Source organism: Fusibacter sp. QWL-12 (genome assembly GCF_058683495.1).
On the sequence record NZ_CM178745.1, the window covers coordinates 1,496,330 to 1,554,000 of the forward strand.

Annotated in this window: 53 protein-coding genes (1 of these 53 cut by a window edge); 13 read left to right on the forward strand and 40 right to left on the reverse strand. The window is 37.4% G+C overall.

What is annotated here, in order from left to right:
- The 4 genes from kce to AC4PID_RS07560 all read right to left on the reverse strand — a co-directional run.
- Nucleotides 1-708, reverse strand: partial view of a 3-keto-5-aminohexanoate cleavage enzyme gene (gene kce / locus AC4PID_RS07545; RefSeq protein WP_492134961.1) — the 5' portion only. The gene continues 105 nt to the left of window position 1, outside the view; 708 of the gene's 813 nt are visible here — the first part of the coding sequence; its start codon is at nucleotides 706-708; its stop codon lies beyond the left edge, outside the window.
- A gap of 9 nt (nucleotides 709-717) precedes the next feature.
- Nucleotides 718-1,104 (reverse strand): 3-aminobutyryl-CoA ammonia lyase, encoded by a 387-nt coding sequence (gene kal, locus AC4PID_RS07550; protein WP_492134962.1) that lies wholly within the window; start codon nucleotides 1,102-1,104, stop codon nucleotides 718-720.
- Between the two features lie 183 nt (nucleotides 1,105-1,287).
- The gene (pyrG, locus tag AC4PID_RS07555; RefSeq protein ID WP_492134963.1) at nucleotides 1,288-2,898 is read right to left on the reverse strand and encodes a CTP synthase; all 1,611 of its coding nucleotides are present in this window, start codon (nucleotides 2,896-2,898) and stop codon (nucleotides 1,288-1,290) included.
- 368 nt (nucleotides 2,899-3,266) lie between these two features.
- Complete coding sequence (locus AC4PID_RS07560) at nucleotides 3,267-5,180, reverse strand: S-layer homology domain-containing protein (RefSeq protein ID WP_492134964.1); 1,914 nt, start codon at nucleotides 5,178-5,180, stop codon at nucleotides 3,267-3,269.
- 179 nt (nucleotides 5,181-5,359) lie between these two features.
- Between AC4PID_RS07560 and AC4PID_RS07565 the strand changes: the two genes are divergently transcribed.
- Genes AC4PID_RS07565 through AC4PID_RS07590 form a run of 6 tightly spaced genes read left to right on the forward strand, consistent with a single transcriptional unit; the run spans nucleotide 5,360 to nucleotide 12,134 of the window.
- On the forward strand, nucleotides 5,360-6,121 hold the full coding sequence (locus tag AC4PID_RS07565; protein ID WP_492134965.1) for an alpha/beta fold hydrolase: 762 nt from the start codon (nucleotides 5,360-5,362) through the stop codon (nucleotides 6,119-6,121).
- On the forward strand, nucleotides 6,121-7,701 hold the full coding sequence (locus AC4PID_RS07570; protein ID WP_492134966.1) for a UDP-N-acetylmuramoyl-tripeptide--D-alanyl-D-alanine ligase: 1,581 nt from the start codon (nucleotides 6,121-6,123) through the stop codon (nucleotides 7,699-7,701). The genes AC4PID_RS07565 and AC4PID_RS07570 overlap by 1 nt, the downstream gene beginning before the upstream one ends.
- Before the next feature lie 28 nt (nucleotides 7,702-7,729).
- Nucleotides 7,730-8,896, forward strand: coding sequence for a D-alanine--D-alanine ligase family protein (locus tag AC4PID_RS07575; RefSeq protein ID WP_492134967.1), 1,167 nt, complete (start codon nucleotides 7,730-7,732; stop codon nucleotides 8,894-8,896).
- Nucleotides 8,897-8,952: 56 nt separating this feature from the next.
- A complete protein-coding gene (locus AC4PID_RS07580) occupies nucleotides 8,953-9,636 on the forward strand; it encodes a response regulator transcription factor (protein WP_492134968.1) in 684 nt (227 codons plus the stop codon).
- 3 nt (nucleotides 9,637-9,639) lie between these two features.
- Complete coding sequence (locus AC4PID_RS07585) at nucleotides 9,640-10,710, forward strand: sensor histidine kinase (protein WP_492134969.1); 1,071 nt, start codon at nucleotides 9,640-9,642, stop codon at nucleotides 10,708-10,710.
- A 14-nt stretch (nucleotides 10,711-10,724) separates the two neighbouring features.
- Nucleotides 10,725-12,134: an AMIN-like domain-containing (lipo)protein gene (locus AC4PID_RS07590; RefSeq protein WP_492134970.1), complete on the forward strand. Its 1,410-nt coding sequence runs from the start codon at nucleotides 10,725-10,727 to the stop codon at nucleotides 12,132-12,134.
- A 92-nt stretch (nucleotides 12,135-12,226) separates the two neighbouring features.
- On the opposite strand, the gene AC4PID_RS07595 is transcribed toward AC4PID_RS07590, so the two are convergent.
- The 10 genes from AC4PID_RS07595 to AC4PID_RS07640 form a co-directional block, all read right to left on the reverse strand.
- Nucleotides 12,227-12,607, reverse strand: coding sequence for a hypothetical protein (locus AC4PID_RS07595; protein ID WP_492134971.1), 381 nt, complete (start codon nucleotides 12,605-12,607; stop codon nucleotides 12,227-12,229).
- Between the two features lie 107 nt (nucleotides 12,608-12,714).
- Entirely contained in the window at nucleotides 12,715-13,734 is a 1,020-nt protein-coding gene (locus tag AC4PID_RS07600) for an electron transfer flavoprotein subunit alpha/FixB family protein (protein ID WP_492134972.1), read from the reverse strand.
- 11 nt (nucleotides 13,735-13,745) lie between these two features.
- Nucleotides 13,746-14,528 (reverse strand): electron transfer flavoprotein subunit beta/FixA family protein, encoded by a 783-nt coding sequence (locus tag AC4PID_RS07605; RefSeq protein ID WP_492134973.1) that lies wholly within the window; start codon nucleotides 14,526-14,528, stop codon nucleotides 13,746-13,748.
- A 23-nt stretch (nucleotides 14,529-14,551) separates the two neighbouring features.
- Nucleotides 14,552-15,691 (reverse strand): acyl-CoA dehydrogenase, encoded by a 1,140-nt coding sequence (locus AC4PID_RS07610; protein ID WP_492134974.1) that lies wholly within the window; start codon nucleotides 15,689-15,691, stop codon nucleotides 14,552-14,554.
- Between the two features lie 123 nt (nucleotides 15,692-15,814).
- Nucleotides 15,815-16,201, reverse strand: a complete 387-nt coding sequence (locus tag AC4PID_RS07615; protein ID WP_492134975.1) for a hypothetical protein — start codon at nucleotides 16,199-16,201, stop codon at nucleotides 15,815-15,817.
- Between the two features lie 17 nt (nucleotides 16,202-16,218).
- The gene (locus tag AC4PID_RS07620; RefSeq protein ID WP_492134976.1) at nucleotides 16,219-17,205 is read right to left on the reverse strand and encodes a substrate-binding domain-containing protein; all 987 of its coding nucleotides are present in this window, start codon (nucleotides 17,203-17,205) and stop codon (nucleotides 16,219-16,221) included.
- Between the two features lie 61 nt (nucleotides 17,206-17,266).
- Nucleotides 17,267-17,725: a hypothetical protein gene (locus AC4PID_RS07625; protein ID WP_492134977.1), complete on the reverse strand. Its 459-nt coding sequence runs from the start codon at nucleotides 17,723-17,725 to the stop codon at nucleotides 17,267-17,269.
- 212 nt (nucleotides 17,726-17,937) lie between these two features.
- The gene (locus tag AC4PID_RS07630; RefSeq protein WP_492134978.1) at nucleotides 17,938-18,417 is read right to left on the reverse strand and encodes a hypothetical protein; all 480 of its coding nucleotides are present in this window, start codon (nucleotides 18,415-18,417) and stop codon (nucleotides 17,938-17,940) included.
- A 12-nt stretch (nucleotides 18,418-18,429) separates the two neighbouring features.
- Complete coding sequence (locus AC4PID_RS07635) at nucleotides 18,430-19,701, reverse strand: ArsB/NhaD family transporter (protein ID WP_492134979.1); 1,272 nt, start codon at nucleotides 19,699-19,701, stop codon at nucleotides 18,430-18,432.
- 190 nt (nucleotides 19,702-19,891) lie between these two features.
- Nucleotides 19,892-21,265 carry an MATE family efflux transporter gene (locus AC4PID_RS07640; protein WP_492134980.1) on the reverse strand — a complete coding sequence of 458 codons (1,374 nt, stop codon included), beginning with the start codon at nucleotides 21,263-21,265 and terminating at the stop codon, nucleotides 19,892-19,894.
- A 366-nt stretch (nucleotides 21,266-21,631) separates the two neighbouring features.
- On the opposite strand from AC4PID_RS07640, the gene AC4PID_RS07645 reads away from it, so the two are divergent.
- Nucleotides 21,632-22,459 (forward strand): methyl-accepting chemotaxis protein, encoded by an 828-nt coding sequence (locus AC4PID_RS07645; RefSeq protein WP_492134981.1) that lies wholly within the window; start codon nucleotides 21,632-21,634, stop codon nucleotides 22,457-22,459.
- 226 nt (nucleotides 22,460-22,685) lie between these two features.
- Nucleotides 22,686-24,179 carry a CAP-associated domain-containing protein gene (locus AC4PID_RS07650; protein WP_492134982.1) on the forward strand — a complete coding sequence of 498 codons (1,494 nt, stop codon included), beginning with the start codon at nucleotides 22,686-22,688 and terminating at the stop codon, nucleotides 24,177-24,179.
- A gap of 136 nt (nucleotides 24,180-24,315) precedes the next feature.
- On the opposite strand, the gene AC4PID_RS07655 is transcribed toward AC4PID_RS07650, so the two are convergent.
- The 8 genes from AC4PID_RS07655 to AC4PID_RS07690 all read right to left on the reverse strand — a co-directional run bounded on the left by AC4PID_RS07655 (nucleotide 24,316) and on the right by AC4PID_RS07690 (nucleotide 32,147).
- Nucleotides 24,316-24,753: a Fur family transcriptional regulator gene (locus AC4PID_RS07655; protein ID WP_492134983.1), complete on the reverse strand. Its 438-nt coding sequence runs from the start codon at nucleotides 24,751-24,753 to the stop codon at nucleotides 24,316-24,318.
- A gap of 9 nt (nucleotides 24,754-24,762) precedes the next feature.
- Nucleotides 24,763-25,581, reverse strand: a complete 819-nt coding sequence (locus AC4PID_RS07660; RefSeq protein ID WP_492134984.1) for a metal ABC transporter permease — start codon at nucleotides 25,579-25,581, stop codon at nucleotides 24,763-24,765.
- A gap of 9 nt (nucleotides 25,582-25,590) precedes the next feature.
- The gene (locus AC4PID_RS07665) at nucleotides 25,591-26,283 is read right to left on the reverse strand and encodes a metal ABC transporter ATP-binding protein (protein ID WP_492134985.1); all 693 of its coding nucleotides are present in this window, start codon (nucleotides 26,281-26,283) and stop codon (nucleotides 25,591-25,593) included.
- Nucleotides 26,280-27,332 (reverse strand): metal ABC transporter solute-binding protein, Zn/Mn family, encoded by a 1,053-nt coding sequence (locus AC4PID_RS07670; protein WP_492134986.1) that lies wholly within the window; start codon nucleotides 27,330-27,332, stop codon nucleotides 26,280-26,282. Before AC4PID_RS07670 ends, AC4PID_RS07665 begins: the two co-directional genes overlap by 4 nt.
- 153 nt (nucleotides 27,333-27,485) lie before the next feature.
- The gene (locus AC4PID_RS07675; protein WP_492134987.1) at nucleotides 27,486-28,196 is read right to left on the reverse strand and encodes a pseudouridine synthase; all 711 of its coding nucleotides are present in this window, start codon (nucleotides 28,194-28,196) and stop codon (nucleotides 27,486-27,488) included.
- A gap of 7 nt (nucleotides 28,197-28,203) precedes the next feature.
- A complete protein-coding gene (locus tag AC4PID_RS07680) occupies nucleotides 28,204-29,328 on the reverse strand; it encodes an HD domain-containing phosphohydrolase (RefSeq protein ID WP_492134988.1) in 1,125 nt (374 codons plus the stop codon).
- Nucleotides 29,312-31,228 (reverse strand): PAS domain-containing sensor histidine kinase, encoded by a 1,917-nt coding sequence (locus tag AC4PID_RS07685; protein ID WP_492134989.1) that lies wholly within the window; start codon nucleotides 31,226-31,228, stop codon nucleotides 29,312-29,314. The genes AC4PID_RS07680 and AC4PID_RS07685 overlap by 17 nt, the downstream gene beginning before the upstream one ends.
- A 196-nt stretch (nucleotides 31,229-31,424) precedes the next feature.
- Entirely contained in the window at nucleotides 31,425-32,147 is a 723-nt protein-coding gene (locus AC4PID_RS07690) for a hypothetical protein (RefSeq protein ID WP_492134990.1), read from the reverse strand.
- Nucleotides 32,148-32,333: 186 nt separating this feature from the next.
- On the opposite strand from AC4PID_RS07690, the gene AC4PID_RS07695 reads away from it, so the two are divergent.
- On the forward strand, nucleotides 32,334-33,032 hold the full coding sequence (locus AC4PID_RS07695) for a coenzyme F420-0:L-glutamate ligase (protein WP_492134991.1): 699 nt from the start codon (nucleotides 32,334-32,336) through the stop codon (nucleotides 33,030-33,032).
- 135 nt (nucleotides 33,033-33,167) lie between these two features.
- Here AC4PID_RS07695 and AC4PID_RS07700 read toward each other — a convergent pair whose 3' ends face one another.
- The 5 genes from AC4PID_RS07700 to AC4PID_RS07720 form a co-directional block, all read right to left on the reverse strand.
- Complete coding sequence (locus AC4PID_RS07700; protein ID WP_492134992.1) at nucleotides 33,168-34,580, reverse strand: carbon starvation CstA family protein; 1,413 nt, start codon at nucleotides 34,578-34,580, stop codon at nucleotides 33,168-33,170.
- Nucleotides 34,581-34,695: 115 nt separating this feature from the next.
- The gene (locus AC4PID_RS07705) at nucleotides 34,696-35,430 is read right to left on the reverse strand and encodes a LytR/AlgR family response regulator transcription factor (RefSeq protein WP_492134993.1); all 735 of its coding nucleotides are present in this window, start codon (nucleotides 35,428-35,430) and stop codon (nucleotides 34,696-34,698) included.
- Between the two features lies 1 nt (nucleotide 35,431).
- Nucleotides 35,432-37,129 (reverse strand): LytS/YhcK type 5TM receptor domain-containing protein, encoded by a 1,698-nt coding sequence (locus tag AC4PID_RS07710; protein ID WP_492134994.1) that lies wholly within the window; start codon nucleotides 37,127-37,129, stop codon nucleotides 35,432-35,434.
- A complete protein-coding gene (locus tag AC4PID_RS07715) occupies nucleotides 37,126-37,785 on the reverse strand; it encodes a GntR family transcriptional regulator (protein ID WP_492134995.1) in 660 nt (219 codons plus the stop codon). The genes AC4PID_RS07710 and AC4PID_RS07715 overlap by 4 nt, the downstream gene beginning before the upstream one ends.
- A 13-nt stretch (nucleotides 37,786-37,798) precedes the next feature.
- On the reverse strand, nucleotides 37,799-38,281 hold the full coding sequence (locus AC4PID_RS07720) for a COG2426 family protein (protein WP_492134996.1): 483 nt from the start codon (nucleotides 38,279-38,281) through the stop codon (nucleotides 37,799-37,801).
- A gap of 169 nt (nucleotides 38,282-38,450) precedes the next feature.
- On the opposite strand from AC4PID_RS07720, the gene AC4PID_RS07725 reads away from it, so the two are divergent.
- The gene (locus AC4PID_RS07725; protein ID WP_492134997.1) at nucleotides 38,451-38,609 is read left to right on the forward strand and encodes a CDIF630_02480 family spore surface protein; all 159 of its coding nucleotides are present in this window, start codon (nucleotides 38,451-38,453) and stop codon (nucleotides 38,607-38,609) included.
- 133 nt (nucleotides 38,610-38,742) lie between these two features.
- Here the strand turns inward: AC4PID_RS07725 and AC4PID_RS07730 are convergent, their stop codons facing one another.
- A complete protein-coding gene (locus AC4PID_RS07730) occupies nucleotides 38,743-39,528 on the reverse strand; it encodes a CHAD domain-containing protein (RefSeq protein WP_492134998.1) in 786 nt (261 codons plus the stop codon).
- 264 nt (nucleotides 39,529-39,792) lie between these two features.
- Nucleotides 39,793-40,437: a PAQR family membrane homeostasis protein TrhA gene (gene trhA / locus AC4PID_RS07735; protein WP_492134999.1), complete on the reverse strand. Its 645-nt coding sequence runs from the start codon at nucleotides 40,435-40,437 to the stop codon at nucleotides 39,793-39,795.
- Between the two features lie 138 nt (nucleotides 40,438-40,575).
- Here trhA and AC4PID_RS07740 point away from each other — a divergent pair, with 138 nt between their 5' ends.
- Nucleotides 40,576-41,118 (forward strand): DUF1836 domain-containing protein, encoded by a 543-nt coding sequence (locus AC4PID_RS07740; RefSeq protein WP_492135000.1) that lies wholly within the window; start codon nucleotides 40,576-40,578, stop codon nucleotides 41,116-41,118.
- On the opposite strand, the gene AC4PID_RS07745 is transcribed toward AC4PID_RS07740, so the two are convergent.
- The 9 genes from AC4PID_RS07745 to AC4PID_RS07785 all read right to left on the reverse strand — a co-directional run bounded on the left by AC4PID_RS07745 (nucleotide 41,049) and on the right by AC4PID_RS07785 (nucleotide 52,464).
- Entirely contained in the window at nucleotides 41,049-42,302 is a 1,254-nt protein-coding gene (locus AC4PID_RS07745) for a dipeptidase (RefSeq protein ID WP_492135001.1), read from the reverse strand. The genes AC4PID_RS07740 and AC4PID_RS07745 overlap by 70 nt on opposite strands.
- Before the next feature lie 107 nt (nucleotides 42,303-42,409).
- Entirely contained in the window at nucleotides 42,410-44,218 is a 1,809-nt protein-coding gene (locus AC4PID_RS07750) for a serine hydrolase domain-containing protein (protein ID WP_492135002.1), read from the reverse strand.
- Nucleotides 44,219-44,222: 4 nt separating this feature from the next.
- A complete protein-coding gene (locus tag AC4PID_RS07755) occupies nucleotides 44,223-45,032 on the reverse strand; it encodes an MBL fold metallo-hydrolase (protein WP_492135003.1) in 810 nt (269 codons plus the stop codon).
- Between the two features lie 23 nt (nucleotides 45,033-45,055).
- The gene (locus tag AC4PID_RS07760; protein WP_492135004.1) at nucleotides 45,056-45,913 is read right to left on the reverse strand and encodes a two-component system regulatory protein YycI; all 858 of its coding nucleotides are present in this window, start codon (nucleotides 45,911-45,913) and stop codon (nucleotides 45,056-45,058) included.
- A gap of 13 nt (nucleotides 45,914-45,926) precedes the next feature.
- The gene (locus AC4PID_RS07765; RefSeq protein WP_492135005.1) at nucleotides 45,927-47,390 is read right to left on the reverse strand and encodes a hypothetical protein; all 1,464 of its coding nucleotides are present in this window, start codon (nucleotides 47,388-47,390) and stop codon (nucleotides 45,927-45,929) included.
- 13 nt (nucleotides 47,391-47,403) lie between these two features.
- Entirely contained in the window at nucleotides 47,404-48,210 is an 807-nt protein-coding gene (locus AC4PID_RS07770) for a hypothetical protein (protein WP_492135006.1), read from the reverse strand.
- 113 nt (nucleotides 48,211-48,323) lie between these two features.
- Entirely contained in the window at nucleotides 48,324-50,072 is a 1,749-nt protein-coding gene (locus AC4PID_RS07775) for a sensor histidine kinase (RefSeq protein WP_492135007.1), read from the reverse strand.
- A 9-nt stretch (nucleotides 50,073-50,081) separates the two neighbouring features.
- On the reverse strand, nucleotides 50,082-50,780 hold the full coding sequence (gene yycF, locus AC4PID_RS07780; RefSeq protein WP_492135008.1) for a response regulator YycF: 699 nt from the start codon (nucleotides 50,778-50,780) through the stop codon (nucleotides 50,082-50,084).
- A 106-nt stretch (nucleotides 50,781-50,886) separates the two neighbouring features.
- Nucleotides 50,887-52,464, reverse strand: a complete 1,578-nt coding sequence (locus AC4PID_RS07785; RefSeq protein WP_492135009.1) for a LysM peptidoglycan-binding domain-containing M23 family metallopeptidase — start codon at nucleotides 52,462-52,464, stop codon at nucleotides 50,887-50,889.
- A gap of 311 nt (nucleotides 52,465-52,775) precedes the next feature.
- Here AC4PID_RS07785 and AC4PID_RS07790 point away from each other — a divergent pair, with 311 nt between their 5' ends.
- Nucleotides 52,776-53,807 carry a DnaD domain-containing protein gene (locus tag AC4PID_RS07790; RefSeq protein ID WP_492135010.1) on the forward strand — a complete coding sequence of 344 codons (1,032 nt, stop codon included), beginning with the start codon at nucleotides 52,776-52,778 and terminating at the stop codon, nucleotides 53,805-53,807.
- On the forward strand, nucleotides 53,808-54,779 hold the full coding sequence (locus AC4PID_RS07795) for an ATP-binding protein (protein ID WP_492135011.1): 972 nt from the start codon (nucleotides 53,808-53,810) through the stop codon (nucleotides 54,777-54,779).
- A 173-nt stretch (nucleotides 54,780-54,952) separates the two neighbouring features.
- Here AC4PID_RS07795 and AC4PID_RS07800 read toward each other — a convergent pair whose 3' ends face one another.
- Nucleotides 54,953-56,236 (reverse strand): adenylosuccinate synthase, encoded by a 1,284-nt coding sequence (locus AC4PID_RS07800; protein WP_492135012.1) that lies wholly within the window; start codon nucleotides 56,234-56,236, stop codon nucleotides 54,953-54,955.
- Between the two features lie 123 nt (nucleotides 56,237-56,359).
- Nucleotides 56,360-57,535: a class I SAM-dependent methyltransferase gene (locus AC4PID_RS07805; RefSeq protein WP_492135013.1), complete on the reverse strand. Its 1,176-nt coding sequence runs from the start codon at nucleotides 57,533-57,535 to the stop codon at nucleotides 56,360-56,362.
- Nucleotides 57,536-57,671: the final 136 nt, after the last annotated feature.

The window sequence follows — 57,671 nt, forward strand, 5'->3', positions numbered from 1 at the left end:
TGCAAGTTCACCTTTGCCATAGTAAACATTGTCTTCAAAACCAACCCTAACATGCCCACCTAGTACGATTGCCATCACTGCTAAAGGTAGCTCACTTCTTCCAATTCCAGCAACTGTCCATGTCCAGCCCTCTGGCAGACAGCTTACCATATACATCAAATCCTCCGGTGTTCCTGGGCAAGCACCTGGTACACCCAGTACAAAGTCTACATGAACAGGGCTTTTGAGAAGACCTTTTTTAACAAGGCGCTTCGCATTTTCGATCATACCGCGTTCAAATACTTCAACCTCAGGTTTCACACCTTCTACTTGCATTTTCTCAGCGAATTTTTCGATATATTCTTCTGAGTTCATAAAAACATCGGGACCAAAATTACAAGTACCACAGCTGAGCGTTGCCATTTCTGGCGCTAAATCAACTGGCTGTAATCTTTGTTCAGGGGTATGCCAAACCGCACCACCTGTAGACGGTTGGAAAATGATATTGCATTTTGCTTCGATTTTTTCTTTGATTTCCTTATAGACTGCCATGTCTTGAGTTGGTTCACCAGCAGCATCTCTCGCGTGGATATGAACGATAGAAGCTCCCGCTTCATAGCATTCATAAGCATCTTGAGCGATCTCATCTGGTGTAAGTGGTAAATTGGGTTGCTGTGCTCTTGTTACCTCAGCGCCTGTTAAAGCTGCTGTTATAATTAGCTTTTCCATTGCCCACCACTACTTTCTTTGTTTGTTTTTAGGTACAACACAAGTGCCGACTGCACGACAAACAACGATTGGCTCTTCTAAGACATCACAAGCTGACTCATTAAGGTCAGGTCTAGGGATAATCACTTTTCTTGCTTCAAAAACCATTTTTCTAGAAGAATTACCGACTTGCGTAATTTCGCCCACCGCTTCAATATAGTCGCCAGCATATACCGGTGCTAAAAACTCAACTTTTTCATACGCTGCAAAAAGGCCTTCATCGCCATCATGACGAATTAACAATTCAGTTGCTACGTCTCCAAACAAGTTTAACATTTTGGCACCATCTACAAGGTTGCCACCATAATGCGCGTCGTGCATGCTCATACGCATTCTAATCATCGCTTTTTCTGACATAAAATCCCTCCTAAAATAGTTTCCCTCACTCCTATTTTAGCTAAGCAAAAGAGGTAGGTCAACCATCTCCTTCGGTTATTACAAAAACCAAAGATTTGGGACCTACCTCAAAATTGTAATTTGAATCTATAAAAGCTAATTCGCCTAAAAATCAGGACTATTTTCTATTATATAGCGTGTATACTATGCACCAAAACGTTTTGTTTTTGAAGCACTAATGAAATCTCTAAAAAGTGGATGTGCATGTGTTGGTCTTGATTTGAATTCTGGATGGAATTGAACCGCTAAAAACCAAGGGTGATTAGGAAGCTCTATAATCTCAACCAATCTTTCATCAGGTGACAAGCCACTTAAGATAAAGCCACTTTGTAAAAACTCATCTCTGTAAGTGTTGTTGAACTCATATCTATGTCTATGTCTTTCATAAACCAACTCTTCACCATATGCTTGATGCGCCAATGAACCTTGTTTTAACTTACATGGGTATAAACCAAGACGCATTGTGCCGCCCATATCCTCCACATCGTGTTGTTCTGGCATAAGATCGATGACAGGTGTTGGCGTTAAGCCATTAAGCTCTGCACTGTGTGCCTCTGGATAACCGAGAATGTGTCTAGCATACTCAATAACCGCCATCTGCATCCCTAAACAAATTCCGAAGAAAGGAATGTTGTTTTCTCTCGCGTATTTAGTTGCGATAATTTTACCCTCAACGCCTCTAAATCCAAATCCGCCAGGAACTAAAATCCCATCACAATCCTTTAGTTTTTCAGCGACATTGTTTTCATCCACCTCTTCTGAATGAACCCAGTCGATGTCTACGATAACTTCATTTGCAATCCCTGCATGTTTAAGTGCTTCAGCGACAGATAAATATGCATCTCTAAGCTCTACATATTTACCTACCAATGCAATCTTTACTGTCGACTTTAAGTTCTTCTCAATGTTAACCATATTCACCCATTCCGATAGGTCTGGTTTAACATTTGGCAATTTAAAGAAGTCACACACTTTATCCGCTAAGCCTTCTTCTTCCAACGTTAATGGTACAGAGTAAAGCGTTTCAGCGTCAAGGTTTTGGATGACATTTTTTGGGCCAACGCTACAGAAAAGTGCAATTTTCTCTTTCATTTCTTGAGAAATTTCTTTTTCAGTACGGCATACGATTAAATCCGGTTGAATCCCGATTTCACGAAGTTCTTTAACTGAGTGTTGTGTTGGTTTTGTCTTAATTTCGCCTGCTTTTGCAAGATATGGTAATAACGTTAAATGAATGTACATAACGTTTTCCGCACCGACATCATATTTCATTTGACGAATTGCTTCAAGGAAAGGAAGTGACTCAATATCACCTACAGTACCACCGATTTCAGTGATTACCACATCAGCACCTGATTCCTTCGCCGAACGCATTAAACGGTCCTTAATTTCATTTGTAATATGAGGAATAACTTGGATGGTTGCACCTAAGTAGTCGCCTCTTCTTTCTTTGGTAAGTACAGACCAGTATATTTTTCCAGTAGTTACATTGCTGTTTTTAGATAAATTGATATCGATAAATCTTTCATAGTGACCAAGGTCTAGATCTGTTTCTGCCCCATCATCAGTAACAAAAACCTCCCCATGTTGGTATGGACTCATCGTACCTGGATCCACGTTAATGTATGGGTCGAATTTTTGAATCGTTACTTTCATACCTCTTGCTTTCAACAATTGGCCAAGTGATGCTGCTGTGATACCCTTACCTAATGAGGAAACTACCCCTCCCGTCACAAAAATATACTTCGTACTCATTAAAGACTCCTTTCAAATAACCATATAATCCTATTTACTCACTGGCCTCAGCCAGAATATTATGAACACCATATGTCTAAAATCGAGTCCTCATTCTCTGCCATAAATCGTAATATACATACTAAAAATTTTATGGCATAAAGCCTTCAAATTTTACCACATACTAGGTTTTGACTAAAAAAAAAGAGTGAGAAAGTCCCCAAAAGGATGACTTGTCACTCTTGTTGTAAGGTTAATAGCCACCCTTCTGGGTGTCTTTAGACCGATTCAATTAAACAATACTTACATAGTATATCCACTTCATATTGAGAAGTCAACATAATTTTTGCAAGGTTTTCAATCCATTATTTTAGTAGTTATTTTTGTATTTATTGAGCCTGTACTGTAATTTTAATCACTTCAAAAATCGTATCTGCAATTGCTTTACCTTCTATATAAAGCACCATTCCCGCTTTATAATTTGAAGCCTTATATGAACTACCTGTTGGGAAAGTCACCGTACGCATACGATTGTTTTCATCCGTTACGATTAATAGATTAGAAGATTCAACCACTTGAGAAACGGTTGCTTTTATAGCTGTAGGCTCTGCTATGATTTTTCTGCCTTGTTGTAGCTGAACGATACCACCGATACCGATTTCTACAGTAACCTCTTGATCCAATCTCAAATCATAGATGGTGATTGCATTATCACCCGTCTCATTCAAAAGCTTTGCTTTAGAAGAAAAACCATAGGTTTCGGTCTTACCATTAGATAATAATATTGAGATTTCAGGATTTTTCTTAATGTTGATTCCAGTTACATCGCCGACAACCGTTTTGGCTTGTCCAATCCATTCTACCTTTACAATTTCACCAAATTTCAATGTCGCTTTTACGATATCGCCTTTGTTGTATCCAGCAGAACCATTTACAAAGATTACTTTTGGTGTGATGGTCCCATTAAACACAGTACCATTCTCCATTGTAATGCCAATTTTGGTGGTTGCAGTCATCGTAAACGTATCGTTTAATATACCATAAAACTCATATGCATCTGAATAAGCAATGATTCTTTTTGCATCATAATCTTTGTAATAAACAATAACTTTGTAATCAGCTTTAAGATCACTAGCCAAAGCAGGAACACCATTAATCGTGACTAAAGTATCCTCATAGACATTTCTAAACTCATTTGAAGTTGCCGATACTGCAACCTTTAGGGATCTTCTTTTATTGGTTGTTCCGATATAGCCTGAAAGTTGAACGACTTTACCTTCGATAGTGGCTAATTTTTCTGTTAAAGCCACACCTGTAGCAATACCATTTTTAACTGTGATTTCAATGACAGAACCAATAGTAATGTCATAATAAGTTCCCGCATTGCCTTTTATCGATACAGTTGCTTCATCTAACTTGTATGATTCTTCTTTACCTGAAAGATTTTTAATTGTGACTGTGAATGTGCCATCATCCATTTTTACTACGGTGCCATTTACGGTTTTTTCTGTTTCAATAACTGAAGGCTTTTCTTCTGTCGTGCCTTCAGTTGTGCCTTCTGTAGTAGCTTCTACTTGAGTTTCGCTTGTCGGATCGATATTTTCACCTGTTTTTAATGAAGTGTAAAGGCCATCGATCATAATCGCCAACGTTGCACGATTAATTGTGCTGTTTGGGTTGAAATTACCTAAGCTATCACCTGTACTAGAAATAATATTGTACTCAATCAGCAAGTTAACATATTTAATAGCACTTAACGAGATCTCAGCTGCATCCTTGTATTTTAAAAGTATAATCTTATTAAGATTTTCTTGCTTAAACACATTGAGCGTTTTGGCAATGATCACAGAGGCATTTACCTTTTTAACATTAGTCAATGTTGTGCCATTTAAAAAAACCTTAATTTCATCTAACGTAAGAATTTTATATTCAAGTGCAAACGCCAATGCAGGATAAGTATCTGAATCGTATGGTGAAAGCATTTGTGGTACACCAATTGATTTCAAATCTGCTTCGTATTTGCTCGTAAGGGTTCCCATTTCAATGTTGTCTAATAAGCCCACTGTTTTTACGGCTCTATAAGCAGCAGTCACAACTTCAAGGCTTGTAACCACAGCATCAGGTTGAAATGCACCATTCGCATAAGTCGGCATCAACTTGTTGTCGATTACCCTTCCTATTTGAGCATTTGCCCAGTGACCTGAAGTAACGTCAGTTACTGCCATAGAGATAGCACTATTGCCTATCAATAGAACACACAGCATGAGAACCAGTGTTCTAATTAAAGGTTTTCTTTTACGCATTTGCATTTTCCCTCCTCTAAAATGACTCTATCTATCAAGAGCGCTTTTCATTCTAGAATTATTATAACACGTGAGTACCAGTCCCATTATTAAATTTATTTTACCACCGCCTAATTCAAGTATATTACAGAGGTGTTTTTATGATAAAATAAAGAATAATACACTTTCGAGGTTATCAAATGCCATTTTATTCTTATGATACATTAAAAGTTAACTATAAGCGTCAAGGAAAGGGACATCCTGTCGTTTTATTACACGGCTGGGGCGCTTCTCTTCAAACCTTTGACGCTATTTTCGAGGACTTGAGTAAAAAATATGACGTTTTATCGATCGACTTTCCTGGGTTTGGCGCTTCAGATGAACCCTCACAGTCTTGGAACTTAACTGAGTACACTGATTTTGTCGAAAAAATGCTCAAAGACTTAAACATTCAAAGTCCGGTCTTGATTGGACATTCCTTTGGTGGTCGTGTTGCCATCAAACTCGAAGGTCGCATTAGACCAAAGGCCATCGTTCTCGTGAACAGTGCGGGTATAAAACCTAAGCGTCCACTCAGCTATTACTTTAAAGTCTACGGGTTTAAAGCATTTAGAATTTTAGCTGGATTACCTGGTCTTAAATGGCTTTTAGCGGAACCACTTGCAGCCTATAGAGAGCTATATTCCAGTAGCGACTACAAACAGGCATCACCGATTATGAAGCAAGTTCTCAGCAAGGTAGTCAACGAAGATTTAAGAGCACTTTTGCCGGATTTCGAAGCACCAGTGCTGTTGGTTTGGGGCGATCAAGATACCTCTACACCTATCGAAGATGCAAAGCTGATGTCAGAAATGATACCAGATGCTGGTTTGGTCGTATTTGAGGGTGCAGGTCATTTTTCCTACCTTGAACAGCCCGCACGATTTTCAACGATAATCAATACCTTTATTGGAGGCATTTAATGATCACCACAGCTCTAGGCATACTTGCCGTTACCTTGTTGACCTATTATAGAAATTTCACAGATGTCCATCGCTTTCAACAATTCGGGTACTATATGATACCCTATCTCAAAAAAGCGGTTACGCAATTATTGAGACCCTATGAACTCATCTATCTTATTGGGGTCACGCTTTACTTTGCAACGGATATGGTTGCCCTTAAAATCATAGGCGGTCTTTTACTACTAGCCAACATGTACTTTTTGAGGTTGATCAAGAAAGCTTATCCTGCTAAGAAAAAACTGGTATATACACCAAGGATTAAAAGACTTTTAACCACCGCTTTATTAGTGCTATTGGTTTTAGGAACAGCAGTCATTTATTTACCAAAACCGGTTTATACAATATATGCTCTCTTGATCTACCCATTTAGCTTTGTAATGATCTACCTTGGCAACACCATTAACAAACCGATAGAGGGCGCCATCAATAATTATTATTATAATGATGCACTCAAGCTAATGGCACAGAATCCTAACCTCATCGTTATAGGGATAACGGGCAGTTATGGGAAGACAAGTACTAAAAACGTTTTATATACAATGCTTTCAAAAGATTTTAACGTGTTGATGACACCTGAAAGCTTTAATACAAAAATGGGACTTACACGTACGATCAGAGAACATTTGAAGCCCACACATCAAATTCTTATCGCTGAGATGGGTGCAAAGGAAGTCGGAGACATTAAGGAATTGTGTGATTTTGTTAAACCAACTTACGGCATCATCACATCTATTGGGCCACAACATCTCGATACTTTTAAAACCTTTGAAAATATTATATGGACAAAAGGTGAGCTCTTTAGACACCTCCAACCAGGTGGGACAGCCATCGTCAACGTCGATGATGAAAACGTTAGAAACCTTCAGCTACGAGATGATGTGACTGCAATAAGATACTCAGCCACAGATGATCTCACGTTGTCACCAGATTACCACATAGAAGCGATTAGTGTGGGCTCAGCGGGGTCAAGCTTTACACTGGTTCAAACTAAAACCGGAAAGAAAATCAGACTAAGTACCAAGCTACTTGGCAGTCACAATTTATCGAACGTCGTAGCAGGGATTGCCGTTGCACTTCAGCTAGGTGTATCATTTGATCGCCTCAGTACGATGACCTCAGATTTAAAACCGGTTCTGCACCGTCTTTCTACTCGCCGTGTCAATGATCAGTATACGATACTTGATGACGCGTTTAACTCGAACCCAATTGGCTCGAAGATGGCCCTTGATGTGTTGAAAAATTATGCAGGTAATAAAAAGATCATCATCACTCCAGGTATGATTGAACTTGGCGATCAAGCCTACGCACTCAACAAAAAATTTGGCGAGTACATTGCCGATGCTTGTGATTTCGTCATTTTAGTAGGAAAAAAACAAACACAGCCGATTCAAGATGGCCTACTCGAAAAGGGATATGATTCTAAAAAGCTTTATATAGCAAGTCATCTCAAAGATGGGTTTGCCAAATTAAATGAAATCGTCTCATTAAATGATGTCGTTTTAATTGAAAATGATTTACCTGATACTTTTAATGAATAAACACGATAACCATTTCTAAGGAGAACATATGATTAACATTGGTGTCATTTTTGGTGGTACGAGTGTCGAGCACGAGGTGTCAATTATCTCTGCGCAGCAAGCAATTGCGCAGCTACTAGATATGTCCTTGTACAAAGTCGTTCCAATTTACATTTCTAAACAAAACCGTTGGTACACAGGAGATTATCTTTTGGAAGTCGAGCATTTTAAAGATCTAAAAAAGGTACTTGAAAATAGCACACGTGTTCAACTGGTTAAGGGTGAAAGAAATGCTTATCTAATAGAAGACCCTGTGAAAAAATTCAAGAATCCAATCATCGATCACATCGATGTCGCTTTCCCGATCATCCATGGAACTGGTGGTGAAGACGGTAGTTTACAAGGCTTGTTAGAGCACTTAGACATCCCATATGTCGGTTGTAACGTTCTTTCAGCTTCATTGACTATGGATAAAGTCGCTTCCAAACTCTTTTTACAAAGTACAGGAATCAGAGTGGTTGATGGCGAGTGGTTTTTTACACATCATTGGCTCAATTATCAAACAGACATCATTGAAGCTTTAGAGAAAAAGCTACCTTATCCAATGATTGTTAAGCCAGCGGATATCGGATCAAGCGTAGGTGTCACACCAGCTAAAAACAGAGCTGAACTAATCGATGCGGTCGATTTTGCCAAGCAGTATTCAACTAGGATTCTCGTTGAAAAAATGTTGGTTGGTATGCGAGAAATTAACATCTCCGTGTTAGGAGATAGTGAAAAATTAGAGATTTCCGTGTGTGAAGAGCCCATAACAGCAAGTGATTTCTTAACTTATGAAGATAAATATGTCGGAGAGTCAAGATCAAAGGGCATGTCCTCAGCAAAGAGAAAGATCCCTGCTGATCTAGCACCAGATTTAAGAAGAGAAATTGAGCAAATGGCAGTGGAAGCCTTTATTGCACTTGACTGTGCAGGTGTTACTAGAATCGACTTTATGGTCGATAAAGTCAGTGGAAAACCGTTCATCAATGAGTTTAATACCGTTCCTGGCTCTCTTGCCTTTTATCTTTGGGAGGCGACTGGAAAAACCTTTAAAGAGATGCTGCAGGAGATGATTGATGCAAGCTATAGAGCCTACAGAAGAAAAGAAGCTCTAATGCGTTCAAACGATATCAATATTCTTTCTACTGCAGATTTAAAAGGCATTAAAAAATAGAGATATACAATTCAAATAATTCTTAATGAGATCTTTAAACGAAGGGGGAACTATTTATGGAAAAAATCCTAATTGTCGAAGACGATCTGCAAATTCAGACCTTGATTCGCGATTATGTCAATGCATCTGGCTATATAGCTATCACTGCATCCGATGGTGAAGAAGCCCTACAAAAGTACGAGTCAGAAGGTCCACAACTTGCACTTTTAGATATTATCTTACCTAAGATCGATGGGTTTGAGATTTGTCGTAAAATCCGATCAGAGTCTAACATACCTATTATTATGATCAGTTCTAAAAAGGAAGACACCGATAAAATTCTCGCACTTGGACTTGGTGCAGACGATTATATTGAAAAACCATTTAGTCCAAGAGTTCTCATCGCTAAAATTCAGTCTCAATTTAGACGTGTTAACGAGCTCTCAGGCACACCGCCTCAAGATACTTTGGCGATAAAGGAACTGGTATTAGACGTTAAAGCAAGAACCGTTACCGTTAAAGGGGATGCTGTTCCTTTCTCAGTTAAAGAGTTTGAAATTCTACACTATTTAATGCTCAATAAAAATCAAGCCCTTTCTAGAGAAAAGATCTTTGATGAAATCTGGGGCTACAATGAGTTTGGTGATATCAATACAGTAACCGTTCACATGCGCAAGATTAGAGAGAAAATTGAGTCCGATCCATCCAATCCAGAGTACATCGAAACGGTTTGGGGCATCGGTTACAAATTTAAGGGCTAGCATATGAAGAATTTCAAAATGACCTTAAGAGGCCTAATTATTCTATTTATGATTGGGATGGTCTTTACGACACTTGGCTCAATGGCATTTCTATTTATTAACTTTGATATTAGAAGTGGTGAGCATTCCATGGTAATTAAAAATCCCTATCTATGGTTTGCTCTTTTTATGGTAATTATCATCATCTTTTATATGATTTTGGTCTTGCTCATGAACCGCTATATCTTTGATCCTATTTTCGCGATGCGAAAAGCCGCTGAGCATATTCAATCTGGCAATCTCAATTATCCAATCGAATATGATGCAGATAACGAAATAGGTGCATTCTGCACTGAGTTTGACAAAATGCGCGTTCGGCTTAGGGATACTATTTTAGAACAACATGAAATTGAGAAAAGAAGAAAAAGATTAATTGCTAGCATTACACATGATCTAAGAACGCCTTTAACCTCTATAAAAGGGTATGTCGAGGCGATACAAGACGGTATTGTTAAGGATCAAGATACTTACGAGAAATACCTTGCAACTATTGCTGAAAAGGCAGATCAATTGAATCACTTAATTGATGACTTATCGGTTTATACGAAGCAGGAGTTAGGTGAGTTTACTTTAAATCTTGAACGACTCAACTCAGGAAAAATCCTCAGCAGTTATTTTGATCATAAAATTGATGAATTCAAATACTCACATTTACATTTGGAGCTAAAAAAACCATTTATATCGACGTATATCAATGTCGATCCCTATCGGTTTAATCAAATTTTAGAAAACCTAATTGGCAATGCTAAAAAATATGCCCATTCAAAGATCGTAGTCAGTACAAAGGTCATCGACTATCATTTACAAATTGCGATTCACGACGATGGTGACGGCATACCAACGGATGTCTTAGATAGTATCTTTGATCCTTTTTTCATGGTCAACAAAGTTAAGGATCAAAAGGAAAAAGGCGGCTCTGGGTTAGGATTGGCAATTGTTAAGCAACTTACAGAACGTCATGGTGGGAAAATAACCGTTGAAAGTAGCATGGGAAATGGAACTACTTTCACAATCGATTTCCCACTGGATATTTAAAGAAAGGAGTCCTGATGAAATGTCCTAATTGTAGTTTCGTCAACGCTGACGATGCAAAACAATGTAAAATTTGTGGTTACGATTTACCCGTCGTTGCGCCAAAGAGGGAATTTAATGATGAAGATGATGAAGAAATTGATTCTGCGCTAAAAAATTTATTTGGTCTAAAGGATTCCGATGAAGAGGACCCTCTTGATGTGGCTACTGTAGAAAGAATGTTGCATAAAAAAAGACCGGTTCAGCCAAGTAGAAAGTCAGAGCCTACTTCACCAAAAGCTGAACCTTCAGCACCTCCTCCGCTCAAGAGCAAGCGACCTGAAAAGCCAGCTCAAAATTCCGATGAAGATGAAGAAATTTCTAAAAATAGCTATCGTGTAATCATCATCGTCCTCGCTATTTTAGTCCTGTTGTTTATCATTTTCAAATCAGGTATCATTAAATTGCCTTGGAAATACGATAGTGATAAAGAGGTGGTGACAACGGAAACCACTGAGGCTCAAAGCAGTGTTGAAACAACTGAGACCACAACTTTTGAGGCAATCAATTTAGGTCAAGCGCCTGCAATTGAGCCACTCAATTTATTTTTCAACTATTTACCGGAGTTTTCTAATAAAGGTAACTTAAATATTACAACCTTGTTTGTAAGTTCTTCAGATGCACTTTCCGTTTTAACAGAATTTGCAGGAACGGGTAAGATAGAAGAAATCATATCGGTTGATGTCACTGACTCTGAAATTAACGAATCTGATGCAACCTTTACTATCGATACCGTCATTCGTCAAAATGCCAATGGGATTTCTCAGACCAATAGCGTCCAATGGGACTTTAGAGTAGTAGATCAAGGCAGTAGCTGGTTGTTGGATGGGGTTAGCTATAATTCAACTGCGTATACTGGTAGTATAGATACTACAGAACCACCTTCTACAACTGAATCAACTCAAACACAAACTACGGAACCTCCTAAACCTACAACGACAGAACCAACCACATCAAAACCAACTGAATTTGATTATGCTGGTTTTAAATCATCAGGTAGTTTTACTGGTGGCACACTTTCTTCTGGTCAAGATGTCGGTGGGGTCAGATATGGCGATCATGGCGATTTTGAAAGACTGGCATTTGATATCATGAAGTGGGTCGATGGCACGCCAACTGAAACCGTTGATATAGCGACTTCGTATTCAGCAACACTTTCAGCTGATGGCAAAAAAATTACTATCGTGCTTACAGGTGCAAGAGATGCATATGCAAGTTTAAATCCGGTTAACTTCAAGGATAGTCCAAACATTTCAAGCGTTGGTTTCTCATTTGCTGGACAAGGTGAAAGCGTTCAAATTGATATCAATTTAAAATCACCTAGTCAGTTTAAGGTCTTCGACCTCAAGTCACCTGCTAGATTGGTTGTGGATATCGCACCAAAATAATCAATTAAAAAGCCTAGAAGATTGATCTCTTCCACTTTATGTGGTTGAGATGATGCTCTTCTAGGCTTTATTAATTTATGAAAAAGGATTCTTTAATGAACGACAAGTTTTAGTACGAAAAAAATGATGAGTAGCGGAATAATAACCACTGTAACAATCCCAAAGACGATACCAATAGCGCCAAATATAATTCCAATTGTGGCACCGATAATACCAAATATTGCACCTATTAATCCACCAATTGCACCAAATATACCACCGATAACACCACCAATTGCACCACCTAAACCACCAAATACAGCACCAAATACTGAGCCGATAATTTCAAATGGTAACACGAGAAGCTTACCTACTGGTAAAATATAAGCTGCGATACCACCTATAAGCAAATAAGGTAGCATTCTTTCAAAACTATAACCCTTGCCGTGTAACACCTTGGCGATAATCGCCATTACGATTAATGCAAATATCATATTTACCTCCATCTATTTAAGACCTTCGTCCGTTTATCTATATACATCATAATCGACATACTTATAAAACGCGTTAGCCTCAGATTAGAAATCGGTAAGAATTAACATTAATTTTCTACTTTTTTAGCTTGATTGATTTTTTTGATTTCTTCTATCACAAATGGTAATACTTTATGAACGTCACCTACTACACCAAGATCAGCTACTTCAAAGATTTTAGCACCTTTGTCTTTATTAACTGCGATGATGAGTTCCGCTTCTTCCATACCTGCAACGTGTTGAATAGCACCTGAGATACCACATGCGATATAAAGATTTGGTCGAACCGTCTTACCAGTTTGGCCAACTTGTCTGTCATGATCCATCCAACCGCTATCTACAGCTGCTCTTGAAGCAGAAACAAGTCCATTTAACTCTTCAGCTAAATCGTGAAGCAAGCTAAAGTGTTCAGCAGAACCAACGCCACGTCCACCTGATACAAGGACTGTCGCTTCTTGAATGTCTTGCTTTTCTTCAGTTTCTTTTTCAAAGGATAAAATTTCTACAAACTGAGCATTTTTCTCGATTTGAACTGGATAATTTACGATTTCGCCCGCTCTGCCAACTGCTCTTTCCATCTTTGTCATAACACCAGGTCTAACTGTAGACATTTGTGGTCTGTGATCTGGGCTTACGATGGTTGCCATAATGTTACCACCAAAAGCAGGACGTGTCATGAGAAGCATTCTATCTTCTGATACTTCAAGCGACGTACAGTCAGCAGTTAAGCCTGTTTCAAGTCTTGCAGATACTCTTGGTGCTAAGTCACGACCGATTGAAGTCGCACCAAACAATACAATTTCAGGCATTTCTGAACGAATCGCTTGTACAAGAGCTTGTGTATAAGGTTCAGTTGAGTAAAGCTCAAATGCGTCGTTTTCCATTACCAAAACTTTATCTGCACCGAACTCTACGAGCAATTTACTGTGTTTTTCTACATTTTTTCCGACAAGAGCCGCCACAACGTGAACGCCTAACTCATCAGCAATTTTTCTCCCTTTGCCTAAAAGCTCTAGAGAGACGTTTTGAACTTCACCAAAGCGTTGCTCAACGTATACGAGCACACCTTTATAATCATTGATATTCATTATATGGCCTCCTAGATTATGAATTTTTCTTGTAACTTGTCAACGATAGCAATCGCCAATTCTTTTGGCGTACCTTCAACGACTTTACCAGCTGATTTTGCGCCTTTAGTAAACGATTTTTTAACCTTTGTCGGCGAACCCTTAAGACCCATTTTTTCAACTGGAGCATCGATTTCTGCAAAGCCCCATGTTTCGATTTCAAGTGTTCTGTGTGCGTCGATTAAGCCCTTAATAGACATATATCTCGCCTCGTTTAGTTCAGCCAAAGCCGTAATTAAGCATGGATAAGCTACTTTAATCTTTTGGAAACCATCTTCAAAGCTTCTTTTTACAACAGCATGATCACCGTGGTGCTCAAATGCCGATACATATGAAATTTGTGGTAAAGCCAAATGTTCTGCAATTTGTGGTCCAACTTGTGCTGTATCACCATCAATCGCTTGTCTACCTGTGATTACTAAATCAAAATCTATCTTTTTAAGTGCAGCCGCAATTGTTGTTGATGTTGCCAATGTGTCGGCGCCTGCAAATACTCTATCTGTTAATAAGATCACGCGATCTGCACCCATAGCATAAGCTTCTTGAAGAGCAACTTTAGCTTGTGGTGGTCCCATTGTAATAACGGTTACATGTGCACCGTATTGATCTTTTAATCTTAATGCTGCTTCTAATCCAGCTTTATCATCTGGATTGATGATACTTGGAACGCCATCACGAATCAATGTACCCGTCTTTGGATCAAGACGTACTTCGTTCGTATCTGGTACTTGTTTTATACATACAACAATTTTCATCGTTTTCCCTCCATTTACACAGACTATTTCAATTCAGCTGCTGAGATAACCATTCTTTGAACTTCACTTGTACCTTCATAGATCTCAGTGATTTTCGCGTCTCTCATCATTCTTTCAACTGGGTATTCACGGGTATAACCGTAACCACCATGTAGTTGAACCGCTTTAGTCGTAACTTCCATTGCAACTTCTGAAGCATATAGCTTCGCCATTGCTGCATCTTGAGAATAATTCATCTTTTTCTCTTTTTTATACGCAGCGCTGTATACCAAAAATCTTGCCGCTTCGATTTTGGTTTTCATGTTTGCAATTTCAAATTGTGTATTTTGGAAGGCAGCAATAGGTCTGCCAAATTGTTTTCTTTCTTTTACATATTTAACAGTTTCATTATAAGCGCCTTGAGCAATTCCAAGAGCTTGTGCTGCAATACCGATACGACCACCATCAAGGGTCATCATTGCAACTTTAAAACCTTTACCTTCACTGCCAAGCATGTTTTCTGCTGGAACTCTACAATCTTCAAAGATGAGCTCACAAGTACTAGAGCCTCTAATACCCATTTTTGCTTCTTTCTTACCAATTGTAAATCCTGGTGTGCCCGCTTCAACGATAAACGCTGAAATGCCTTTTAAGCCTGCAGAACGATCTGTCATAGCGATTACGATGTAAATATCTGCATAACCGGCATTTGTGATAAAGATTTTACTTCCGTTAAGGATGTAATAATCGCCATCACGAACTGCAGTTGTTTGTTGACCTGAAGCATCTGTTCCTGCATTTGGCTCTGTGAGACCGAATGCGCCGATTTTTTCACCTTTAGCAAGTGGTACTAGGAATTTTTGTTTTTGTTCTTCTGTACCAAATTCATAGATAGGTGCTGCACAAAGTGAAGTGTGTGCAGATAAGACAACTGATGTTGTGCCACATGCTACAGCAAGCTCTTCTACAAGGTTGATGTACTGCCAGTAAGTACCACCTGCGCCGCCGTAGTTTCTCGGAAATGGAATACCCATCATTCCGAGGTTTGCCATTTTTTTAACAGTTTCTGCTGGGAATCTTTCTAAATCATCTATTTCCGCAGCGATTGGTTCTACCTCATTTTTTGTAAACTTTCTGAACAGTTCACGCATCATGAGGTCTTCATTTGTCATTTCAAATGTCATTTTTGTCCCTCCGTTTGTTAATAATTTAACTTTGTAAAGCAAAAAAAATAAACTATCCCCATGACAATAGTTTAACACTAATACCTAAAAAGTCAAAGGTCATAATTCATTTTTTTAGTAAATTCACGGAATTTTAACAAACTTCAAAATGATTAACATAACGACTAAAACAAATGCAATATATAAGTAACTTCGAAAGCGATTAAACTTAAACATTCCCTTATATGGGTTGTCATAAAGTTTCTTATTTCTAAAAGAAAGATCGTCTTCAAAAACGTGATAAAGTGATTCATGAGTTGAGATAATTGCCTTAACTTCACCCGTATAATACGCATTAGCAACTTCATAATCCTTTAGTGGCACAAGTAGTCTGTATCCACCGCCTGAAATTGGCTCAACACGTGTTCTTATACCATTTTCAGCCATGTCTTTTTCAAAGTCTAAGAAATAAGTCTCTGAGGTTGCATCTTTTCTTACATCTAACTCCTGCCATTTATATAAATGTTCCATATAGCCTCCTCACCTCACTACTGTACTTTATAGACACTATTTGAAATGCGCTCCTTGACGTTTTGTCTGTAGCCCAACCAATCGATCATCTGTAGGATTTGATTAATGCTTTTATCGGCATTGAAATAGTAGATACTTCGAACCGGCATAGTAGTTTGCGTCGTATCAATCTGCATCGCGTATGCTACTGCTCTTTCTGGATTGGCGCTTAGCCAAATACAAGCACGGTAATAAGCATTGCTAAAAGCAGCCACCAAATCCGGATAAACCTCATAAGCGTCTTTTTGTACGATGACTGCTAGCTGATAGTCTTCCACTTCATCAAGGGTGACATAGTTGTTGTATTGCTCAAATTTTGGATTATCGAGATAAACTTCTTCAATCATCAACAAGTCATTTGCATTTGTTTGAACCATATTTTCCATTGTATCAATATAGGATAATGTGTAATCTCGATCTAGTATTAAACCTTTTAAGGCAAGGTCATGTGTTAGTCTTTTTATAGATGAAGAATACACGCCTTGATAACCAGACGGATCATAGACCTTAATGGACTTCCCCTGCACATCGTATAAGGATTGAATGCCTAAAAGCAAATGGTTATTGCCTTTTGCTACGCCAAGCAACTTATAGTCTTCTTGGGCGATTAAGGTATCAATTGCAAGTGTAAAAGGTAATACGGCTATAGAAGGCTCTTTGTTTTCCAAAGCCTCCTTTAAAGACTCGACATCATTATACAATTTATAATCGAGCGTTATGCCTTCAGTTAAAGTAGGCTGCTCATATAGTATTTTTGTAAGAGAATAAGCCGATAAGCCCTCAGCAGCTGCACATGTAATGTAGACGTTTTGACTTTCCTCACCAAAAACAGAATTGGAAATTTGAAGTGTGTACTCATCCGTATTTTCTGTACTGACTATTTCTGAATCAGGCGAACAGGCTACTAGACTGATTCCCATACAGATGAGTAAGAAAAAAATAATTTTGTTTTTTCCTATAAACACACAATCACCTCTCTTTGTATTTTGATTCTAACATAAAAAAAAGGCAGTCACAACAGCACCGCTATATGACAACCTTCTTTAATATATAATCACTTTCTAACTTTACAACTTCAAGCAAAACTTGATCGTCCTGAAGAATGTAATTCTTATCAATCAACAAATCAAGCTCACCAACATACTTTTCAATATGCGTCATTACTTGTTCGCTTTTTTGCTTCGATTTAAATCTTGAAAATGGATTAATGCCTACTGTCTTTCCAAGTGCGATAAACAATCTACCATTTCTCTTGAGAATGCGACTTGCTTCAGTTAACATCTCCCTGATGGTATAGTCTTTACCTGCAATCTCGCTGATAACAACTTTATCAACACTTTCCGAGGCAACCGTTTGGATTTTTGAAATCTGAATTTTTTCTTGATCCCCATAGTGAAGCTCTACAGCTTGATTTGACCATTCCAATATGATATCGACAGGCGAAAAATCGTAAGGGCTTGTCGTTTTGAATTCTGTTAATGTCATTCTATGTACTCCTCGTTTCAATATGCCTTAAAAATACCATATAGAGTTTGGAAATACAATAAAATCGGTGTTAATAATCTCATACTTTTTATTAACAGAATTTTTAATGAACTGACACAATTATTCAGTAAACTCTCATATCCAAGCAAATGTTACATAATTGTCTACATTTCCATCCGATTTGAGTCTGTTTATATACATTATTTGTCCAATTATAAATTATCAGGATTTTTCTTAAAGTAAATTCGATCAGATGAAGTCTTTGCAGCTTCTATAATGTGATCAATTTCCTCAAGCTTTGACTTTATCGCTTCAGCTGTTTCTTTTGGTACATTGAAGTAGAGGAATAAATCCTCAAACTTTCTAAGCGACAAGTTGAAGTTTTGATTGATTTCAATAAAGGTCTCTATGTTATGACTATTTGAAGCATTTTTAAACTGTTCTAGGTCAATTTCAATGATCTCAATTACATCTTCTTCTCTTTCAAACTCTCTAAGTGCTAATGGATAAGGTTTTATTCGCTCTAAAAAATAGCGTCCTTTTTTGTTGACATTATAAACATACGCAATTTCAGTATTGCCAATTAAAAAGACAACAAAACACATTTTAGAGTTAATAACGTAAACATCTGCACCCATCTGTCTCAGCTTAATATCGTGTTCCATCAGTTCTGCATTCATCAATTTTCGCATATAGACGCCTCCTTATATGATAAAGACAACAAGATAAACTGTTGATATTGCAATCGAAACAATCATTAAAGGAAAACCAATTTTCAAATAATAACCAAAGCTTAGTTTTTGTCCGTGCCTTGCGACCAAACCAGAAACGATTACATTAGCCGATGCGCCAACCAGTGTACCATTACCTCCGAGACATGCGCCTAATGCAAGTGCCCACCATAAAGGTGTCACATCGAGACCAGACATCGCCCCAAAGTTCTTGATTAATGGAATCATCGTAGCAACAAAAGGAATGTTGTCCAATACAGAAGAAGCAATTGCTGATACCCACAAAATAACCACCATGGTAAACATCATATTGCCTTCTGTAACTTCTAGAAGCTTAGAAGCAAGATATTCCATAACGCCAACCTCTTCAAGTGCACCTACTAGGATAAATAAAGAGATAAAGAAGAAAATGGTTGCCCATTCTATTTCTATAAAGATATCCTCAACATCGCATTTACTAATCAATAAAAGGACGGATGCAAAAAAGAGGGCAATTGTCGCCGACTCATAGCCAAGGTACTGATGTAAAACAAATCCTAGCACTGTACATAACAAGACAAAAATACTTTTTTTCATAAGAACAGGATCTTTTATCGCTTTCTTTTCATCTAGCTTTAAGATCTTTCTTTTGTTTTCGTCTGAAGCAACATAGTGAATTCTGTAACCAAACTTAAAAATAGCCATGGTAATAATAAAGATTACCACTACCACTGGTCCAAGTGCCACTAGGAAATCCATAAATCCTAATCCAGTTGCACTACCTATCATAATGTTCGGTGGATCACCAATTAGTGTAGCCGTGCCACCAATATTTGCGATCAAAATTTCAGGTACTAAAAAAGGAATTGGATTTAGCTCCAGAGTATCGGTTATAACCAAAGTAACTGGAACAATTAATAAAACTGTCGTAACGTTATCAAGTAGCGCTGAAGCAAAGGCGGTAATAACGCAAAAGTAGAGAATAATTTTCCATGGATCTCCTTTTGCAATTTTTGCCGCCTTAATTGCGACATACTGAAAAATACCGCTTTTCTTCATAATATTGACGATGATCATCATCCCAATCAATAAACCGATGGTATTAAAGTCAATATAATGTAGTGCTTTTTCTTGCCCCTCAATATTAAGTATTACCATTAAAAGCGCGCCAACCATTGCAACTGCAGTACGGTTAAGCTTTTCTGACATAATCAGTAAATACGTAACGAAAAAAACACCTATTGCCAATACAAGATGAAATTGCATACCCCCGCACACTTCCTATACTTTGTATTTCGAGTCCATACAATTGGACTCGGATAAATTTAATCATACGCTTCACATGAGTAAAAATCAAGTAAGTTTACGAGTTCTTTACTTTGTTTAGTATTTTAAGTGTTTGGCTTTGTTAATAAAAAATTTACATTTAATCTTTAATTATTTAAAGTTTTATTAGCTAGTTTTCCAGTAAATCTGCAGTCCTATCACTAAACTCCGGACGCCTTTTTATGATGATGTTAAACCAAATAAAGACAATAACACCCTTAAATATACTACTAATGGTGATACTCCACCATATTCCGTTTAAACCAAGTATGGTCATTTTACTAAAATAAATTGCCATTGGAATTCTGAGCAAATTAAATGCGATACTGGTTAAGGCAGCGGGTTCCGTTCTGCCGATCCCATTAAACGCACCTGAACTAGTAATTTCCACACACATAAAGAGCTGGGAAATTGCCAAAATTCTCAAGTAGTCTATCCCAAGTGGAATAGCAGCAGATTCTCTGATAAAGATCATAAAGAGCCATTTTGCGCCAAAGAATAATAGCAATGTATTAAACAAACCAATAACCAGCGCAATTTTCATCGAAGTAAAATAACCTTTAACCACTCTTCTGTATTGATTTGCGCCATAATTTTGTCCAACGAAGCTTCCCAGCGCTACTGCAAATCCAGTTGCAGTCATCCAGGTGATAGATTCAATTTGTGATCCCACTTTTTGAACCGCAATCGGGAGCGCACCATATTCCGCAATAATTCTTGCAATAACCATAGAAATTAAAGTAAATAAGGCACTTTGAAGTGCTGGTGGGAATCCCATTTTAACGATGGTAGCCACTTCGTCAAGATCTGGTTTTCGAATGAACTGAAAGTGCTTAAACAAACTGTGTTTAAAGCGAATGTTATAGACGAAAATCGATAGAACGACTGCCTGAGCAAACACCGTAGCAATCGCAGCACCTTTGACACCCATAACAGGAAAAGGACCCATTCCGTTAATTAAAACTGGGTCAAGCACCATGTTGATTACAAGACCAACCGCATTGATCTGAAACGGCAATTTGCTGTTCCCTCTACCGTTAAAAACCCCTGTCAGAACTTGATTTAAAAAGTTAAAAATCAAACCTGATACGACGATGATCAAATAGGCAATTGCCATATCTTCTACAACTGCATTATTCGTATTAAAAAAACCGATTAGTGGTCTTCTCAGTAATAAGATAGCCGAGGAATAGATCACAGCCACTACCGAACTGATAAACAAACCATTTCGTGCAACCTTTTGTGCCACATCATTCTTTCCTGCTCCAGTTGCCTGAGCTACTCTAATTTCTGTACCCGTTTTACCTAGAAAAATAAAAGCTTGTGATAGCCACATAAAAAATCCTGCGATTCCAACAGCTGCAACTGCATTAGAACCCAAGAATCCAATCCAAATCATATCGGTTAAATTATATGCCATTTGTATAAAGCTCGTTCCCATAATTGGGAGCGCCATTTTTACAAGCCCCTTAAGAATAGGGCCTCTAGTTAAATCCTGTTCCATTGTTATGTCCTCAACTTTTAGTCTTTCTCACATTATAGCAAATCTAGTTTTTAATAGACAGTACGTAAATCACAATCTTACTGCTAATTCCAAAATACAGATTGCAATCATTAAGAAACTCAACTAATACGTATTAAGTGTAACTTTTGTTTACAGTTTTTCGTACATTTATATTTATATGTATCGGAAACTTTACACTTTTTAATTTTTCTGTTCCTATCATTACCAGCCATGTAATACCTACGCATCTTTAACGATGGCGGATTTGCTTGTATAGATACAACTAAGGGCAAGAATAATTTATAATTGCCATGGCATTGTTTTTGCATTTTATAATAGGATGAAACCATTCAAAAGGAGTGCATTATGAGTATACATCCACAATTAACACAATTAATTGAACTTTCCAAAACCATACAGGCCTTGGCAATTAGAGATACAGCAATCGCTGTAACTAGTTTAGATACCTACATACACTATTTATCAGGAAAGCAACTCAACCATAGAGTCAAAATTGGAGATCCAGTAAAAGTCGGTTCTCTTGTTGAAAAAGCTATGACTTTAAAAGAAAGACAAATGGCCATTGTAGATGCAAGCTTATTTGGCATACCTTATGTTGGAACAGCACTTCCTATTTATGACAACGAGACCGGCAAGGTAATCGGTAGCCTGTTTATCGGTGAAAGCACCGAAAAGCAGGAGCTATTAAGAAATATGGCTAAAGAGCTAAGCAATAACCTTTCGGATATAACTGACTCAACAAAAAACATCTCTGATAAGGCTGAAGAATTTACGCGTTTTTCCAATCAACTGGCTCAATTGACAGAGCAATTTAACAACAAAATAGGTGAAGTTAACTCTTTTACTGCCATCATTCAAAACATATCAAAGAAATCAAATATGCTTGGAATTAATGCAGCGATTGAATCCGCTCGTATCGGTGAGCAAGGCAAAGGTTTTGCAGTAGTAGCTGAAGAGATCAGTAAGCTTTCTAAGCAAAGTAATGATTCTGTGGTATCCATTTCACAGATGACCAACTCTATCATGACTGACAGTCAATCATTAAAAGAAGAAACTCAGACGATGTACACACTTTCTGATGAAATCATGACAATTTTAAATACGCTTACTCAAAGCATAGAGTCCATCTATGGTATGGTAGAAGAGTTGACCAGCATATCAGATAGTTTGTAAGCGAATCCAAATATGAAGCTCTCTAAAAGTCGCAGAATTTAATGCGACTTTTTTGTCTTTTAGGTATTCAAAACATTTTTTCATAGAATTGACTTATATTCTTTATGGAAATGTAATGCACTGGTAACACGATTCAAGTATAATAAAGGTAGTTTGTTGATTCGGGTGTAACTTTAAGTTTACACATTTATTATGTCAACTGCAAAGTAGATCTTAAGGAGAAATTATGAATCGTTTTATTAAAAGACTTTTCGTCACTGTTTTACTAATTGCTCTTGCTGTAACAAGTATACCCGCAGATTTTGCAGCTGCTTTTGGGGATACTACAGGGCATTGGGCTGAATCCTATATAGATACAATCAAACCCCTTGGCGTTATTAACGGCTATCCAGATGGTACTTTTAGACCAGATACCTCTGTAAAGCGAATTGAGTTTATTGCCATAATTGTCAATGCACTTAAATTACCACTTAGAGCTGCAACGCCAAATGAATATTGGGGTGCACCCTATGCAGAGTCTGCGCTTACTTCGGGCTTAATTAAAGATACTGAGTATGGCGGCATTACAGAAAGCAGCCTAGAAAAATCAATTACTCGAGAAGAAATGTCCAGCATCGTCGTCAATGCATTCTACAGTAGAGGTAAAACCATAAGTGAAACACAAAAATCCAGCGCATTAAGCTCATTATCAGATTTCAATACGGTTTCAAGTGAGTATTACGATCAATCTGTCGCTGCCGTTGCACTTGGCATTATAAATGGTTATCCTGATGGTACGTTTGGACCTACAAAGACCGCTACAAGAGCACATGCCGCTGTAATGTCACAAAAGCTTCTCACTGAAATTGGCGTTCTACAAGGAAATACACCTACAGCCACTTACAGTGTCAGTGGAATAAAATTAGGTGACTCTTACGACTCGGTTATCAAACTCGCAGGTCAACCCGTTCGCGAAGACTCTAGTGAATACGGCTTTAAATGGCTGGTCTATCACAGTAACTATAAAAGCTATTACCAAATTGGCATTCAGAACAACAAAGTTGTTGCGCTCTATACTGCTTCTGACTTATTAAGTGGCAAGTCAAACGTCACAATAGGCCAAACCAAAGCAGAGGTTACCAAGTTATTAGGAACGCCACTGAGTTACATCCAAAAAGGTACAACGCAGTATCAGCAGTACAATACAGCTGAAACGGCTGTTTATCTAAAGGACAATGCCTATGTAACCGCTTATTTTGATACTACTTTGGGTGGAAAGCTCTTCGCTGTAAAAGTAGTGGATTATAGCGTTGAACAAGCTATGAAACGTCAATATGGCACAGCATCTGATGCACTCAGAATTTCGTATGAGAAGACCATTTTTGACTTAGCAAACGTCTTTAGAGTTTCAAATGGCAAACCGATTTTGGCTTGGCATGAGGGTCTAGCAAACGTGGCTAGAAAACACAGCAAGGATATGGCAGTTCGTTCTTTCTTCGATCACATTAATCCAAGTGGTTACTCGCCCTTTGATCGTATTTTAGCAGATGGTATCGATTATTCTGTAGCTGCTGAAAACATCGCTGCAGGATACACAAATGCTTTTGCAGCACACTCAGGTTGGGTAAATTCACCTGGACATAGAGAAAATCTATTAAGACAGATTGATTATCTTGGTGTTGGGATCTACATTGGTGGTGAATATGTCAATTACTTTACTCAGGATTTTATTACGCCTTAATTTTAATGGTGCCATCTTCAGTATTGATTCTTTATTCTAAAAACAAGAGCAACTCTATTGCAAATCTGCAGTAGGTTGCTCTTTTTGTATTATACTCTCTATTAAATCCTGTCAATGGATGTCCCGATTTTCTTCTTTAATTACCTCTTTCTTGACACGAAGGACAGACGCCAAAAATTTCTAATCGGTGCTCTAAAATTTTAAAGTGCGTTTGATTGCCAAGATCCTGTTCATAGGCTTTTAACGGACAGCCTTTGATAGAGGTTACTTTATTACACTTTACACAAATCAAGTGATGCTTGTGCTCCCTACGATTAAACTCATAGGTAGACTTATGTTCATTGCCAAACGAATTTCTTAAAACGATGCTCTGTTTAACAAACAAATCGAGTATTCTGTAAACCGTTGATAGGTTCACCTTATCTTCGTAGGCGTCATCCTCAAATAAGGCGATGTAGATACTCTCAGCAGTTACAGGTTCCTTGCAAGTGATTAGATACTCAATGACCCGACGTCTTTGAGTCGTATTTTTTATTTGATTGGCTTTAAATAATTCGACAATATTTTGATTCATAGTTGCCTCCTAACGTAGCTTTTTAATGATCATCGCTACTAGAAAGAAAATTGCGTTCACCATTACAATACTCGCCCCTGAAGGCAAGTTTAATACAAAGGAGCCAATCACTCCGATGATCACTGAAGCGACTGAAATAACTGTGGAAATAACGATGGTCGATAAAAAGCTTCTTGATACTTGTAGTGCAGTAACTGTTGGAAAAACAATTAAGCTTGAAATCAACATCGTACCAACCACTCTGATTCCTAAAACGATCGTAACTGCTGTTAATACAGCGATTAATGTATTCATTCGATTGGTATTGATGCCCATGACACTGGCAAATGATTCATCGTGTGTTATTGCAAACAAATCCTTATAAAATAAAACGATTGTACTGACAACCAATATTGCAAGTATGACAGATAGAACCACATCTGATTTGCTAATTAGAAGGATACTACCAAATAAAAAACTGAATAAATCAACATTGAACCCTTTGGACATACTCGCTATAAGGACACCAAACGCGACTGAAAAAGAAGACACCAAGCCAATAGCTGCATCCCCATGAAGCTGTGTTTTTTCATTTAATTTAAGTATCAGCATCGATGCTAAGATAACGATAGGAATAGATAAATATAGCGGTGATTGGTTGAGCAGTAAAGCAATCGCTACAGTAGCAAAGCTAACGTGTGCCAGACCATCGCCAATCATGGAAAATTTCTTTAATACTAAAAAAATACCGAGTAAAGAGCTACAGACTGCAATTAATATGCCCACAATGATTGCCCTTTGCATAAAACTATATTGAAGCGACTGAATAATCATATTAAAAACTGCCATCGTCGCCTCCTAAGAATGAAAATGCTTTGAGCCAAACGAAGAAGTAAATTGATCAACCGCATCATAAAACACAACTTCTCTGTCTAAAACCAGCATTTTCTTTGCATATTCTTGAATGCTCCCAAGATCATGGGAAACCAACAAAATAGTCGTACCATCTTTTTCATTTATATCTTGTATCAATCTATAAAAATCCTCACGAACCCTTGGATCTAGTGCGCTTGTCGGCTCATCCATAATCAAGAGTTCCGGTCTACCAACCAATGCTCTTGCAAGAAGGACACGTTGTTGCTGACCCCCAGATAAATCGCCTATTTTTTTATTCTTCAACGGTAGGATGTCAAGTCTTTCTAAAATAGAATCGATCAAAACCAAGTCCTCTTTGTTTAGAAATTTAGGCCTTTTTTTACCACTTAAAAGACCGATACCGACTATTTCTCTAACTTCCGCAGGAAACAACCGATCTGTCGTCAAAGCAATTTGAGGTAGATACCCCTTTTTAATGGTGTCCTTCTCATACTTTATAATTCCCTGTTCGTATGGAATCAGTCCAAGAAGTGCTTTAACAAGTGTTGTTTTTCCGGAACCATTTGCCCCTACTAGTCCCACATAATCGCCTCGTTTTATATCGAAGGATACGTGATCAAGCACTACATGATGACCATATTTTACAACTAGGTTACTCACTTCAATTAGCTTCATTTATATCCTAACCCTTCTTTCAATCTTTCTAAATTACCATACATAATCTCTAAATAAGTCGTTCCATTTGAAAGCTCTTCTTTAGAAATGTTATGTGCTGCGTGAAGTAATAGCATTTCAACTCCTGTCTCGTCTGAAATTACTTTAGCAACTCTTGGATCAATTAACTCTTCATAATAGATCGCCTTTGCTTTTGTGCTTGAAATAGTATCGATTAACTGTGCAATTTTTTGAGGCGTTGGTTCTGCATCAGGTGAAAAACCTTCATATGGAGAAACATTTTCAAGACCATAGCGATGAGCAAAATAACCCAAGGCAAAGTGCCCACCTGATAATATGGTTTTTGAGTCAAATCTTTCAACCGCTTCAACAATCGCCTGATCAAGTGCCTCTAAATCATGCGTAAGCTTTGATGCATTCTCATTAAAAAATGTTGTCTGCTCGGGTAACCTCTTTGAGAGTGCTACTTCTACGTTACTCACCATAATTATAGCATTATTTGGATCGAGCCAATAGTGCGGATCGGTTCCTTCATGATCATTTTCATCTTCATGATCTGCATCTTCTTCATGATCTGCATCTTCATGATCAGATGCAATCATATCAACGCCTACACTTGCATCAACAACCAATGTTTTAGACGGATCCAAGGTTTCTAGAACACTGGTTATCCAGGGCTCCATTTCAGCGCTGGTATAGATAAGAACATCCGCATCAAGCATTTTTAAAACATCCTGTGGCGTCGGTTCAAATGCATGTGGCTCCACACCTGGCGGGATGATGAGTGTCACATCCACGTTTTCACCACCAATTTCCTTAGTAAAATCATACTGAGGAAATAATGTCGTTACTACATTCAGTTGAGTGACCTCTTCTTTATTATTTTCAAGGGCATCACCCGCCCCAGTTATACCATTATTATCCGTTTCGTTTTGCGAACCATTGGCCTGGCATCCAGATAAAACCAGTATAAAGGTTAATAATATAGTCATTAATACCGTTTTCTTACGGTGCTTACGATCCGCATTTTTATGTTTAAGTTGAATCATTGTACCCTCCATTTTTCAAATTCATATATCCATCTTCAGACGTCAAGCCATCAGATTTTACAACAATAGAGATGATAGTTAATTAAAAATCGCAAATGCGATTGATTTGCATTTGCGATAATTTTATCACTTCTTATGAATTTGTCAATACCATCACTTGTTCTTTTTGCTTAACAAGTTTTTAATTTCCTCATCTGACAATGGGCGATAGTGTCCGAGCTTTAAATTTCCAAGCTTAATATTGAGAAATCGAACCCTTTTGAGTTTGACTACCTCATAGCCTAAAGCTTCACTCATACGACGGATTTGTCGATTCAGCCCCTGTGATAAAATAATGGTAAATGTCGTCGCATCTGATTTGTGAATTTTACATGGCAATGTCTTTTCGTGCTTCTTTTTAACTGGGTTATAGATAACGACACCCGACTGCATTTGCTCTAAAAAATCAGCATCAAATGCACGATTTAAGGTAACTCTATATTCCTTCTCATGACCATTTTCAGCTCTTAAAACTTCGTTGACGATACTGCCATCACTGGTTAAAAGAATTAACCCTTCACTCTCTTTATCCAGTCTTCCAATTGGAAAAATTCGTTCTTCATAGCCGATAAAGTCTATAATGTTGTTCTTTATATGCCTTTCCGTAGTACAGATAACGCCTTCGGGTTTATTAAAAGCGATATAGACGTGTTTCTTTTTCTGACCTATGCGTTTCCCAGCCACTTCCACACGATCCTGTTCACTGACTTGATCCCCGATAGATGCAACTCTGCCATTAATTTTAACTTTTTTTTGAAAAATCAGCTCATCTGCTTTTCGTCTTGAGCAATAGCCCGATGCACTGATGTAATTATTAATTCTCATGCTCACCTCAAAGGGAATATGGTTTTGCTAGCACTTCTCTTTCTTCCTCAGAATCTGCTTGATGGTAGCCGATATCTCTAATGACTTCCAGCTGTTCCATGAACACCTCTACGACATCCGGATCGAAATGGGCGCCTTTTCCCTCTAATATAATACCAATTGCAACCTCAAGTGTAAATGGCGGTTTATATACACGGCGACTTACCAAACCATCAAATACATCTGCAATAGCAATTATACGCCCAGAAAGTGGTATATCATCACCACTAAGTGCATTGGGATAACCACTGCCATCCCATTTCTCATGATGTGAAATGGCAATTTCCTTCCCTAAATGTAAAAACCCTAGTGAGCCGACATCTTTTTCAACTGCTTCTATCGCTTGTTTGCCATAGATCGTATGCTTTTTCATCTCTTCAAACTCTTCAAAGGTCAACTTTCCTTTTTTGAGTAAAATGGCATCTGGAATACCCACTTTTCCGATATCGTGTAGTGGACAAGACATGACAAGAAGCTCAACATACCGATCTGTTATCAGATGCTTGTATTTGTCGAGGCTTCTAAGACCGGTCGCAACCACTCTAGCATACTCTTTCACACGTTTAATATGCGCACCAGTTTCAGAGTCTCTAAATTCAGCTAAGCTTGCAAAGCTCATCATTGTCGCATGCTGTATCATCCTAACCTCATGTGTCCGTTCTTCAACCTTGTGCTCTAGAATTTCGTTCTGATCTTCAAGCGCCATCAGAGCAGTTCTAAGCTGCAGATGGGTTTTAACTCTTGATTTAACCTCTTCAATATTAAAAGGTTTAACGATATAATCCACCGCACCCAAATTAAACCCTTTGGTTTTGTTCTTGATATCTGATAATGCAGAAATAAACATAACTGGTACAGCATCATAGCTCTCAATTTTTTTAATCTTCTCAAGAACTTCATAGCCGTCCATATTCGGCATCATAATATCTAAGAGTATCAAATCAAACGGACATAGTTTGACGAGTTCAAGTGCTTCAAATCCTGACAAAGCAACCGATACATCGTATGCTTCACCTAAAATTTCAACCAATATTTCAAGATTCGTTCTCGTATCATCTACAATTAAAATCTTACATTTATTTAGGGCTTTCATAAACACGCTCCTCGTATTTGGATAACACCTCTAAAGCTTTATTAAACTCAAACCGTTTTATATGCTTTGCAATTGCATCGATAATTACCTTTTGATCTGGTACGAGGTCTTCTACTTCTAACTCTCTGATGATTTGTCGGCTGTCGATAGGTCGATGTAGCATCAGTGCCTCTTTTAGTTTTTCTAAGGATTTCATAAAGGAATCTTCTAAATTACTTGTATTCAATCGATTTGGTTTTGTAAGCTTCACGGAGGCTTCAAAAGGAATCTCTGACTGCTTATACCCCGCTGGAATTTTTACAGAGACTACAGTGCCCTTGGGTACATTGGCCATTATCTGAATTTCTCCTCCTAATTGCTGTACGAAGGATTTAGAAAGTGCAAGTCCTAATCCCATACCTTCAAACCTTCTGGAAGCACTTGCTTCCCCTTGTACAAAAGGTGAGAAGACTTTATTGACTAAAGCTTCACTCATGCCTTCCCCCGAATCCTTAACCGTCATCAATAAAAGATGGTCAGAACTCAAATAATCGAAACTGACACCAATCTCTCCTGTTTCTGTAAATTTAACTGCATTGCTGAGCAAATGAGACAGTACCTTTTCAACTCTCTTAAAATCAAGTACGAGAAGCGATGGTACCTGCTCAGAAAATACCACTTCAAAGCTTAACTCCTTATCTGCCGCCTCAAGTTCAAACTTTGTAAAGAGCTTTGAAAATGCCGACCTTGGTTGATCGACAATATCATCTATTTCTATTTCATCCTTCTCGATTCGAGCGTAATCCAATAGATCATTTAACTTATCCATAAGTAGATTCGATTGAAATTCAATAGTTTCTAAAAATCCCTTTGGTTTTTCATCCAGAATAATTTGCTTTAAAAGTGCGATAGAGCCAATAATACCATTTAAAGGGGTTCTTAGCTCATGGCTCATATTGGCTAAAAATTGTGATTTGGATGCATTTGCAGCTTCTTCTTTTCTTACGGACTCAAACAAACTAGCTTCATGTGAAATTCTAACTTCATAATTGGCTAAAATGGTAGCAAGTAGCTTCAACAAGTCAATTTCATCTGTTCGCCAGACCTTTATTTTTCTAACAGAGTCAAAGCCTACAAACCCAAGGCAAGTCTCCTTAAACATAACCGGTATGGTAATTATATTTTTAATCCCTTGGGAGATTAAGCTTTCTTTTTCAGCACCTCCGGGCATGGCTGACACATCATCATATCTAATACACTCACCTTTCAAGTGTGCTTCAACCCATTCAGGAAAATCGGAGAAAGGTATATTTTTGAGGTTATCAATCTGAGGTAAAATATCCGTGCCACACCATTCAAAAGCATTGTTCATCAGTTGGTTCTGGGCATCGTATTTAAAGTAATAGACGCGATCTATCTCATAAAACTCACCTATGCGTTCAAGCATTTGATTGATACTGTTACCGCTTTGCTCAATTGGGTTTCCCATTAACTCGATGGTCGTTTCTAACAAAGATAATTGTAAACCTGTATATGCTGCAATCTTCACTTCGTTTGCAACGCGATCACTTACATCTCTGATAATGCTTTGGAAATAGATTGGAACCCCTTTGCTACTTTTAACCAACTCAATATCTATCTCTACTGGGATAATATGACCATCCTTATGTCGAAATCTACGTCTATAGATACCTATATTCTCGCCATTAATCAACCTTTCCAGCATTGCTTGACTCTCGTCTAACTCAGCTGAAAGATCTCTATAGCTAAGAGAAATCAACTCTTCAGTTGAATAACCAAAGATTTCAGCCGCCTTTTGATTGGACACAATATGATGTCCAGATAGATCCAATAGAAAGATTGCATCATGACTCCGATCAAACAGTGCTTTATATTGCGTTTCTACATCTATCCACTTCATAAAATCACCTTACCTTGTGGTATGTACAACTCTGATTAAACTTATAGAATAACCATGATTATATCAAATAACTATGTTGCTGAATTTATACCTAATAATCCTTGAATTATTCCCAATAAAGAAAAAAACTTTCACATTAGTGAAAGTTTAAAATAAGTGGAGGAATATCTGAACATGAAGATTAATTGTAATTGGCTTAATTGGCTAAAGAATACTGTATCATTTGAGTATCCTTGTTTAATTTATATCCGACATAACCTTTTTCAATCAAAAATTTTTGTTCCATCAGGCTGTCCATTTTAAGTGATTTCGCATTTAAATCATTCCAAGCAGTGTCATTGGATATATCCCTATGCAAAATGAAGCGCCACATACCGTTTTGAGTATCATCTCCATATTTTCTCTTCAGTGCTTTAATGTTAAGCCCTGCAGACATAATATTATAAAGTGAAAACAAGTTATAAGGCGATACCGTACAGAGCAAATGTTTCATTTCCATCGGTTCAATCAGTTCTATGGCTTTTGATAAAGTTAAAGATTGGAGGCGATTGCCTCTGTATTCTGGATCAACTAAAGTGGTTTCAAGATGTACAACTCGATCAAGCTCGTTCTCATACAAGTGAATGTCATTTCCCAGATTCTTCTTAGAATTCCCCGGAAAACTAATGTATCGATAAGAAATCAATCGATCATCAGAGTTATACACACCAATAATTATGGCACCGTTATATAAATCCTCAAGCATTTCAAATTTTGTGTCTTTATATAGCACCTGCTTGTTAGGAAGTCCTTCATAGACTTGATGTTGTAGGTGCATGACACTGTCTATTTCTTTTGCTTCAACCAGTCGCATGGTATACGGCTCTACTTGTCGTGTGGATGTTTTTCTTTTTACTAAATAACCTTGATTCAAAATCATAGAAGTCCTCCTTTCTACACATATAAAGACATAATATTTATTACACTGACAACTTTAGACGAAAAGTAAGTTGTCACAATTATACACTAACAACTCATCAAAGTCAACAAGGTTGTTAGCATTTGGCATTGTCTCTTTTCCAATAGGTGATATAATAAATTGTAACTATTGAATTTGGAGGTTTTCATGAGCGAACAAGCAACCAGAAGGGTAAAGCCGCCTGAGGTTAAGATAGACGGTAAGACATTTTTAAGAATTCCAATTAAGACGCACGTCGTAATGAGAGAAGATGATTTAATCTCTGTTATTAAGCAATACGCGGGAGAATTAGTTCAGTCAAACGACCTCTTGTTTGTCACTGAAAAAATTGTAGGCATTACGCAAGGAAGAGCAATTCCACTAAAGGAAATTAAGCCGAGACCCTTAGCTAAGCTACTATCAAAATACGTCACTAAAACACCTGCTGGTATCGGTTTGGGGATGCCTGAAACCATGGAGATGGCACTTATAGAATGTGGTATCCCTAGAATTCTATTTGCTGCAGCAGCCAGTGCTGTAACGAAACCCTTTGGTAAAAAAGGTGTTTTTTATGACGTCGCAGGATATAAAGCGACCTCGATTGACGGTCCTACACCAAACACACTCCCACCTTATAATCAATACGTCGTATTAGGGCCAGCGCGTCCAAATGAAGTAGCCAAAGAGATTAGCGATGCACTAGGTGGTGTTAAAGTAGCGGTTGTGGATATTAATGATTTAGCGGGTGCTATCCTCGGCGTTTCTCATAAGGACATCGACAAGAATCTTATGGTGCGTATTCTTAAGGATAATCCACTTGGACAGGATCATGAACAAACACCACTCGGTATCATTCGAGAAGTCTAATCCATTAACTTAAAAAAAATATGGAAATCACATCTTAAGATTTTACTACATGTAAAATATAAAGACGGCCCACCATCGAAAGATAGTGAGCCGTCTTATTATTTAAATGAATGATACAATGGTTAACTTTGAATATTATGCCTCATCAGCCGCTACTCTTGCTTTACCTTCCGAAGCTGCTTTCATTAGGAAGTATGCAAAAGTGACTACTGCAACTCCGATTCCCACAGGAAGACCAATGCTCTCAGACATTTTAAGACCTTCTGGTGCTACGATGATATACGAAGTGACTACTGCAGTCATAAAAGTCGCTGGAAGCGAAGCAATCCAGTGAGGCTTAGCATTTTTATATAGATACGTCGCAGATGTCCATAAAACGATGGTAGCTAAAGTTTGATTGGACCATGCAAAATATCTCCAGATAATCGTAAAATCAATAAAGCATAGTGCGATCCCCACCGCAAATAAAGGTACAGCAATTAAAAATCTACTTACTAGTTTGTCTTGTTTGAAATTCATTGCATCTGCTATGACGAGTCTCGCACTTCTAAATGCAGTATCACCAGATGTAATCGGTGCTGCTACAACGCCTAGAACCGCTAAGATACCACCAAATGTGCCAAGTAATGTCGTAGAGATGTCATTGACAACAACTGCTGCAGGACCTGCTGCCGCAAGTGCTTCAGTGCTGCCATAGAAGCTCATCGCTGCTGCAGCCCAAATTAAAGCAATAATACCTTCTGCAATCATAGCGCCATAGAAAACGCGTCTGCCTTCTTTTTCATTTTTCAAGCATCTTGCCATAATGGGTGACTGTGTTGCATGGAAGCCACTGATTGCACCACATGCTATCGTAATAAACAAGAATGGGAAGATTGATTTTTGTGATGGATGAAAATTCTGGAAAGAAATTTCAGGAATTGTATAGCCACCGAGTAAAATACCACCCATAATGCCTACACCCATGATAATGAGTGCAGCACCAAAGATTGGATATACTTTTCCGATGATTTTATCAATTGGTAAGATGGTTGCAAATATATAGTATAAAATAATAAGTGCTAAGAAATAATATTTATTGATGCCTGTCATAGTTTGTAATAAGCCAGCTGGTCCTGAGATAAATACGACGCCAACGAGTACTAAAAGAACGACTGAGAAAACTCTCATCACCTGTTTTGCGCTTAATCCAAGATAACGACCTACGATTTCACCTATGGTTTCTCCACTGTGTCTAACCGATAGCATCCCTGAGAAATAATCATGTGTTGCACCTGCAAAGATAGAACCTAAAACGATCCAAAGAAATGCAACTGGTCCCCACAACGCACCTGCAATTGCTCCAAAAATCGGTCCAAGTCCAGCTATGTTTAAGAATTGAATGAGGAAAACGCGTTTCCAATCCATCTCAACAAAATCGACACCATCTGCTTTCGCCGTAGCAGGAGTCTCTACCTCTGGAGAAATACCGAAAATTCGTTCAACAACTTTTGAATAAATAAAATACCCCGCCAATAACGCCACTATTGACAACAAAAATGATACCATATAAGACGCCTCCTTATCCTTAATAATGAATCGCCCTCATCGTATCATCTTTTTGTTGCCTTTATGATGTTTTTAGATTTAAATGCAAAAATCCATACTTTAAATGCAAAAAAACTCAGTTAATATTCATTGCAGATTTAAATGCTTTTAAGTAGCTTCTACTTACGGGAATTTCCTCTTTGCTGCCTTCAATTTTAAGTACCAGAGTATTGTTAAAGTATGGAGAAATTTCCTGGATTTTTGATAGGTTGACGAGATACGAACGATGCGTTCTCATAAAACGATCACCTGGCAATTTGTCTTCCAAATTGACGAGACAGTCGTTGGTCTCATAACATGTCTTTTCTGTATAGACCTTGGCTTTGTTGTTCTCAACCGAGCAGTAAAGGATTTCATCAAAATTGATAAGCAACATTTTTTCACCGATCCAGATTGGTAGGCGCTGTAAGGTGGATTTGTTAACCACGGACGGCCTTTGAGGCGTTCGGTCTAGTAAATGCTTCAGTTTTAAAACTGCAGCATAGATGCGTTCTTCATCATATGGTTTAAGAAGATAATCTAATGCACTTTGATCAAATGCTTTTATCGCATATTCATCATATGCGGTCGCATAGATGACCTGAGTCAGTGACCCTTCCTTCTTCAGTTGCTCAGTCACCTGAATGCCCGTCATTTGAGGCATATCGATATCCATAAAAACCACATCGGGCTCTTCAATTTTTATAAATTTTAATGCGGCCATCGCGTCGGTAAAAGTGCTCACCACTTTAACATAGCTGATTTTACTTAAGATGTATTCGAGCTCTTGAATCGCCAATGGTTCGTCATCGACTAAAACTGCTCTAATCACTTTAATTCTCCTCTACTCTTTGATAGGGTATTGAAAATTTTATTTGCGTCCCTTCGTTTGGAACACTTGTTATATCCAGTTCTCTTCTATAGATACTCAATAATCTCTCTCTTACATTCATCAATCCAATTCCAGAGCTCTCTGAACTCACATCTGGATTCTCATCTTTCGCTGCTACGAGCATACCCACACCGTCATCACTTATGGAGAATAACACTTCATCTCCTTCACGCTTAATCTCCACTTTTAAATGTCCCGGTCCTTGCTTTTTTTGTATCCCATGTTTAACCGCATTCTCGACCAACGGTTGCAATATAAGTGGCGGTAGCTTAAGTGATAACGCATCCTCCACTGTCATCTCAACATTTAGCTTGTCTGGAAATCTTGCCTTTTCAATGTTCAAATAAGCATCGATAAAGCGAAGCTCGTCCTCCAGGGGAATAAAGGGTTCACTGTTTTTAAATCCGTTTCTAAGGACGACACTTAACTCTTGTAAAAGTGTTCTAGCCTTGTCTGGATCGGTTCGCGTCAGCGACATAATTGCATTAAGGGCATTAAAGAGAAAATGTGGCTTGATTTGCGCTCTCAGTGCAACCAGTTCTGCCTTTGCACGCATTTCCTTTTGTTTTTCAATCGCGCCCAGCTCAAGTTGTGTCGAGAAAAGCGTACCGAGCCCTTTGACCAGCTCAATATCAGGTTTACTAATAGCATTTGGCTTTGTCTTATAGACCTTAAGTGTCCCTATTGGCTGTTCATTTACCTTTAAAGGGACAACTATTACAGAGCTCAGATGACAATTTTCGTGATTACAGCCCACCTCTTTTAGGTTCTGTGCCTGCTGTATCATTCCAGTTTGTAATGCCTCTTTGGTTTTTTGCGTCCATATTGGACTGCCGTGGCTGTGATGGTCTTCTCCAGCGCCAAGGTGAGATAGTATTACCTCAGTATCTGTGATTGCAACAGCATCGTACTGTGTCAACCTAAATATAATCTCTGAGACGGCTTTAGCAGACGACTCAGTCAACCCTTTTCTTAGATATTGAACCGTCTGATTCGCAATTTGTAACGACAAATGTGCCATTTTTGCTGAAGCATTTTCATTCTCGTCGTAAATTTGTTGGATAAAGTATAAGAACATTCCGACACCGAGGGCATTTAGGAAAGTCATTGGCAAAAATATGATTTTTACTAGGGCAAAGGCTTGATCAAACGGCGAGGCTAAGAGCAGGATCAATCCCATCTGAATGACTTCAACCAAGATGCCAATAATGAAGCCATCATAGTAACGACGCGGCTTTGCATCCAGTCTTTTTTTCGAATAACCTCCGATAATCCCTGCCACAATGGTCGAAACACCACAAGAAAATGCCGTTAAATCACCACCATCAAAAATTAACATTCGATGTAATCCAGCGATGATACCTGAAAGCGTTCCCACAAATGGGCCCCCAATAATCCCCGACAAGAGGACTGGAATGGTTCTTGAGTTTGCAACACCACCAGAAATAGGTGTCCCCATTAGCGTCATGAGCACACCCAATAATCCCCAGAAGACGCCATATAGGATTTTCACCCACCAACTGTCTGTCTCACCGGTTACATATTTTTTGAAAAACACCGCTCTGGAAATGAGCAAGGCAAAAACTACGATTAATCCCAGACGTTCAAGAAAACCTATAGAAAGTGCCAAAATCATCATTCAGCGATCCTTTTGTTTGCATATCGTTCAACTCTCTCGATGTTCTCGGCTGCATTTCCCACATACAAGACGACATCGCCGCTGAAAAATACTAACTTGGGACCTGGAGAGAGCAATAATTGTCCGTTTCTGTTGATGCCAATGATGGTCGCACCTGTATGCTCCCAAAATTTCACTTCTCCAATAGATTTACCAATCAAATGGCTGCCTATTGCCACTTTAAACTCTAGTGGATGAATGATACCAACATGCTTCATAATAAGCGCTTGTTCAATTAAAGTATCTAAAGTTTCTATCATCGTGTCTTCTATTGCACGTTTTTCTTGTATCATTTTACTGATATCTTCTCTCATAGAGAGAACACGGTCTTTAGACTGGCTTTCTTTAATAAAGAGTTCAGCTGATTTTTGAGATTTTATTAGGATGCCACGTTTCTCAATTACTTCTACAACACTTTTCTCTTCAAGTAACTTAAGTGCTCTTCTTATGGTTTCTGGTGAAACGCTGTATTTGCCTGATAGTGTTGATCGTCCTTTGATTAACTCGCCAATTTTCCATTCTTCATTGAGAATGCTATAGGCGATATCAAGGGCAATTCTTTCATACCTTGCGCTCTTCGTACTGGTGTCAACCATGTCAACCTTTGTCATACTCATTATCAATATCCCCTTAAATAATTACATTTATAATGCCATAGCTTATCGCCATTATTACCATACCTGCAATGAAATTACCAATTAGAATTGCTGGAAAAGCCGTTTTAAACCGGATGTCTAAAAGTGCTGCAGCAAGTGTACCACTCCACACACCTGTACCTGGTAGTGGAATCGCTACAAAGATCAACAATCCAAGAAAACCGTATTTTTTTATATTTTTGCTTTTACTGATGCTACGAATGCTTAGATGATCCACCCATTTTTTTAAAAGTGGCTTCTGTCTTAAAATTTTAAAAACTGGTTTGATGCCGAGAAGTAGAATTGGAACTGGCAACATGCTTCCTAAAAAACTCACCACAAAAGCATGAATCGGAGATAGCCCAAAGGATATGCCAAAGGGAATAGCACCTCTAAGTTCTATGATCGGCATCGCTGCTATTACAGCTGTTTTAAATTCTGCAGATAAAATTCCAAGTAGTTTTATTATTAAGTCCATATATTGTTCCTATCGATTTTGATGTCATTTAAGCATAGTATAACACAATTTATTATAGTTATCTAAATTTCAATGAAACTTATACATAAGTGTTTAGTTGAGAAATATTATCGTTTATTTTTATTCTTTTAGGGTATATGATTACCAAACACTTTACAAGGAGGTCATTATGAAAGAGCTTAATGAAAAATCAAAAGCTAAGCTAGGTGCAAGCCAAACAGAAGCTTGGGCTGATGCAAAAAAATACGAAAGCGACTCACATGTCAACCTTCCATCTGAGATGGCCGTCGAAAATGCGAAAGAATGGGTTGAAGAAAACGAAAAGTAATTCATGAATAGAAAATGGAAAAGGACTATGGCAATTGTCATAGTCCTTCTTATTTAAGTAGATCCGCTTTCAATAAGCGACAACCTTGCTTGATTAAAATTGAGGGCTAGATGCCCAAAGATTTATATTGGTTTTAAATTTTTAGATATGATTTGATGACATCACATGTCACGTCATACTGTCCCGCAGCTTGCCCGGTAAAAAGAACATGATCTCTAACGAGCTTGGTAATTAATACTTCATCGTCTAAGCGATATTTACCTATAAACCTCAAATTAACACATACGTCATGCACCTGTTTTGCCTTTTCTTGAAAGTGATCCAGTTCAAGATTCACTTCTTTTAAGTCCTTACATTCAGACAATAGCATTTCATGAATATAAAGTATTTTTTTAGCCATCATCCGCTTATTATGAATGTATTTTTCTTCACCAAACTCTTCTTCTTCTCTATCGATAAAATAAGATAGCAGTTCACATTGCCTAGAGATTAAACATGGTCCTTTCTCAGGTTCTTTTTCGAATGCCTTTACATGTAATTTTACGTTTTGAAATAAGAAGCCCTTGGTTTCTTGAAGTTCATCCTTAAGATTCTGGAGAAGCGGTTCTTTAATCAATGCCAACTTTTCTTTAGTGGCATCCGTCATACTATCGGAATAACCGTTTTCAAAGACATCAATCTCTCGGATCAAAGAGGTCATGTTAAAATATTTCTTAGAGATATTTTCAATGACTCTATAATCACTGGGTCTGATATTGGGCATATAAAAGTAAATTAGAGCTCTAAACTGTCTAATACTCTCCCTAAAATTGTGTATGCTAATGTGATTAAAGCCTGCTTTAATCATCTTGTCCTTTTGCTCATCTATGGCTTCTAGATGCTTTTGCATAATGGCAGATACTCTCTTATCCCCTACCATAGCGACCTCCAAACCTATTAAGAGTTTTAACAATTATAACATGCTAACTCTTCCAATTCCATACTTCGTATATAAATAAATTGCACGCAATTATCATGCCAAAATATGCCAAAATGCGATTTTTCTTCTAATAAAAATCTTCAGGCATCGAGCCTTTAGATTTTACCACAAGCGAGATTGAGGCTAATTAAAAATCCCATAGTCATGTAAATTCTCTTTGACTATGGGACTACTATTATATTCATACAGGTTATAAGGCATTGTCTAAGAGTTAAAGCCAAAGATGTAATGATTAATCAAAATAAAATGCGCTAGGCTTCCTGCTAAGATGAAAAGATGAAAAATTTCATGAAACCCAAATCCTGAAATTGAAAATTTTGGTTTTTTAGCATAGAAAATGGATCCGACGGTATATAATACGCCACCGATGACCAACCAAAGAAACCCAGCAAACGGCAACGCTCTGAAGATAGGTACGATAAAGAAAATACTTAGCCATCCTAAAAACAGGTACATTCCTGCAGACAACCATCTTGGCATGTTGATGAAGATTACCTTAGAGATTGTTCCAAAAATGGCAAGTGACCATACTAAAGCCAATAATACGTATCCTAATGTTCCTCGTAAAACCGTTAAACATATAGGTGTATAGGTCCCAGCTATTAGAACGAAAATCATCGAGTGATCAAGCTTTCGAAGCTTTACTAAAATGGTTTCTTTTTTTCCGTTGTACCAATGATAAATCGTTGAAGCACTATATAACAGGATAATACTTAATCCAAAGATTAAACCACCTGCCAAGTAATAAGGGTTATGTTTAAAAATCGCTTGGGTCACCATAATGCCCAATGCTAAAAAGCCGAGTAAAACACCTATTAGGTGCGTAATTGTATTGATAGGTTCTCTCATTTTGATATCCTCCGATATAGTAACGAATACTACGTGATGTTGTGTCTATATAATATCACTTGATTTGCAATGTTGCAATAGGTCTTTATAAAAACTTAATACAATGATATAATCTAACTATATTTTTCTGGAGGTCATATGAAAACACTAAATATGAGTCACCTAACTTTCGAAAACCCACATGACGATCGAATTCCTTCAATTCCACTTTATATGGATCAAATTTTAGATTATTTGGAGGGGATTTTAGCACCGCTTAAACGCACCCAAGACGATACAGTTTTTACTAAAACCATGATCAATAACTACGTGAAATCTCAACTATTGGATGCACCTATAAAGAAAAAATACGATAAGACCACGATTGAAGATATGATCTTGGTGTATCACCTTAAGCAGATATTTTCTATTCCAGATGTAGATAGTTACTTGAAATTGTTAAAATCACAAGAAAACTATTATGACACCTTTTCAAATATTCAGGACACTGAAAGAGAGAAAGTGCTTAAAGCCATCGGTAGCGAAATTACACCTGATAATGCGGGGGGATTATTAACCTCATTAATCGCGGAAATTACAGTAAAAAAGCAGCTGGCTGAGCAGCTGCTAGATTATTTGAATCTTAACACTTCTGATAATATTAAAGAATCTGAATCCAAGTCAAACAACGATACTAAGTGATAGCGATCGTCTTTTTCATATTTTTTTTCTATCTGAATACTTTCATTTTCATCGTTTATCACAGCTTCAAACATTTGACCGTCGACGATAACGCAGAGATCCTTTTGATCAAATTGAAATAATTGATTCACATTAAGAGTAAACTGTGACGTCTGATTCAGCTTCATTGAATAACGCTGTTGTTCATCTAGTTGACAGACGTTCATTTTTTGATCAAAATGCTTTAAAAGTCTAAGGTTATTATTACCCATTATTGCATCTATCTTTTCGCTTGTAAAACCCCTTTTTTCAAGGCCAATACGAATCAAAGGTACTTTTGAAATATCTTCAAGATCGATGGGCATCGTAGCACCATCAAAGTCCGATCCCAAACCAACATGCTCATAGCCGATTAAATTTGAAATGTATTCGATATGATCAAGTAACGTCTCCAAATTACTATTTTCATCTCCTAAAAAATATCTGCAAAAAACCACATTTACAACCCCACCGGATTGCTTAATGGCAAATAATTGATCATCCTTAAGGTTTCGAATGTGATTTTTTACCGAATACGCACCTGAATGACTTGCAATTATCGGTTCATTTGAGCTTTTTACCACGTCCCAAAACGTCTTTTCATTCATATGCGACACATCAATCATCATACCTAAACGATCCATTTCTTTAACAAATGCGTAGCCGAGTTGGGTTAGTCCGCCCTCCGTTTTCGTTCCATCCTGATATGCCTCTAATGTCCCTTCACCTATTGCATTTGAATAGTTCCATACCGGCGCGATCGCTTGAACGCCTATATGAGCATATTGCTTCAGTAGTAATAAACAATTTTCTTCTGTTAGACTATATGCACCTTCTATCGTTCGAACACCAACTCTCTTATTTTGAAGGATGGCTTGATCCAACCTAGTCAAACCTCTATAGATTTCAAAAGTCGTATGCGCATAACGTTCAAGTTCTGAAAGCGCATTAAATGAAGCACAGATTCTATGCTGCGCTAACTTTACATCGCTCCCATCCTCAGAAAAGGCAGCAAAATATGCAATATCCACATTTCCTAGTCTCATCTTAGGTAGATCGATGTGAAAGTTGGTTTCAGATGATATGTCTACTTCTGGTTCTAAGGTCGCTTCGTTAACAGCTTTCATCAATGTATCATTGTGGGTATCGATTACTACAGATCTCATTGCAACACCTCTTTCTGAGCATAAAATTGGCACATATGTATATAAAATGTGGATATCCTCGTACTTATACACAGGTTATCCACATTTTTGTGAGTTTTGTCCTATTTTTATATTAAGTTATACAAGAACATCCAAAGCACCATAAATACCCCTAATACCGATTGTATTTGATAGATGCCTATAGACAGTCTCGACCATCTAAAATCTTGCTTTGCTCTACTAATCATTACAAGTGATGGAATTGTAAGCAATAACGTTGCGATTCCAAAAAATCTTGCACCATTTACCGCATCATTAATCCCATAGATAACGTCCCAAATATCATAAGTCATTGAAATCACCATAATGAAAACAAGGACACCTGATACGGATAAACTGTGAAGCAGAAGCACCACTCGAGGCGTGTCGTGGATACGGTTCACCTTCATATTAGACCATCTAAATAGAATGGTTAATAAGGCAAGTAAATTGCATAGTCCCATTAGTACTAACAAAGTCACTGATAAAATGATACTTTCAAACATTGAGGTTCTCTCATAAATGGTATTTCCAATAATAAGATATTCTAACTGACCTTCATTATCTGTCCTAAATTCAGCATAATTATCACTGTTTTCACTATAAAATACGGTTTCACTAATTGGCTGGTAAATGTCACCTGCTATTTTTAGCGTTTGATCTTCACTGTTGATTCTGATTTGATGAATGATTCTAGTGAGTTTCTCAAGCGTATCTTCTGAAGCATTAACTGGACTATAAGCGCCTTCAAACTTCGTTAAATCCGATATTTCAAAGAGAGTATACGTATCCTTCTGATCGACATTTTCTATAAAATCACTCAAAACGGCATTGGTTAAAGCTTCTCTTGCTGCAAGTCCATTTGAATTGTATGTTATGAAGAGCCCTAAATTTAAATCAGGAATAATCAGCATCCTTGAATTTGAACCAGGAACGCCACCATCATGGATGAACGCCTCATATTTGCCATAGTGAACAACTGTAAACCCAAAGCTTCTTCCTAAGACCAACGCATTATTAGCAACTTGTCTGGTTAGCATCGCATTTCTAATGTCATCATTTAAAGCATCTGAAGTCATCAACTTTAAAAATCGCGTCATATCTTGTGTCGTTGTTAAGAAATCATCTGATGGTAAAAATTTGGTCATAAATTGACGCATTGGCGTTTTTTGACCACCAAAAATTGAGTAGCCTTGAACCAAAGATGTTCCTAAGGTTGGCTTTTTCTCAAGCAAATTTTTTGATGTCGTCATTTCTAGTGGTTCCATAACATTTTGTGCAACATAATACTCATATCTCTCGCCTGAAATTGACTCTATTAAAACACCTGCTAGAATGTAGCCAACATTTGAAAATATGGTATAGTCATCTTGAGGAACGATGGCTTTAATCTTGTGCGTATCAAAAAACATCTTAGCTTGCTCTGAAAAATTATTGTGTAGACTTTTCACAGGATCTTCTGGATAGGCAGAATCCGCTTTTACCATTGGAATGCCTGTGGTATGTGTTAACAAGTTTCTAAAGGTAAGCGTGTTGATCGCTGCATTATTCTTAAGTGAATCCGGTAGATAGTCAACAATAGCCGCATCAAAATTGATCCCTTTATCCTCTAATAAGTTAAGCAAGGCGTAAGTGGTTAAAACCTTAGAAATTGAGCCCGTTTGTACTACAGTAAGCTCAGTATCCATCATTGTCTTAGACAGTATATTCGATTCTCCAAGTGCATACTCATAGAAGGTTTGCCCTTCTTTTACAACGGTCACCATTACACCTGGAATATTATAATTGATCATCTCAACATTTACTTTATGGCTTAACTCATCTGTGTCAATTTCTGCAAACGCTGGTATTGAAAAAAACAGAAAACACGAAAGTATGAGTGTGATTACTTTCTTCATAGACTTACCTTTCTTTTACAATTCTATATAATTTCCCAACTTTATCTCTATACGTTAAATCAAGATTAATGTCTTTACCTATAATTAAGCCTTCATTTTCAATAATCCCTTTAACTGTTTCGTAAGCAAGATCTGGGAAGTTGTTCTCTTTGCTTAAATGCGCTAAAAGAATATTTTTAACACTTCCAAATTCTATGAGCTCTCGAGCAATATGTCCTGCATCTTCATTGCTTAAATGACCAAACTCGCTTAATATCCTTCTCTTGAGGTACATTGGATAAGGTCCAACCTTTAACATCTCAATGTCATGATTGGATTCAATCATCAACAAATCACAGTCTTTAAAATGTTCTATCACTTCGTCACTGATTGCACCTAAATCCGTTGCAATTCCAATCTTACAACCATCGTGATGAAACGTATAACAAAGCGGATCTACTGCGTCATGAGTGATTTTAATTCCCTTTACTCTAATATCTCCAATAAGGATGTCATCAATTGTTTCAAATACGTGCAAAAGGGATTCGTCCACTTGACCGACTTTATCACTTAGTACCTCCCATGTTTTTCTCGTCACGTAAAGAGGTAGTTTATAACGACGCATCAAAACACCCAGACCACTGATGTGATCTGCGTGTTCGTGTGTAAGTAAAATCCCATTAATATCATAGATGCTGACATTAATCGTTTCCAATGAAGTTTTTATATATTTACCACTCATGCCTGCATCGACTAGCAGTTTAGTGGTTTGTGATTCGATAAATTGACAGTTGCCAGAACTGCCACTTGCTAATGAACAAAATGATAACGGCATAATTTCCTCGGTTATGAGAGCTTTTACTCCTGAATCGCGTTTACATGAAATTGTTGACCCGATTTCAATACTATCTTATAGTATGATAGCGCTTCCCCCATAATAAGGTCAGATACCAACAAACTCTCGTCATTTAATTTATAGATAAGTGTCATTTCCACTATACGATCACCTGCGTCAATATCTGGCAATATACTATAAAGCACCTTATCTACGGAAATTATATCATACTTCGTTCCCTCGGTTATAGTATTCTTGAGTATATTTTCACCCTTAAGGCCAATAATTTCATCATCGTATAGCCAGATCATCGTCTTTGATTCTTCAAATCGATACCCGTTAAAAGATTTGTAAAATGAAATCAACGTATACTTACCAAGTGTAGATACTTCATATGCATCATAAAAAAGTGGATAGTCAATGGATTCCAGATATGTTTTTGCTAACGTCATTCGATTCAGGCGTGTCTCTTCGTCCATAGTTCGACGAAATTGGGATAAACTTGAAATACCATCTTGTTTAACACGACTTGAATGATTGTTATCAAAATAAAGTAAATGTGTATCATCAAAATACAGAGTATGTGTCTCAGTCAAAAACGAATCACTTTGAACACTATAGCTATCACCTAATATTTTACCGATTAAAGCAACATCAAAGGTTTCCAATTCAACATTTGCTGATAGGGTTGATTTAGGAAACGCAAGATCAATTTGACTAACATCAATATTTTTATTTTTATAGAGTGCAACAACATCTGATAAATTGTTTTCATTATCAATTTCGTATCGATTTTGCTCTTTAATATAAGCAAATCCCAATATTAAATTTGTTATAATCAACACACCAATGAGTATTGTTTTTATCTTAGGCCAATCCATATCTACCTCAATTTTAGTACTTATAGGTTTTAATCAACTTACTATCATAGGCATTGAACAAATAGATTCGATCAGATATTCTAAGCTGCCATGTCGGCTGCATATATGTTAAACCATCGTTTGTCTTCTGCTCTATATAAGTCAATTCTATGCTTTTAATCTCACTTATCATAGGATAATATTGGTCAAATACACTTTCAGTTGGATTTGTTATCCCTTTATCTTGAAGATAATATACACTTAATTCAACCATATTATTATAGATACAATCATCTATCGTAGCTAACCTTTCAATTGGTGTACCACTTAAAACATAAGCACCTGCAAATGATTTTACATTCTTATCTATTGATACGACTTGACCTTCACGCACGACGATCGTAATCGGATAATCTTTTGAGGATAACCTTGCTACAGCTAGTTGATTTAACTTATAGTTATAATAGAAGGTATAAGTACTGGTTTCAGAATCGAACTTATAGTCCGCCAAATAGATTCCCTCTGGCATAGCACCAAAGCCTTCTAATTTACCAGCTGCAAACGATAGTGCTTGTACAAAACTGATTTTATCAGAGAGCTTTGCGTCAAATTTCCTTCTATAAATGATTTCTCCAGTCTGAGTAACGGTTAACGACTTATCGCCATAGCCATACATTAAAACAATTGAATCATTGACATCCTTTAGTTTTTTTACAAAGTCCAATCGATTCCCAAAAACCGCATTGGTAAAAGCTGAAATATCTTGATTAAAAAAAGCGTCGTCTGTACGCACTTCGTTCTGGACCTTTATTGCAGAAGTGATTGAATTATATTGAACCGGAATCAGAACATAATTAAGTGTGTTATAAGTCTCATCCAGTATATTGGGCAAGCTATAGCGATCATTTACTTTTCGATATTCTACTGGTTCTTGAGCTTTTATAACCTCTATCAGTGCTCCCACGTCATGCTTCATGGTTTTATGCTTTAAAAGATAATATTTATTATTAACCTCATCAAATAAATATAAAGAGCGTACATTACCCTCTCTAATCAGATATTCTCTCGGTTTTATGTTTGCAATTTCATCTCCTAAAACTTCGTCAGAAAAAACACTATAGAATTCTGATATACTCAGGCTAAATGGCATCTTTATCAATAAGCTATTCTCTGTAAATGCCTTTGTATAATCTTTTTCAGTAATTTGCTCTACTGATTCATAGTTGACGAAAGTACTTAGGATAAATGGTCGCACCTCACTCCAAATACTCTCCTGTAAATCTAAATCATATACCTTTGTATATGATAGACCCCCAAAGCTAACAGAATAACTTTGGGGGTTTATATACGTTGAGAGCTTTGTGGATGCTACTTCTGCCTCTTCTGATTGTGCTTCGCTTATCAATCCATTGAAGAGATTAACTCGTGTTAGCAACAATGAAGAAAGAATGAGTAAGATCAGCAGAACGGTCTTAAAACGTTCTTTAACCACGTGCATCTTTGGTTCCTTCCTAATTCGTTTTAGTTGTTAATGGTTCTAAAAGTTTAATAGATTCTTCTTTATCAATCACTTCAAATGTAAACTCTTTTATAAGCTGTGACGCTTCATCTAAAAATCTAACTTTATAAGTGCCGTTACCTAGTTTACCGACTAAATTATAGTAGCTTAAACTGTCAATTTTATCAGTCACAACTTGCTTTTCAAAAAACTTTGAATATTGAACCTGTAAAGTCGCGTATTCTTTCTTTAAGTCAACCAAAGCGCTTTTTAAATTTGACCACTTTGTAAAATCCTTTTTTGCTTCTTCAGTAAGCTTAGATATAGCTTCTTCATTTCCTACGATTAAATCAAATCGATATACTTTATTGATGGTTGCAATTTCATAATTATGTGAAAGAATTAAATCTTTAACTTCAAAAAAACGATTAATTACTTTAATTTCTGCGGCATAATTTTCAGAGTAGCTTGGAGAAGCTGTATTGTAACTGGTATTGTATTGAACGGTACGATCTAATTCACCGACAGCACCTGAAGACAACTTCATCACTGAGACATTTAAATCCGAACCTAGTTCGTTAACAAATGGCAGTTTATTTTCGATTTTTACGATAGACAGCGTAATAGGGTGGTCTACGATTTCTACATTGGTAATATTGACAACAACAAATACTTGCTTGTCATTTGTAACTTTCTCTGCAGTAGGTTCCGCGATGATAATTTGATTTGCTTCAACCGGATGATTGGTTGCAGCAAAGCCCATCTGGCCTCCCAACAGTATTAAAATTCCCAATAATAGTATCCCAATTCCCTTGCGCATGTGACGCTCCTCCAAAAAATAGAATCAACAGGGTCAAATTACCCACATTAGTATTATACACTTTTACTATTACAATACCATTACATAGGTTTTAAAATGCCATTACACCTTGTTTACAAATATGGTAACGAAATCGTTACTTTAGTCCCAATATTTACCTCTGAATCAATACGAATAGACCCTTGATGTGCTTCTACTATTTCTTTCGCAATAGAAAGTCCAAGTCCAGTTCCACCATGTGCTCTTGATCTTGCCTTATCTACACGATAAAACCTTTCAAAGATGCGATCAAGATCTTCTTCAGGAATTCCCATGCCAGAGTCAGAAATGACGATATCAAAGGTCTCATCTGAGGCACCAGGTCTTAACTGCACTTCTATTTGACCTGCAGACTGTGTATATTTTATCGCATTTGATAAAATATTGAGCACCACCTGTTCAATCTTATCTTTATCAAAATGACACTCGATTGGCTCTAAATCGTATTTTTTTATTATTGTTTGCTTCTTCTGCTCCGCAGTCATTTGAATTTTTAAAATACAGCTGTCCATAAGACGCGTAATTTCATAGGGTACCTTTTTTAGCTTAACTGAATTTGAGTCAAAATTACTGAGTTCTAACAGATCGCTAACCAAACGAGACATACGATCCGCCTCTGTATTGACAACTTCCAGAAATACTTTTTGCATTTCAGGATCATCCACACGCCCTTCAAGAATGGTTTCAGTATAGCTCTTAATAGACGTTATTGGTGTTTTTAACTCATGCGATACGTTAGCAACAAACTCACGTCGCATATTTTCAAGCTTATGCGATTCGGTAATGTCTTGAAATACAAAAACAATTCCCACCCTATTTGAATGCTCGTCCTGGAAAGGTGCAAAATTCACTTTTAACACCCTGCCGTTGACCGTCATATTTTTAGTTCCACCATCTCGACAAGAATTATAAATGGATAACAAATCGCCGATAACATCATCATCTATAAAGCTTTCTCTCATTAAAAGATTAAGTGCTTTAGGGTTTGAATGAATGATTTTACCTTCTGCATTTATAGCGATTAGCCCATCCTCCATATAGTTGATAATGGCTTCAAGTTTGCTCTTTTCACGCGTGATTTCACTAATACTCCCTTTCAGTTCACCTGCCAAGAAGTTAAAAGTACTCGATAGCATCCCTATTTCATCTTCTGATTTAATATCGACGAACTGATTAAAATCACCTTCAGCCAATAAAGTCGCTTTTTTAGTAACTTCATTAATCGGATCAGTGATGCTTTTAGAGATAATGAACCCAAGAACAATTGTAACCAGTAGCGACGTTAATATCGCCCTAAAAATTATCGTTCGCGCCATTCGGATCGATTCATAAATATCTTTAAGATCGTATCTAAGATAGATAATCCCTAACTGCTTACCATTCTTTACGACCGGATAAACTTTATCCTTTGTTCGAACAGAATCACTAATCTCTACATTTTTCTCAATTGTATTGCCATTTAAGCCTTGTATTACCAAGCTATCATTCAGTATCTCTGTGATATTTCGATTAATGTCCTCAGTACTCGTCGCAATGATATCATGTGTTTTAATGTCGATAATGAACATCTCTTCTCTTAGTCCAATATCCACGTGACGATCCAACGTTTCTTGAAGTTCGGCACTAACCATCGTAAGGTCATCTGCTTCTATCTTTGAAAGCTCTGACTGCATAATTTGTGCAATATCATCTAGCCGATTTGAAACGACATTGAGATTGTAATCCTCAAGCGATTGAACGATAAAAATACCGGAAATAATCATTGCTATAAATACCAGTAGAAAATATATAATTGTAAATCTAGAGCGGATACTCTTTAACATATGCCTCCACTAATGGCGTTTAAAGTAATACCCTACGCCCCTCTTAGTCATAATATAAGTCGGCTCACTAGAGTCGTCTTCCACTTTTTCTCTAAGTCTTCTTACGGTTACGTCAACCGTTCTAATATCGCCAAAATACTCATAGCCCCATACATCTTTTAATAGTTGTTCACGTGTAAAGATCTGATTGGCTTGTGTCGCTAAAAATTTTAATAACTCAAACTCTCTTAAAGTTAATTCTATAACGCTATCCTCTTTTAAAACCTCATAACGATCAAGATCAATTTTTAACTTGCCTGCAGAAATAACGTTGTTACTACCTGAGTTAACTTCGACATCAACCAGTGCTAATCTTCTTATATTAGCCTTTACTCTAGCGATTAGCTCTCTCATGCCAAATGGTTTTGTGATATAGTCATCAGCGCCAAGTTCAAATCCAAGCACTTTATCCACTTCTTCTTCTTTAGCCGTTAACATAATAATCGGCATATTAAATGATTCCCTAACCCGTCTACATACCTGAAACCCATCTAATTTAGGTAACATAACGTCTAACAGAATCAAATCAGGCTGAAATTGATATACTTTTTTTAACGCTTCTTCACCATCATAAGCGGTTTCAATTTCATACCCCTCTTTTACTAAATTGAATTTTATAATATCTGATATTGGTTTTTCGTCTTCAACTACAAGAATTTTCTTATTCATACATTGCCTCCCGCGTTTATTTGGACTGGAGCTAGTTATAGCTATGGCATCATACTTATTTTATCTGATAAATAAAAAAAAAGCGAGTCTTTGACTCGCTTTATCATTAAAACTTAACATAGTTTCTAGGATTTTGTGGAACGCCATTGATTCTCACTTCAAAGTGGAGATGCGGTCCTGTACTATTTCCTGTGTTACCACTGTATGCGATTGTTTGACCTTGGAATACTTTTTCACCTTTGCTGACCAACAGCTTGCTGTTGTGTGCGTATAAGGTTGTCATATTGCCACCGTGATCGACGATAATATAGTAACCATACGAGCTTGAGTATCCTGAGAAAGTAACCACACCACCATCAGCTGCCTTAATGCTAGAACCAACATTCATCGCTACGTCGATACCGGTATGTCTTCTATAAGAACGCCATACACCAAACTCTGAAGTGATAATTCCTCTAGATGCTGCTGGATATGCTAAAACACCAGTACCCATTCTAGGCGGTGGATCTTTTGTTCCTTTGTAAACGACTTTTGTTTGTGGCTCAGAGATGACATTTTCTGAAAGAATGGTTCTTCCAATTTCTCTGCCATTTTCTTTGATGACTTCTGCTACAACAGCTCTTTCACCATAAACACCGTTAACTTTGGTTTTTGTCTCACCTTTATAAAGTGAACTTGAATCTTCATATTGAACTTCAAACGCGATTGAATCGCTGTAGCTTGCTTCTTCAACTGTACACACGCTGATAATTGGTTTTGGTACAACTAACGAAATTTCTTGACCAATTTGTAACGTTTCAGCTTTAACATCTGGATTTGCTTTTTCAAGATCATATGGTGATATGCCATAGTATTGAGCAATTACCCAGTAGTTTTCGCCTTTTGCCACAACGTGTTTCTTTTCTTCCTTAGTTCCTTTGATGATGTATGCAAGTGCATCTTCAACGGTATCATATGCATCAAAATCCATGATATCCACTTGAGCTTGCTCTACTCTGACATCCTCTGAGAAATAAGCATCCTTAATTACAGAGCCTTCAACCGTCGTATAAGTGGCTTTTAAATCCTCTAACACTTGATTGGCTTCTTCTTCCGATTTGAAATTTGCAATCGGCTGATCATTGACGAGAATTTGATATGCCTTTACCGAAGCAAAGCTTAAAACCTTAAACTCTGGTACGCCAACAACCTCTGTAGATAATGCTGTCGTATTTACCTCTGCCTGTACTGCCTCAGTCGGTAATGCACTCTGTGGAATGCTAACGATATGCTCTTGTGTCTGTTCTGCTACTAAATCATTGTCATTTGAGACATTCGATAGTAGTGAAAAACCAACAATTGCTACTGCAACTAGTGCAGTTGCTCCTGCTACATAGTACTTGTAAGGTTTGATAAACTCCCAACCTTTTGTCGTACCCAGTTTGACTTTTGTCATCAGTTTGTCTAGTTTTATATTTAACTGCTTTGTATTCTGCGTCTTTTGGATTGAACTCTGGGCTTTGTCACCTTTGATGAGCCCGCTTAATTTAGCGCCTGCGTAAAAAAATGGATACAGCACAACAGCTACTGCTTTGGCTGCATTTTCACTAAGAGTGATCTTTTTTGAGTCGTTTTTTACGTAGTACTTGGCGCTGGTTTTTTTGTAAACGTGCTTATTAGTGACTTTTTGTCGTTTTTTCCCCATCCTATACTCCTTTAGTAACGGCTATTTCAATGGTTCTCTCTCTTTGAAAGTTAAAAATACCTCTTTCATTATAGCACAAGAAATACAAATGATAAATTAAAAATTTGTCCCTAATTAGGACTTTGCCACAATACTACTATATCTATCCTTATTTTATAACAAAACACCCATATATAGTAGAAAAAATTTAAAAAAATTTTATTTTTTCGTTATTTACTCTAGGACCTTTGTACTAAGTGAAAATTATATCTGATACACCTTGCTTTTCAATGTTATAATAAGGATTACCAATCACTATTAAGGAGTGTACTATGAGTTATTATAGAAAACCACCGATTTTCGATCTCGGCGAACTCAATATCGAGAACCTTTTCATAACGGACTTTATGCCACTGGCAAGTGGTACCTATGTCAAGGTCTATCTGCTCGGTTATCTGTTTTCTAAAGACAGCGAGCCTCAGTACGATCACAAAATGCTCGCATCCATGCTCACTCTACCACTCCAAGATGTCCACGATGCATGGCAGTATTGGGAAAAGCAAGGTATTATTACAAGACATCCACTTGAAAATTCAAAAGATTACGAGGTAGAATTTCATTCACTCAGATCACTTTATATAGAAAATACATTTGCATCTGATAACAAATCGCATGCGAAGAAGAAGACTAAGGTAACCCCTTCTCCTATTATCGATCAGAACTTCAAACAGTTAACGGATGCCATTGAAAAGTTAATCGGGCAACCTTTAACCTTTAAAGATGTGAGAGATATCAATGATTTTTACGACAACTACACACAAAATACAGCGCTGATATTAAAAGCGTTTGATTACAGCTACTTAATTAAAGGCATACGAAAAACCAACTACGTCAAGGCGACACTTGAACTATGGCTCAAAAACAATCTGAGCTCATCAGAGGAAGTAGACCGATGGCTTAGCGTTTCTGATGCTAGACAAACGGTCTACAAAGAGGTTCTTAAGACCCTTGGTGTCCGATATAGACAGGTCTCTGCTTCCGAGGCGAGCACCATCGACAAGTGGTTGGATGAATATGGTTGTCCACCAGACGATTTGGTTAAGATTCTCTTTGAACTCACTAAGAAAACGCTGAATCCAAATTTCAATTACATCGACAACGTGCTCAGCAGTTTAAGAAAATCGGGTTCCGTTTCCTTCAGTCAATTTGAAAGACAAAACTCAGAATTTAGCCAATCGAAATCTACAGGTGAAACTAAGCCAAATCGCAAAAAAAACTACACCATAGAAAAAGAATCCAGTTACTCTGAAGAAGAATTAGAAGCACTTTTACTCAACAAAAAACCGTCTAGGGGGAAACAATAGATGTCATCCTATCAAGATATACTTGAAAACTATCGCATCACACGCGAGCAGCGCAAAGCCGAGAGAAAAGAACGAAAAAAAGAACTCTACGCATTGATACCGAGACTTGCTGAAATCGATTTGGAAATGAGTCAAATCGGCTCTCAAATCAGTCAATCCATTTTAAAGAATCCCATCCAAGCTGAGCAACTATTGATAAAACTCAAGCGTCAGCTGGAATCTTTAAAAAGCGAAAAAGCGGTCCTCCTCACCGATCACAACATCCCTGCGAACTATCTTGAAATTCAATATGTTTGCAATAAGTGCAAAGACACTGGGTTCACTGAGGAAAACGTGCGTTGCACCTGTTTTACACAAAAGCTCATCAACAAAGCATATGAAATGTCAGGTATCGAGCAGCAACTAGAAAAACAGAATTTTAATCACTTTAAACTGGATGTTTTTTCTACTGAAATCCTACCAAAAGAGCAATTGACGCAACGCGATAACATGAAGAAAAACCTATCAGAAGCAGAAAATTTCGTCAAAGAATTTCCAAGTGGACACAACATGCTCTTTTATGGTGCCAGTGGTCTGGGCAAAACCTATCTATGCAACTGTATTGCTAAGTCATTGATTGATAAAGGCTATTCCGTTATTTATCAGACGCCTTTTACGATTATCAACATCATAGAAAAAAAGACATTTACGGATAAGGACAATCCTCTGATACAGCTGGCTTATTCGCAACTATTCGACGTGGATTTATTAATCATTGACGACCTAGGGACAGAAACTGCAAATTCATTTACCATAAGTGAGTTCTACAACATCATTAATACTAGGATTCTCAATGAAAAGAGCACATTGATTTCTACCAACATCAAGCTTTCAGAAATCGCGAGCTTTTACAATGACCGTATCGATTCTAGAATTAAAGGTCACTATGAGCTGTTAAAGTTCTTTGGCCCAGACATACGTTGGGAACATTAAGTTGACACTAAAATAAAACTTCTATCCTCGATAATTTAGAAATTATATCAATATCATTGATGCATAATAGAAAAGGAGATGCCTTTAAACTATCCACATAGTTTTAAGCATCTCCTTATTTTAATTTACATTTCTGGTGCATTGATTAGATTCACAAATGAGCCAAATCCCAATTAATAAATCTCGCCTCTAATAATCGTTTGGCTTCTTTTCGGACCAACCGATACGATCTTCACTGGCACGCCTGTTAATGCTTCAATTCTTTCGATGTAATTCTTAGCATTTTGTGGTAATGCATCAAAGGTCTCGCATTCTGATAAATCTTCACTCCAGCCTGGAAGCGTCTCATAAATTGGTTCACATTTACCTAAGATGTGAAGACTCGCAGGGAAGTTTTCAATAATTTCATCACCGTACTTGTATCCCGTACAGATTTTAACTTCTTCAAATCCTGTTAAAACATCCAATAACATCAAAGCGATACATGTCATCCCATTCACACGTGCTGAATACTTAACGACAACTGTATCAAGCCAGCCACATCTTCTTGGACGGCCAGTAACGGTGCCAAACTCTCTACCTGCAACTCTAATTCTTTCACCGATCTCATTATCGAGCTCTGTTACAAACGGACCTTTACCAACTCTAGTCGTGTAAGCCTTTGTAATACCAACCACTTCACCGATTTGATTTGGACCGATACCAGAACCAATTGTAAAACCACCTGATGTTGGATGAGAGCTGGTTACATACGGATAAGTACCATAGTCAAGATCAAGCATCGTACCTTGAGCACCTTCAAGTAATACTTTTTTACCTTCTTTAAGTGCGCTAAAAACAACTAAAGAGGTATCTGCAACAAAAGGCTTGATGCGTTTCGCATAAGCGTTGTATTGCTCTACTAAAGCATCAGCGTTTAATGGTTCACCACCATAAATTTGTGTAATGATTCTATTTTTTGCTTCTATTTGCTTTCTAAAAAGGGGCTCAAAAACTTCAGGCTCGATGAAATCACAGATTCTAATACCACTTCTCTCCACCTTATCCATATAAGAAGGACCAATCCCTTTTTTGGTCGTACCAATCATGTCCGCACCTCTTGCTTCTTCAGAAAGACGATCGATTTCTCTATGATATGGGAAAACCACATGTGCTCTATCAGAAACTCTTAACGAATCCGTTGAAATGCCTTTTTCTTTTAATCCGTCAATCTCCTTCAAGAAACCTTCTGGATCGAAAACAACACCATTTCCAATTACGTTAATCGTATTATCATTTAATATCCCCGATGGTATCAATTGTAAAGCGTACTTCTTATCGCCAACAACCACCGTATGACCTGCATTATTTCCACCTTGACCTCTAACGACAACATCTGCATCCTTAGATAAATAGTCGATAACCTTACCTTTTCCCTCGTCGCCCCATTGAGCGCCTACAATGACAACTGTTGACATAACAACACTCCTCTTCAATCTATATTTGACTTTGACTGTGCAAAGTTTAGTGCATTTTTGTCCATAGTCATAGTAACAGACTCCCTACACGCTGTCAACAATACTCCGAATAATTTTAAAAACTTAATAATTATTATTCGTATTTGCAGGGAATTTATCTTTTAAAAGCCTATCTATCGTGGGTTTTACGCCCCAACTGCTTTTAAATGCAAGATAATCAGAATAAGCACTTTCATTTGATGCGCAACTACCGACCGCACGGATTAATATGTTTTTAGGCGTGTGAACCATATCGATAAACTCAAGCATTTGCACCTCATAGCCTACAGATTCAAGTGCGAGCGTTCTAAGCGTATCGGTTACAATTGTTGCAAGCTTATCTTTCACCACACCATGCTTCAGTAGAGGCTGCATATCAAGATTGGATAATTGCCCAAAAAGTTCATGCTGACAGCATGGCACAGCAAAAATAACTTTAGCGTTCCAGTTCACTGCTTTTGCAATAGCAGCATCTGTTGCAGTGTCGCATGCATGTAAGGACACGACCATATCTACCTTTTCGTTGTACTGATAGTCTTTGATGTCTCCTATTTCGAAACTCAACCCTTCATAGTTCAAATCCTTAGCCACTTGATTACAGAAGTCGATAACATCCTCTTTTAGGTCAAGTCCTATGATTTTTACATTCATTCCCTTAACCTTTACAAGATAATAGTAAAGTGCAAATGTTAAATACGCTTTACCACAACCAAAATCAATGATCGTTGGCGCTTCACCCAATGTTTCAATAACATCTGACACGAACTCCAAATATTTGTTAAGCTGTCTAAACTTATCGTATTTTTTCTTGTAGACCTTACCATTTTCATCCATAACGCCAAGATGGATCATAAAATCACAGGGCTCATCCTCTGGTATTAAATAGTTCTTTTTTCTATTGTGCTCAACTGTGGTCAGTGCACGCGTCGGTGCTGAAGGCATAACGACGCCTTCACGTTTTTTATTAAATAAAATTTGATAATCACTAATTGTCGTAAACAGTTGCCCTTGCTTAAAATAAGTCTCTAGTAACTCATATAGTTTTTGCTTTGCATCAAGCGCATCTAAATTTTCATGTAGCACTTTTTTATCGAAAACGAACTCAAACTGGTAAAGGAGTTCATCTTTAATTTTGACAGGCTTAATGTTAACTTTATTAAAAGTTTTCTCAACCCCCTTTGCAACATTACTTAGTACAGCAAAAATCAATGTATTTATATCAAATTCTTTTGTCCAAATATCGTATGTGACTTTACGCATCATCAACCTACTTTCAAATTTCTTAAAACGGCAGTATTATTTTATAGTTAATCATTAATTTAATCAAGCAATTGATTTGATTTGGGAACAGCATGTATAATAGGGTTAGGTCTTAACTTTGAAACGAGGTGATCAA

Coding starts and splice junctions, on each gene's coding strand:
- AC4PID_RS07715 (WP_492134995.1), bottom strand. CDS start 37,785: ATGAGTATGACAAAGGTTGACATGGTTGACACCAGTACGAAGAGCGCA.
- AC4PID_RS07795 (WP_492135011.1), top strand. CDS start 53,808: ATGTCATCCTATCAAGATATACTTGAAAACTATCGCATCACACGCGAG.
- AC4PID_RS07610 (WP_492134974.1), bottom strand. CDS start 15,691: ATGACATTTGAAATGACAAATGAAGACCTCATGATGCGTGAACTGTTC.
- kal (WP_492134962.1), bottom strand. CDS start 1,104: ATGTCAGAAAAAGCGATGATTAGAATGCGTATGAGCATGCACGACGCG.
- AC4PID_RS07600 (WP_492134972.1), bottom strand. CDS start 13,734: ATGAATATCAATGATTATAAAGGTGTGCTCGTATACGTTGAGCAACGC.
- AC4PID_RS07700 (WP_492134992.1), bottom strand. CDS start 34,580: ATGGTATCATTTTTGTTGTCAATAGTGGCGTTATTGGCGGGGTATTTT.
- AC4PID_RS07675 (WP_492134987.1), bottom strand. CDS start 28,196: ATGAGAATTAATAATTACATCAGTGCATCGGGCTATTGCTCAAGACGA.
- yycF (WP_492135008.1), bottom strand. CDS start 50,780: ATGAATAAGAAAATTCTTGTAGTTGAAGACGAAAAACCAATATCAGAT.
- AC4PID_RS07655 (WP_492134983.1), bottom strand. CDS start 24,753: ATGAATCAAAATATTGTCGAATTATTTAAAGCCAATCAAATAAAAAAT.
- AC4PID_RS07690 (WP_492134990.1), bottom strand. CDS start 32,147: ATGATTTTGAATCAAGGTTATTTAGTAAAAAGAAAAACATCCACACGA.
- AC4PID_RS07560 (WP_492134964.1), bottom strand. CDS start 5,180: ATGCGTAAAAGAAAACCTTTAATTAGAACACTGGTTCTCATGCTGTGT.
- AC4PID_RS07770 (WP_492135006.1), bottom strand. CDS start 48,210: ATGCGCAAGGGAATTGGGATACTATTATTGGGAATTTTAATACTGTTG.
- AC4PID_RS07730 (WP_492134998.1), bottom strand. CDS start 39,528: ATGGTAGGGGATAAGAGAGTATCTGCCATTATGCAAAAGCATCTAGAA.
- AC4PID_RS07645 (WP_492134981.1), top strand. CDS start 21,632: ATGAGTATACATCCACAATTAACACAATTAATTGAACTTTCCAAAACC.
- AC4PID_RS07630 (WP_492134978.1), bottom strand. CDS start 18,417: ATGCGAAAATTGATGAATGCAGAACTGATGGAACACGATATTAAGCTG.
- AC4PID_RS07710 (WP_492134994.1), bottom strand. CDS start 37,129: ATGATGATTTTGGCACTTTCTATAGGTTTTCTTGAACGTCTGGGATTA.
- trhA (WP_492134999.1), bottom strand. CDS start 40,437: ATGAGAGAACCTATCAATACAATTACGCACCTAATAGGTGTTTTACTC.
- AC4PID_RS07685 (WP_492134989.1), bottom strand. CDS start 31,228: ATGAAGTGGATAGATGTAGAAACGCAATATAAAGCACTGTTTGATCGG.
- AC4PID_RS07680 (WP_492134988.1), bottom strand. CDS start 29,328: ATGAAAGCCCTAAATAAATGTAAGATTTTAATTGTAGATGATACGAGA.
- AC4PID_RS07635 (WP_492134979.1), bottom strand. CDS start 19,701: ATGCAATTTCATCTTGTATTGGCAATAGGTGTTTTTTTCGTTACGTAT.
- AC4PID_RS07640 (WP_492134980.1), bottom strand. CDS start 21,265: ATGGAACAGGATTTAACTAGAGGCCCTATTCTTAAGGGGCTTGTAAAA.
- AC4PID_RS07790 (WP_492135010.1), top strand. CDS start 52,776: ATGAGTTATTATAGAAAACCACCGATTTTCGATCTCGGCGAACTCAAT.
- AC4PID_RS07575 (WP_492134967.1), top strand. CDS start 7,730: ATGATTAACATTGGTGTCATTTTTGGTGGTACGAGTGTCGAGCACGAG.
- AC4PID_RS07760 (WP_492135004.1), bottom strand. CDS start 45,913: ATGGATTGGCCTAAGATAAAAACAATACTCATTGGTGTGTTGATTATA.
- AC4PID_RS07595 (WP_492134971.1), bottom strand. CDS start 12,607: ATGATATTTGCATTAATCGTAATGGCGATTATCGCCAAGGTGTTACAC.
- AC4PID_RS07695 (WP_492134991.1), top strand. CDS start 32,334: ATGAGCGAACAAGCAACCAGAAGGGTAAAGCCGCCTGAGGTTAAGATA.
- AC4PID_RS07670 (WP_492134986.1), bottom strand. CDS start 27,332: ATGATTCAACTTAAACATAAAAATGCGGATCGTAAGCACCGTAAGAAA.
- AC4PID_RS07615 (WP_492134975.1), bottom strand. CDS start 16,201: ATGGAACATTTATATAAATGGCAGGAGTTAGATGTAAGAAAAGATGCA.
- AC4PID_RS07765 (WP_492135005.1), bottom strand. CDS start 47,390: ATGCACGTGGTTAAAGAACGTTTTAAGACCGTTCTGCTGATCTTACTC.
- pyrG (WP_492134963.1), bottom strand. CDS start 2,898: ATGAGTACGAAGTATATTTTTGTGACGGGAGGGGTAGTTTCCTCATTA.
- AC4PID_RS07580 (WP_492134968.1), top strand. CDS start 8,953: ATGGAAAAAATCCTAATTGTCGAAGACGATCTGCAAATTCAGACCTTG.
- AC4PID_RS07590 (WP_492134970.1), top strand. CDS start 10,725: ATGAAATGTCCTAATTGTAGTTTCGTCAACGCTGACGATGCAAAACAA.
- AC4PID_RS07745 (WP_492135001.1), bottom strand. CDS start 42,302: ATGAGATCTGTAGTAATCGATACCCACAATGATACATTGATGAAAGCT.
- AC4PID_RS07585 (WP_492134969.1), top strand. CDS start 9,640: ATGAAGAATTTCAAAATGACCTTAAGAGGCCTAATTATTCTATTTATG.
- AC4PID_RS07605 (WP_492134973.1), bottom strand. CDS start 14,528: ATGAAAATTGTTGTATGTATAAAACAAGTACCAGATACGAACGAAGTA.
- AC4PID_RS07785 (WP_492135009.1), bottom strand. CDS start 52,464: ATGGGGAAAAAACGACAAAAAGTCACTAATAAGCACGTTTACAAAAAA.
- AC4PID_RS07755 (WP_492135003.1), bottom strand. CDS start 45,032: ATGCCGTTATCATTTTGTTCATTAGCAAGTGGCAGTTCTGGCAACTGT.
- AC4PID_RS07660 (WP_492134984.1), bottom strand. CDS start 25,581: ATGGCAGTTTTTAATATGATTATTCAGTCGCTTCAATATAGTTTTATG.
- AC4PID_RS07740 (WP_492135000.1), top strand. CDS start 40,576: ATGAAAACACTAAATATGAGTCACCTAACTTTCGAAAACCCACATGAC.
- AC4PID_RS07625 (WP_492134977.1), bottom strand. CDS start 17,725: ATGACATTAACAGAATTCAAAACGACAAGCCCTTACGATTTTTCGCCT.
- AC4PID_RS07725 (WP_492134997.1), top strand. CDS start 38,451: ATGAAAGAGCTTAATGAAAAATCAAAAGCTAAGCTAGGTGCAAGCCAA.
- AC4PID_RS07800 (WP_492135012.1), bottom strand. CDS start 56,236: ATGTCAACAGTTGTCATTGTAGGCGCTCAATGGGGCGACGAGGGAAAA.
- AC4PID_RS07650 (WP_492134982.1), top strand. CDS start 22,686: ATGAATCGTTTTATTAAAAGACTTTTCGTCACTGTTTTACTAATTGCT.
- AC4PID_RS07665 (WP_492134985.1), bottom strand. CDS start 26,283: ATGAAGCTAATTGAAGTGAGTAACCTAGTTGTAAAATATGGTCATCAT.
- AC4PID_RS07720 (WP_492134996.1), bottom strand. CDS start 38,281: ATGGACTTAATAATAAAACTACTTGGAATTTTATCTGCAGAATTTAAA.
- AC4PID_RS07565 (WP_492134965.1), top strand. CDS start 5,360: ATGCCATTTTATTCTTATGATACATTAAAAGTTAACTATAAGCGTCAA.
- AC4PID_RS07570 (WP_492134966.1), top strand. CDS start 6,121: ATGATCACCACAGCTCTAGGCATACTTGCCGTTACCTTGTTGACCTAT.
- AC4PID_RS07805 (WP_492135013.1), bottom strand. CDS start 57,535: ATGCGTAAAGTCACATACGATATTTGGACAAAAGAATTTGATATAAAT.
- AC4PID_RS07775 (WP_492135007.1), bottom strand. CDS start 50,072: ATGTTAAAGAGTATCCGCTCTAGATTTACAATTATATATTTTCTACTG.
- AC4PID_RS07750 (WP_492135002.1), bottom strand. CDS start 44,218: ATGAAGAAAGTAATCACACTCATACTTTCGTGTTTTCTGTTTTTTTCA.